Annotated in this window: 51 protein-coding genes (1 of these 51 cut by a window edge); 28 read left to right on the forward strand and 23 right to left on the reverse strand. The window is 68.2% G+C overall.

Annotated features, from left to right (window positions below; genetic code table 11):
- Positions 1-362: 362 nt before the first annotated feature.
- Positions 363-779 carry a molybdopterin-dependent oxidoreductase gene (locus tag A3AG_RS33930; protein WP_145987501.1) on the reverse strand — a complete coding sequence of 139 codons (417 nt, stop codon included), beginning with the start codon at positions 777-779 and terminating at the stop codon, positions 363-365.
- Positions 780-1,077: 298 nt separating this feature from the next.
- Complete coding sequence (locus A3AG_RS0106065; RefSeq protein ID WP_018004563.1) at positions 1,078-2,175, reverse strand: substrate-binding domain-containing protein; 1,098 nt, start codon at positions 2,173-2,175, stop codon at positions 1,078-1,080.
- Positions 2,176-2,314: 139 nt separating this feature from the next.
- Here A3AG_RS0106065 and A3AG_RS0106070 point away from each other — a divergent pair, with 139 nt between their 5' ends.
- On the forward strand, positions 2,315-3,136 hold the full coding sequence (locus A3AG_RS0106070) for an ABC transporter substrate-binding protein (RefSeq protein ID WP_018004564.1): 822 nt from the start codon (positions 2,315-2,317) through the stop codon (positions 3,134-3,136).
- A 276-nt stretch (positions 3,137-3,412) separates the two neighbouring features.
- On the opposite strand, the gene A3AG_RS32200 is transcribed toward A3AG_RS0106070, so the two are convergent.
- Positions 3,413-3,769 carry a hypothetical protein gene (locus A3AG_RS32200; RefSeq protein ID WP_018004565.1) on the reverse strand — a complete coding sequence of 119 codons (357 nt, stop codon included), beginning with the start codon at positions 3,767-3,769 and terminating at the stop codon, positions 3,413-3,415.
- Positions 3,770-4,751: 982 nt separating this feature from the next.
- Here A3AG_RS32200 and A3AG_RS0106085 point away from each other — a divergent pair.
- On the forward strand, positions 4,752-6,455 hold the full coding sequence (locus A3AG_RS0106085; RefSeq protein ID WP_018004567.1) for a site-specific integrase: 1,704 nt from the start codon (positions 4,752-4,754) through the stop codon (positions 6,453-6,455).
- A gap of 95 nt (positions 6,456-6,550) precedes the next feature.
- Positions 6,551-7,516 carry an alpha/beta hydrolase gene (locus A3AG_RS31450; RefSeq protein ID WP_018004568.1) on the forward strand — a complete coding sequence of 322 codons (966 nt, stop codon included), beginning with the start codon at positions 6,551-6,553 and terminating at the stop codon, positions 7,514-7,516.
- Here A3AG_RS31450 and A3AG_RS0106095 read toward each other — a convergent pair.
- Positions 7,500-8,333 carry an IclR family transcriptional regulator gene (locus tag A3AG_RS0106095; protein WP_018004569.1) on the reverse strand — a complete coding sequence of 278 codons (834 nt, stop codon included), beginning with the start codon at positions 8,331-8,333 and terminating at the stop codon, positions 7,500-7,502. The two genes, A3AG_RS31450 and A3AG_RS0106095, sit on opposite strands and share 17 nt — an antisense overlap.
- Before the next feature lie 180 nt (positions 8,334-8,513).
- Here A3AG_RS0106095 and A3AG_RS0106100 point away from each other — a divergent pair, with 180 nt between their 5' ends.
- The 3 genes from A3AG_RS0106100 (at position 8,514) to A3AG_RS0106110 (ending at position 12,593) form a co-directional block, all read left to right on the forward strand.
- A complete protein-coding gene (locus tag A3AG_RS0106100; protein ID WP_018004570.1) occupies positions 8,514-9,509 on the forward strand; it encodes a Bug family tripartite tricarboxylate transporter substrate binding protein in 996 nt (331 codons plus the stop codon).
- 87 nt (positions 9,510-9,596) lie between these two features.
- Entirely contained in the window at positions 9,597-11,936 is a 2,340-nt protein-coding gene (locus A3AG_RS0106105) for a cytochrome P450/oxidoreductase (RefSeq protein WP_018004571.1), read from the forward strand.
- A 93-nt stretch (positions 11,937-12,029) separates the two neighbouring features.
- On the forward strand, positions 12,030-12,593 hold the full coding sequence (locus A3AG_RS0106110; protein ID WP_018004572.1) for a hypothetical protein: 564 nt from the start codon (positions 12,030-12,032) through the stop codon (positions 12,591-12,593).
- Between the two features lie 10 nt (positions 12,594-12,603).
- On the opposite strand, the gene A3AG_RS0106115 is transcribed toward A3AG_RS0106110, so the two are convergent.
- On the reverse strand, positions 12,604-13,509 hold the full coding sequence (locus A3AG_RS0106115; RefSeq protein ID WP_018004573.1) for a LysR family transcriptional regulator: 906 nt from the start codon (positions 13,507-13,509) through the stop codon (positions 12,604-12,606).
- A gap of 196 nt (positions 13,510-13,705) precedes the next feature.
- Here A3AG_RS0106115 and A3AG_RS0106120 point away from each other — a divergent pair, with 196 nt between their 5' ends.
- The 6 genes from A3AG_RS0106120 to A3AG_RS0106145 all read left to right on the forward strand — a co-directional run bounded on the left by A3AG_RS0106120 (position 13,706) and on the right by A3AG_RS0106145 (position 19,288).
- Complete coding sequence (locus tag A3AG_RS0106120; RefSeq protein WP_018004574.1) at positions 13,706-15,697, forward strand: FUSC family protein; 1,992 nt, start codon at positions 13,706-13,708, stop codon at positions 15,695-15,697.
- Between the two features lie 23 nt (positions 15,698-15,720).
- Entirely contained in the window at positions 15,721-15,939 is a 219-nt protein-coding gene (locus A3AG_RS0106125) for a DUF1656 domain-containing protein (protein WP_018004575.1), read from the forward strand.
- On the forward strand, positions 15,936-16,844 hold the full coding sequence (locus A3AG_RS0106130) for an efflux RND transporter periplasmic adaptor subunit (RefSeq protein ID WP_018004576.1): 909 nt from the start codon (positions 15,936-15,938) through the stop codon (positions 16,842-16,844). The genes A3AG_RS0106125 and A3AG_RS0106130 overlap by 4 nt, the downstream gene beginning before the upstream one ends.
- Entirely contained in the window at positions 16,841-18,304 is a 1,464-nt protein-coding gene (locus tag A3AG_RS0106135) for an efflux transporter outer membrane subunit (protein ID WP_018004577.1), read from the forward strand. Before A3AG_RS0106130 ends, A3AG_RS0106135 begins: the two co-directional genes overlap by 4 nt.
- Before the next feature lie 182 nt (positions 18,305-18,486).
- On the forward strand, positions 18,487-18,828 hold the full coding sequence (locus tag A3AG_RS0106140) for a hypothetical protein (protein WP_026163986.1): 342 nt from the start codon (positions 18,487-18,489) through the stop codon (positions 18,826-18,828).
- Between the two features lie 124 nt (positions 18,829-18,952).
- The gene (locus A3AG_RS0106145) at positions 18,953-19,288 is read left to right on the forward strand and encodes a cupin domain-containing protein (protein ID WP_018004579.1); all 336 of its coding nucleotides are present in this window, start codon (positions 18,953-18,955) and stop codon (positions 19,286-19,288) included.
- 7 nt (positions 19,289-19,295) lie between these two features.
- Here A3AG_RS0106145 and A3AG_RS0106150 read toward each other — a convergent pair whose 3' ends face one another.
- Entirely contained in the window at positions 19,296-20,180 is an 885-nt protein-coding gene (locus A3AG_RS0106150) for a LysR family transcriptional regulator (protein ID WP_018004580.1), read from the reverse strand.
- Positions 20,181-20,304: 124 nt separating this feature from the next.
- Here A3AG_RS0106150 and A3AG_RS0106155 point away from each other — a divergent pair, with 124 nt between their 5' ends.
- Positions 20,305-20,736, forward strand: a complete 432-nt coding sequence (locus A3AG_RS0106155) for a VOC family protein (protein WP_018004581.1) — start codon at positions 20,305-20,307, stop codon at positions 20,734-20,736.
- Between the two features lie 18 nt (positions 20,737-20,754).
- Here A3AG_RS0106155 and A3AG_RS0106160 read toward each other — a convergent pair whose 3' ends face one another.
- Both A3AG_RS0106160 and A3AG_RS0106165 read right to left on the reverse strand, forming a co-directional pair.
- Entirely contained in the window at positions 20,755-21,078 is a 324-nt protein-coding gene (locus tag A3AG_RS0106160; RefSeq protein WP_018004582.1) for a thioredoxin family protein, read from the reverse strand.
- A 123-nt stretch (positions 21,079-21,201) separates the two neighbouring features.
- A complete protein-coding gene (locus A3AG_RS0106165) occupies positions 21,202-23,526 on the reverse strand; it encodes an ATP-dependent DNA helicase (RefSeq protein WP_240619801.1) in 2,325 nt (774 codons plus the stop codon).
- A gap of 196 nt (positions 23,527-23,722) precedes the next feature.
- Here A3AG_RS0106165 and A3AG_RS0106170 point away from each other — a divergent pair, with 196 nt between their 5' ends.
- Positions 23,723-25,300, forward strand: a complete 1,578-nt coding sequence (locus tag A3AG_RS0106170) for a fatty acid--CoA ligase (RefSeq protein WP_018004584.1) — start codon at positions 23,723-23,725, stop codon at positions 25,298-25,300.
- A 179-nt stretch (positions 25,301-25,479) separates the two neighbouring features.
- Here the strand turns inward: A3AG_RS0106170 and A3AG_RS0106175 are convergent, their stop codons facing one another.
- Positions 25,480-26,436, reverse strand: a complete 957-nt coding sequence (locus A3AG_RS0106175; RefSeq protein ID WP_018004585.1) for a DNA-binding protein — start codon at positions 26,434-26,436, stop codon at positions 25,480-25,482.
- Positions 26,437-26,548: 112 nt separating this feature from the next.
- Between A3AG_RS0106175 and A3AG_RS0106180 the strand changes: the two genes are divergently transcribed.
- Complete coding sequence (locus A3AG_RS0106180) at positions 26,549-27,670, forward strand: site-specific integrase (protein ID WP_018004586.1); 1,122 nt, start codon at positions 26,549-26,551, stop codon at positions 27,668-27,670.
- Between the two features lie 242 nt (positions 27,671-27,912).
- Entirely contained in the window at positions 27,913-28,338 is a 426-nt protein-coding gene (locus A3AG_RS0106185; RefSeq protein WP_018004587.1) for a hypothetical protein, read from the forward strand.
- Between the two features lie 38 nt (positions 28,339-28,376).
- Here A3AG_RS0106185 and A3AG_RS0106190 read toward each other — a convergent pair whose 3' ends face one another.
- From A3AG_RS0106190 to cls, 4 genes are all read right to left on the reverse strand, one after another.
- The gene (locus A3AG_RS0106190; protein ID WP_018004588.1) at positions 28,377-28,559 is read right to left on the reverse strand and encodes a hypothetical protein; all 183 of its coding nucleotides are present in this window, start codon (positions 28,557-28,559) and stop codon (positions 28,377-28,379) included.
- A 74-nt stretch (positions 28,560-28,633) separates the two neighbouring features.
- Positions 28,634-28,960, reverse strand: a complete 327-nt coding sequence (locus A3AG_RS33710; protein WP_018004589.1) for a hypothetical protein — start codon at positions 28,958-28,960, stop codon at positions 28,634-28,636.
- A gap of 327 nt (positions 28,961-29,287) precedes the next feature.
- A complete protein-coding gene (locus A3AG_RS0106195) occupies positions 29,288-29,932 on the reverse strand; it encodes a TetR/AcrR family transcriptional regulator (protein ID WP_018004590.1) in 645 nt (214 codons plus the stop codon).
- A 123-nt stretch (positions 29,933-30,055) separates the two neighbouring features.
- Entirely contained in the window at positions 30,056-31,492 is a 1,437-nt protein-coding gene (gene cls, locus A3AG_RS0106200) for a cardiolipin synthase (RefSeq protein WP_018004591.1), read from the reverse strand.
- 451 nt (positions 31,493-31,943) lie between these two features.
- On the opposite strand from cls, the gene A3AG_RS0106205 reads away from it, so the two are divergent.
- Positions 31,944-32,681, forward strand: a complete 738-nt coding sequence (locus A3AG_RS0106205; protein ID WP_240619802.1) for a response regulator transcription factor — start codon at positions 31,944-31,946, stop codon at positions 32,679-32,681.
- 6 nt (positions 32,682-32,687) lie between these two features.
- On the opposite strand, the gene A3AG_RS0106210 is transcribed toward A3AG_RS0106205, so the two are convergent.
- The gene (locus tag A3AG_RS0106210) at positions 32,688-34,538 is read right to left on the reverse strand and encodes an EAL domain-containing protein (RefSeq protein WP_018004593.1); all 1,851 of its coding nucleotides are present in this window, start codon (positions 34,536-34,538) and stop codon (positions 32,688-32,690) included.
- Between the two features lie 245 nt (positions 34,539-34,783).
- Between A3AG_RS0106210 and A3AG_RS0106215 the strand changes: the two genes are divergently transcribed.
- From A3AG_RS0106215 to A3AG_RS0106225, 3 genes are all read left to right on the forward strand, one after another.
- Positions 34,784-36,409, forward strand: coding sequence for a methyl-accepting chemotaxis protein (locus A3AG_RS0106215; protein ID WP_026163987.1), 1,626 nt, complete (start codon positions 34,784-34,786; stop codon positions 36,407-36,409).
- Positions 36,410-36,595: 186 nt separating this feature from the next.
- Positions 36,596-37,192, forward strand: coding sequence for an HAD domain-containing protein (locus tag A3AG_RS0106220; protein ID WP_018004594.1), 597 nt, complete (start codon positions 36,596-36,598; stop codon positions 37,190-37,192).
- Positions 37,193-37,372: 180 nt separating this feature from the next.
- Positions 37,373-37,741, forward strand: a complete 369-nt coding sequence (locus A3AG_RS0106225) for a 5-carboxymethyl-2-hydroxymuconate Delta-isomerase (protein ID WP_026163988.1) — start codon at positions 37,373-37,375, stop codon at positions 37,739-37,741.
- A 246-nt stretch (positions 37,742-37,987) separates the two neighbouring features.
- Here the strand turns inward: A3AG_RS0106225 and A3AG_RS0106230 are convergent, their stop codons facing one another.
- Together A3AG_RS0106230 and A3AG_RS0106235 are read right to left on the reverse strand one after the other, a co-directional pair.
- Complete coding sequence (locus A3AG_RS0106230; protein ID WP_026163989.1) at positions 37,988-38,446, reverse strand: HU family DNA-binding protein; 459 nt, start codon at positions 38,444-38,446, stop codon at positions 37,988-37,990.
- A 397-nt stretch (positions 38,447-38,843) separates the two neighbouring features.
- Complete coding sequence (locus tag A3AG_RS0106235; protein ID WP_018004597.1) at positions 38,844-39,341, reverse strand: Mpo1 family 2-hydroxy fatty acid dioxygenase; 498 nt, start codon at positions 39,339-39,341, stop codon at positions 38,844-38,846.
- 200 nt (positions 39,342-39,541) lie between these two features.
- Between A3AG_RS0106235 and A3AG_RS0106240 the strand changes: the two genes are divergently transcribed.
- From A3AG_RS0106240 to A3AG_RS0106260, 5 genes are all read left to right on the forward strand, one after another.
- Complete coding sequence (locus A3AG_RS0106240) at positions 39,542-40,243, forward strand: Crp/Fnr family transcriptional regulator (protein WP_051073485.1); 702 nt, start codon at positions 39,542-39,544, stop codon at positions 40,241-40,243.
- A 26-nt stretch (positions 40,244-40,269) separates the two neighbouring features.
- Positions 40,270-41,136, forward strand: a complete 867-nt coding sequence (locus tag A3AG_RS0106245; protein ID WP_018004599.1) for an arylamine N-acetyltransferase family protein — start codon at positions 40,270-40,272, stop codon at positions 41,134-41,136.
- Between the two features lie 237 nt (positions 41,137-41,373).
- A complete protein-coding gene (locus A3AG_RS0106250; protein ID WP_018004600.1) occupies positions 41,374-42,138 on the forward strand; it encodes an SDR family oxidoreductase in 765 nt (254 codons plus the stop codon).
- A gap of 97 nt (positions 42,139-42,235) precedes the next feature.
- The gene (locus A3AG_RS0106255; protein ID WP_018004601.1) at positions 42,236-43,984 is read left to right on the forward strand and encodes a class I adenylate-forming enzyme family protein; all 1,749 of its coding nucleotides are present in this window, start codon (positions 42,236-42,238) and stop codon (positions 43,982-43,984) included.
- Between the two features lie 49 nt (positions 43,985-44,033).
- Positions 44,034-44,876 carry an acid phosphatase gene (locus tag A3AG_RS0106260; protein ID WP_338084147.1) on the forward strand — a complete coding sequence of 281 codons (843 nt, stop codon included), beginning with the start codon at positions 44,034-44,036 and terminating at the stop codon, positions 44,874-44,876.
- A 25-nt stretch (positions 44,877-44,901) separates the two neighbouring features.
- On the opposite strand, the gene A3AG_RS0106265 is transcribed toward A3AG_RS0106260, so the two are convergent.
- From A3AG_RS0106265 to A3AG_RS0106280, 3 genes are all read right to left on the reverse strand, one after another.
- Positions 44,902-45,384 carry a CreA family protein gene (locus A3AG_RS0106265; RefSeq protein WP_018004603.1) on the reverse strand — a complete coding sequence of 161 codons (483 nt, stop codon included), beginning with the start codon at positions 45,382-45,384 and terminating at the stop codon, positions 44,902-44,904.
- 21 nt (positions 45,385-45,405) lie between these two features.
- The gene (locus A3AG_RS0106270) at positions 45,406-45,891 is read right to left on the reverse strand and encodes an acyl-CoA thioesterase (protein ID WP_012355963.1); all 486 of its coding nucleotides are present in this window, start codon (positions 45,889-45,891) and stop codon (positions 45,406-45,408) included.
- Positions 45,892-46,068: 177 nt separating this feature from the next.
- On the reverse strand, positions 46,069-46,350 hold the full coding sequence (locus A3AG_RS0106280) for an HU family DNA-binding protein (protein WP_010814166.1): 282 nt from the start codon (positions 46,348-46,350) through the stop codon (positions 46,069-46,071).
- A 508-nt stretch (positions 46,351-46,858) separates the two neighbouring features.
- Here A3AG_RS0106280 and A3AG_RS0106285 point away from each other — a divergent pair.
- On the forward strand, positions 46,859-48,061 hold the full coding sequence (locus A3AG_RS0106285; protein WP_018004605.1) for an ammonium transporter: 1,203 nt from the start codon (positions 46,859-46,861) through the stop codon (positions 48,059-48,061).
- 214 nt (positions 48,062-48,275) lie between these two features.
- A complete protein-coding gene (locus tag A3AG_RS0106290) occupies positions 48,276-49,145 on the forward strand; it encodes a mechanosensitive ion channel family protein (RefSeq protein WP_018004606.1) in 870 nt (289 codons plus the stop codon).
- A 17-nt stretch (positions 49,146-49,162) separates the two neighbouring features.
- On the opposite strand, the gene A3AG_RS0106295 is transcribed toward A3AG_RS0106290, so the two are convergent.
- Positions 49,163-50,386 carry a Bcr/CflA family multidrug efflux MFS transporter gene (locus A3AG_RS0106295; RefSeq protein ID WP_018004607.1) on the reverse strand — a complete coding sequence of 408 codons (1,224 nt, stop codon included), beginning with the start codon at positions 50,384-50,386 and terminating at the stop codon, positions 49,163-49,165.
- A gap of 384 nt (positions 50,387-50,770) precedes the next feature.
- Here A3AG_RS0106295 and A3AG_RS0106300 point away from each other — a divergent pair, with 384 nt between their 5' ends.
- Positions 50,771-51,358, forward strand: a complete 588-nt coding sequence (locus A3AG_RS0106300; protein WP_026163991.1) for a hypothetical protein — start codon at positions 50,771-50,773, stop codon at positions 51,356-51,358.
- A gap of 70 nt (positions 51,359-51,428) precedes the next feature.
- Here the strand turns inward: A3AG_RS0106300 and mdoH are convergent, their stop codons facing one another.
- From mdoH to A3AG_RS0106315, 3 genes are all read right to left on the reverse strand, one after another.
- On the reverse strand, positions 51,429-54,053 hold the full coding sequence (mdoH, locus tag A3AG_RS0106305) for a glucans biosynthesis glucosyltransferase MdoH (RefSeq protein ID WP_081610701.1): 2,625 nt from the start codon (positions 54,051-54,053) through the stop codon (positions 51,429-51,431).
- Positions 54,026-55,633 (reverse strand): glucan biosynthesis protein G, encoded by a 1,608-nt coding sequence (locus tag A3AG_RS0106310; protein ID WP_026163992.1) that lies wholly within the window; start codon positions 55,631-55,633, stop codon positions 54,026-54,028. The genes mdoH and A3AG_RS0106310 overlap by 28 nt, the downstream gene beginning before the upstream one ends.
- Positions 55,634-55,999: 366 nt before the next feature.
- A protein-coding gene (locus tag A3AG_RS0106315) for a hypothetical protein (RefSeq protein ID WP_018004611.1) crosses the window boundary here: on the reverse strand, positions 56,000-56,194 show its 3' portion. Its footprint extends 177 nt past the window's final position; only the last 195 of its 372 coding nucleotides appear in the window; the start codon falls outside the window, past its right edge; its stop codon occupies positions 56,000-56,002.

Here is a 56,194-nt window from a genome sequence, read left to right on the forward strand (position 1 = left end):
CCGTCGAGATTTACTGTTACGCCGCCCTCAGGGAATTCATTCGCGTATGAAACCACTGCAAACCACACATTCCGATTGACACGGAAAGTCATATCGGATTGTTCGATGTCTGCCCCCGTCTGCAGGGCTGTGAGAGGCCGTGGCGCGTGTGGGCAGGCGTTGAACAATCCTCGAGGGAGGAAACCGCGGGATGCAGCGATGGGGCGTGGTGGGCTATGGCTATGCCGCATAGGCAATTCCCATTCGTTGCCTTTGAACGACCGCTTCCTGCTACACATTTGTCATCCGAGGAGCCGGAGTGGAAGCGCGCGACGAAATGAAATTACCTGAAATCGAACTACGAAGACGCTCGCATACGTTTTCTATGGCGCTGGTGCCGCCGCCCGCACCTCCAAGCTGACCAGATTCGAGACAAAGCGCCCCCCTTTGATGTCATTGGGCACAACCAGCCGAGCAAAGCCGTTTGATGTCAAAGGAGCCCCGTCGGCGCGGTATGCAATCAAGTCGGGCTGGTTGCCGAATTCAGGCGATATCTCGCCGAGTGAGATAACGACCTGATAGCCATCGCTGCCGGTTGCGACCACATATCCGCGCAGGATGTCATTCTTCACAGCGCGATTCACGCTGATATCAGCGGCGTTAATCAGGTTCCACAGGCTAACGCCGGTATAGGTGGTGTTGCCAACAGTCCGAGTAACCGCCGGCATTGCCTGTAACGTAGCAAGATCGAACGAGGCTGGGCGCATGACTGCACCGCTAATCCGAAACTGCTTGCTCACCCCGCCTCCGACGCTCGAGCCTTCGGATCCCGCCCCGTGGAGTGGCGCGGGAGTTGTAGAGTTATGAGCGACACCTAGCGGCTCTTTTAGAGTGCCGCACGCCGCAGCCAAGAATGGCAAGACCACGAGAAAGGACAATCGCCGCAAGGGACGACATGTGTTGTTATCTAGCGGCACTGGGCCTCCTTCATCAAACCGTTCCCTTCAGGCTCGCCGGCAATGGTTGCGAGGCGGCGATCAACGAATTCCGCGCTAATTGCCTTGTGTGCGATGACGCCTTCACGTGAATGCCGATCGCTCAAGGCCGGTCTTTTCCGTCCGCCCCATACCAGGGCAATGCTTCCTCCGGCGTCATGATTCCGTCCGGCTTTGCTGGCAGGTAGCCTGCCAGCGCTCGAAGCCTGCGGGCAAAATCCAGAGTGCCGAGCGTGCTAATCAGAACCTGCATCCATGGGGCACTTTGGTCTCCCTTGCGCAGCGCCAGATAGTAGGCCTCTTGCGTCAACGGCACAAAACTCAAGCCAAGTGCTTCAGCGCTCACTCGAAGCCCAAAGCCAACCTGCGCTCGGCCGGCATGGACGGCCTCCGCCACCTTTTCGTTGGCGAACTCGGTCTCGTCGTAACCAACAATCTGATCGGAATAGATGCCGTGCTTGGCCAAGAGCTGATCGAACAACATGCGCGCATTAGAGCTGCGCTGCCGATTGACGAATCGGGCGCCTGTACGCACCAGATCACGCAATCCGTTGATCTCGCTAGCCATGTGTGGTGCAACGATCAGGCCTTCTTCACGCCATGCGAGGCGCACCAGCCGTACCGTTGCCGGGCGCAGCCACTTTTTCAAGGTAATGTGTGCAACCGAACCGATCCCCTGAACCGGAGACACATAGAAGCCGGCTAAATCCGCTTGACGCTCGTGCAGGCAGATCAGGGCTTCGACGCTGCCACAGAAGACCGATTCGAACTGGTAAGAAGGCGCGGTTTCTTGCAGGGCCAAACACAGTTGCTCCACCGCTGGATCATGACTGCCGGAAAAGCGCACGGCGGTCCGTGGACGTCCTGCTTCCTCCACGTCGCTCATGAACTGGACCATCGCTGCTTGCACGGCAGGCGTGATGGTCTCGCGCAGACGCATTTCCGCCCGAAGCAGGCGTTCGCCGAAGCGCGTCAACGATGCTCCCCGGCCGCGTTCCGCCTCAAGAACTTGGTGACCAACCATCTCCTCCCAAGCTCGCAAAGTCCCCCAAGCGTGTCGGTATGAGACGTCAAGCGTCTGCGCCGCCTGCAGCAGCGAGCCGGTCTCCCGCACTGCCTTGAGCAACTGGAACACCTTACCATTGGCACGTGGGTTGTCGTTCGCACCGAGGACCGGAAACAGCTCAAAATGAAGTGACATATGCAATCCGGTTCATATTTACTTTTGCAAGTGCAGACGGCCACAATGGTTTGCCGTTGTAGCAAACATACTCCCGCATTTTTTCCGATCTGACGACGCGGGGCAATCATGTTCCGCAAAACATAACTGGAGGGTCCACATGGCGTCTTCCTTTCCTCGCCGTATCGCTGCCGGCCTGGCGGCGCTTGGCTTTGCCGCCACCGGCTTTGCTTATGCCGGTGAACTGAAGCTGGCGACTACCACCAGCACCGAAAACTCTGGTTTGCTCAAGGCCCTGCTGCCCAAATTCGAGCGCCAGAGTGGCGTTAGCGTGAAAGTGATAGCGGTGGGGTCGGGCAAAGCCATGAAGATGGGTGAGATGGGCGATGTCGACGTGTTGTTGGTACACGCCCGCAAAATGGAGGACGAGTTCGTTGCCGCTGGCTACGGCGTCAATCGGCGCGACGTGATGTACAACGACTTCATCGTCGTCGGTCCAGCCAACGACCCCGCAAAAATTAAAGGCGAAAAAGACGTAATCAGTGGCTTCAGGAAGCTTGCCACCAGCGGGAGCAAATTCGTCTCGCGCGGTGACAACTCCGGCACTGACGTGATGGAGAAGGATTACTGGAAGCAAGCCGGCGTTGAACCCAAAGGCCAGCCCTGGTATGTCAGCGCTGGACTGGGCATGGGTGAAGTCCTGACCATGGCAGCTCAACTTCCCGGCTACACCTTATCCGACCGGGCTACCTATGGTGCCTATCGTGCCAAGACGGGCCTGGCGATCGTTCTGCAGGGCGACCCGAAGATGTTCAATCCCTATGGCGTGATCGCTGTTAATCCGGCCAAGCATCCTGGCACCAACTATGCCGATGCGACGAAATTTATTGAGTGGCTGACCTCCCCGGAGGGACAGCGGGAAATCGCAGCTTACAAGGTTGAAGGGGAACAGTTGTTCTTTCCCAATTACCGGGGCAAGTGATAGGCCGGCAAAGAACTGAGGAGGGAGAGCGGATTCCGAAGGGCACGTCCTTCCTTCATGCCGCGGATGTCCGGTGAAAGGCGACGAGCGGACATCCAATCCAATACTGACGACTGTCGCGGCTTCGGTCGGCTGGTCATCGAAAGGCTGTGTTCTAATTGCGTCGCCTGACCTTATGCTTGTTTCGTAACCACCGGCGCAACCGCGCGTATCGCGCGCTCGACAGCTACACCGCTACGCCCCCACCTCTACGGGTATTTCGGCTCGTCACCGCGTCTACCCGCCTGTCGGCCGCTCGCTGGCCACGAGATAGGTGCGCAACTCAGCCACGATGCCTTGCTGCGCCTCGTATTTGGCCTGTGACTGCGCCAGGGCCAGCTCAAGATCGCGCACCTGCGTCGACAGGCCGCCAGCTTGTGCCAACGCCGCCGTCAGTTGCTCCTTTAGCGCCCGGGCGTGGCTATCTTTGTCGGCAATCTGCGCCGCCAGCACGCCGTTACGCTGCTCGATCGGCTGCAGCGCTTCGAGCTTTTGCGCTTGGCGCCGACTAAATTCTTGTGCCTCCTGAAGGGCCTGGCGCGTGGGGGACAGTTCGGCCACCAGGCGCGCGCCCTCCTGGGTCAGATGGGTCACCTCCTCCTGCTTGACGACGATGGTCTGCTGCGCCTGGCGTAATTCAGCCTGCAGTTGCTGGAGTTGCCGCTTGTGCCGGCGCTGGTCCTGGTCGCGCTGGTCCTTGACTGCCTGGCGGTAGTGATCGAGGGCTTCGCGCGCGTGCTGGTGTTTTTCCTCGAGTGAGCGCCGGTGGGCTTCGTTCTCGGCCAGGCGCTCCTTGGGGTCGGCGACTTGCTGCTCGGCCGTGTGGCGCGCGATCGCTTCTTGCTGCAGTGTCTCGCGTGCGCGGCTATGCGCGTCTCGCTCCTGCTGCAGGCATTACGCCCACAGCGGCCCAGCGCGGATTGGCCGCTGCGGAGCAGGCCGGGTGAGAGGGGCCATCCCTCCAAACTCACCTACTCCCCAAATGCGCGCATTCTGCTGACAGGGAGCTACCCGTGGTGAAAAAGCCGGGACAGCCCGCCGCCGTTACTTGGCTGTGAACGTGGAGAGCGCTATCAAGAAGGCGGCGATGCCGCGTAACCCAGTCAGGGTCTCTGATCTCGTTGTTCACCTGCAATTCCGGGCCCCCGTCGGCGGGCTGTTCGGAAAGGTTACACAATAGACCTCAAGGCTTGGTATGAGCCATATGGTTGATTTGGGGCTGAGCCTGTCAGGGTTGTTGAATGGAAAAGCCCCGCCAGCGGGTGGTGCCGGCGGGGCGCGAAGTGCTCAGCGCTCCCCCAAAAATGGTGATCACTGGGTTGGGTGCGCCAAATGGCACAAGTAGTCAGATCAGAAGATAGGCATAGCAACGCTGAAATGCTGAAATCCAGCGCACTTTGCTCGTCCTCGAGGCCGTGGATCATCAGGGGGCATCTTGCGCTATCGTCGAGATCCTTCATGCCATAGTCCGACTCACCGCACGGAGTTCTCATTCTTGAGCGACGCCTTGTTGATATTCCTATTACGATAACTCTTCTTATCGTAATAGTATGATGGGTAGACTAAACTGATACCGATGAAAACCCGTCAGACTGCCATCGTCCCGTCCGCCCCTGTCGAGCCGGCGGATTTCCCGGATACCGCCTCGCTGGCCGCGCTGCGCGCGTGGTACGAAGGGCTATCGGCCCGCGACGCGGTGGTGCGCTACCTGGGCGAGCGCAAGAGCAGCGGCCAGTCGGCGCGCGGCATCCTCGGTCACATCCGGCGCCAGCTGGCCGAACTCGCGCGGCGCCGGCAACGGCCGGACCTGGCCGCCTGGTTCGAGCACGGCGCGGCCGAGCGAGTCGGGCGGGCGAAGTCCGTCAGCCAGGCGATCGACACGCTGCGCCGCCTGCCCCCGCCGCCACCGCAAATCGGCGACGATATCGGCCTGTGGCTGCCGCCTCGGGCCGTCGCGGCGTTGTGCGCGCACGGCATCCAGACGCTGGCGGATCTGACGGTGCGCATTCCGCGCCGGCGTCGCTGGTGGGCCGCGGTACCGGGCTTGGGCCCGGCCAGCGCCCGGCGGATCGAGGCCTTTTTTGCCGAGCATCCGCAGCTCACCGAACGCGCTCGCGCGCTGATCGCCGTGGCGGACGGCGGGGTGATCGTGCCCTGGGAGCACCTGCGCCTGCCCCACGAGGTCGATGGCTCCTCGGGCACCTTTCGTGCCCCGCGCCAGACCTGCACCCTCAATGCGGACAATGACTACACGGCGGTGCAGGCCTGGCTGGCGTTGCACGAGTCACCGGCCACACAGCGGGCCTACCGCAAGGAGGCCGAGCGCCTGATCCTGTGGGCCATCGTCGAGCGCGAGCGGCCCCTGTCGTCGCTCACGACCGAAGACGCGATTGCGTACCGCAGCTTCCTGCGCCGGCCGACGCCGCACCGGCGCTGGGTCGGACCGCCTCGGCCGCGTACCTCCGCCGAATGGCGACCGTTCGTGCAAGGCCTGTCGCCACGTTCAACCGCTTATGCCTTGTCGGTGCTCGGGGCCATGTTCCGCTGGCTGATCCAGCAGCGGTACGTGTTGGCCAACCCCTTTGCGGGCATCAAGGTGCGCGGCAGCGCGCGTGCCGCCGCGTTGGATACTTCCCATGCCTTTACGGAGGGGGAATGGTTGCTGGTGCGTACGCTCGCCAACGGACTCGAGTGGTCCTACGGGTGGGAGGCGCCGGCGGCCCAGCGCCTGCGGTTCGTACTCGATTTCGCGTATGCCACCGGCCTGCGCGCCAGCGAACTCGTCAGCGCGACCCTTGGCGGCATTGAAATCGATGGGCATGGCGACCACTGGCTCAGCCTGGTCGGCAAAGGGGCCAAGGCGGGCAAGGTGGCGCTGCCGCCGCTAGCGCGCACGGCGCTCGATCGGTATCTGGTGGAGCGCGGCCTGCCGGTTACGCCGTCACGCTGGGACCCGAATACCCCCTTGATCGGTGGCCTTGGCCAGGATCCGGCCAGCGGCATCACCGGCACGCGACTGTGGGGCATATTGCGGCGGTTCTTCGTGCAAGCGGTGGACTTGATCCAGGCCGACAGCCCGGTTGTCGCCGAGAAGCTGCGGCAGGCCAGTCCGCACTGGATGCGACACACGCATGCGACCCATGCGCTGGCGCGCGGCGCGGAATTGACGACGGTTCGGGACAACCTACGGCATGCGTCGATCTCGACCACCTCGATCTACCTGCACGGCGACGAGGTGAAACGCGCGCGGCAAATCGGGGCGGCGTTCTCCGCTCCGTAGCGAGTCGGTTGATGCGCCGGCCAGCGATTCCGCCTTTATATCGAATTTAGCTGGATTCTTGGTTTCGATATAACTGCGAGGCTTATGATAGCGCTTTGGCCGTATGTTGGCATGACCCCATCCTGGCCACGGTGCAGCGCGATCCGCTCAACCCCCGCACCTTCCCGGACCATGACGTGGATCCGTTCCAGCTCAAGTCCGTGCTGGAACTGCCGGCCGCGCCGCCACAGCCATGGCTGGCGCCGCGCGCGGGGGTGCCAGCCGGCACGGTCACGCCCTACCGCCTCGACAGCCGCATCCTGGGCGAGGCGCGCGACATCTACGTCTACCGCCCGGCCCGCGCCCGGCCCACGGCCACGCTGGTGCTGTTCGACGCCCACGCCTACCTGTCGCTGGTGCCCACGCCGACCCTGCTCGACAACCTGATCGACGCCGGCCTGCTGCCGCCCGTCGCCGCGCTGATCGTGGCCAATCCGAGCGCCGCGGCGCGGGCCGCGCAGCTGCCGCCAAACCCGGCCTTCGCCGACTTCCTCGCCAACGAACTGATGCCCTGGGCTGCCACGCTCGGACTGGACGCGCCGGCCGACCGCACCGTGGTCGCCGGCTCCAGCTACGGCGGGCTGGCGGCGGCGTATGCGGGGCTGCGGCATCCGGAGCGTTTCGGGCTGGTGCTGAGCCAGTCGGGCTCGTTCTGGTGGGGACCCGGCGGCGCGCCCGACCAGCCGCCACGGCAGCCCCAATGGCTGATCCGGGAATACGCCGCCAGCCCGCGGCTGCCGCTGCGCTTCTACCTGGAAGCCGGGCGTTTCGAGGACGGTCGCGGTGCCGTCAACATCCTGACCACCACGCGGCACATGCGCGACGTGCTGGTCGCCAGGGGCTATCCGGTGGTGCATGCCGAGCATGCCAGCGGGCACGACTACCTGCAGTGGCGCGGCACGCTGGCGTGCGGCCTGATCGCGCTGCTGGGCCGGCCGGAACGCGTCGATGCGGAGGTCGCCAACGCCTGCCCGGCGCTGCGCCCGGATGCGTCGGCCCCCGCCCTCACGCCGCGGGGTTGAACCCCAGCGCCGCGCTGACCGCGCGCGCCTCGCGCCGCACGGCGCTGCCGATGGGCCCGTCGATGGCGGGGTCGAAGCCGCCGGTGGCACCGAGCGCGGTCAGCACCGCGCACACACGCCCGGTGTAGTCGCGCACCGGCGCCGCCACCGCGCTGATGCCGGTCAGGTTGGTGTCGCGCACCCAGGCGCAGTCATCGGCCTGCACCGCGCGGCGCAACGCGCCGATGGGGTCGCCGGCATCGAGCTGCGCCAGCCGCGCCGGGCTGGCGGCCGCCAGTTCTTCCCTGGCTTGCGCCTGAACGCCCTTTTCATCGAGCAGGCCCAGGAACACGCGCCCGGTGGCGGACCACAGCAGCGGCATCACCGAGCCCGCGCGCACGTTTACCGTCACCGGCAGGCCCGGTTCCTCGAAGCGCATGATGGTCGGGCCCTTGTTGCCCATCACCGCGACGAAGCAGGTCACCTCCAGGGTCTCGCGCAGGCGCACCAGCGACGCCTCGGCCAGCCGGATCGGGTCGGCCTGGCGCATCGCCGCCATGCCGATCTGCAGCGCTTCGAAGCCGAGGTGGTATTGCTGCGTGCCGGGTTCCTGCGCCACCAGGCCTTCTTCCAGCAGGCTGACCAGATAGCGGTGCACCTTGGCCGGGCTTTCGTCGATATGCGCGGCCAGCGCGGTCAGGCTGGCACGCCCGCCCAGGCGCGCCAGGCCCTTCAATACGGCCATCCCGGTGACGGCCGACTGCACGCGCTGGCGCCGCTCGCGCGGGCGGATGGTGGCGGTCTCGATGGCGGGTGCGGGGGGTTTCGATCGGGGCATGGCGGGACGGAGCTACGCGAAAAATGCGGGTGTTCACGGCGACAGCGGACGATGCCACACCGTGACGGGGTGCCGGTTCAAGGTTAACCCGCATTCAATCGTTACGCAATGCGTATATGATTTACGCAAAGCAGAACACCGGGCCAGGACCCGGTCCATCCCTCAGGAGACAAGCAAACCATGCCCCGCCCCCGCTTTGCCCATGCCGTGCGCCTGGCCATCGGCGCACTCGCCTTGCCGATGCTTGCCGCGAGCGCCGCACACGCCGCCGATCCCTATCCCGCCAAGCCGATCCGCTGGATCGTCCCTTACGCCGCCGGCGGCGGCTCCGATTTCCTGGCCCGCACCATCGGCCAGGGGCTGTCGGCCAAGGTCGGGCAACCGGTGGTGGTGGACAACAAGCCCGGCGGCAACACCGCCATCGGCGCGGCCGAGACCGCGCGCGCCGCTGCCGACGGCTATACCGTGCTGTCGGCCGACAACGGCACGCTGGTGTTCAATCCCGTGCTGTACAAGTCGCTGTCCTACCATCCCGGCAAGGACCTGGCCCCGGTGACGCTGCTGGGCCGTTTCCCGATGATCCTGGTGGTGGGCGCGGCCAGCCCCGCCAAGACGGCCAAGGATTTCATCGCACAGGCCAGGTCCACGCAGGGCGGCATCAACTACGGCTCGGCCGGCGCGGGCAGCCCGCACCACCTGGCGATGGAGCTGCTGAAGGTGGAAGCCGGCCTGCCGATGACGCATGCACCCTACCGCGGCGCCGCGCCGGCGCTGTCGGACGTGGCCGCCGGCCAGGTCGCCGCGATGATGGTCGACTACGCCGCCGGCGCCGGCTTCATCAAGGGCGGCAAGGTGCGCCCGCTGGCCGTGGCCAATGCCACCCGCCTGCCGCAGCTGCCCGACGTGCCGACCTTCGCCGAGCTGGGCTATGCGCGCGTCGAAGCCGCCGCGCTGGTGGGCATGGTGGTGCCGGCCGGCACCCCGCCGGAGGTGATCAACACGCTGAACAAGGACGTGGTCGCGGCGATCCGCGAGCCTGCGGTCAACAAGCGGCTGGTCGACTTTGGCGTCGAGCCGGTGGGCAACACGCCGGCGCAGTTCAGCGAACTGCTGCGCAGCGAGTCCGCGCGCTGGACCAGGCTGATCCGCGACCTGAAGATCACGCTGGATAACTGAGTCCGGCCGCAACACCGGCTGGCCGTCCGGCGCGCCCGGACGGCAGCGCTTTTCGCCAGGCATCGATGCCTGCCAGGAGTTCGTAGCATGACCCTCCCCTCCGCCGGCGCCGCGCGCGGCTGCCCGATCGACCACAACACCCTCACCGCGCCCAACGGCTGCCCGGTCAGCCACAACGCGGCGCAGTTCGACCCCTTCGGCGACGGCTACCAGCAGGACCCGCCCGAATACGTGCGCTGGTCGCGCGAGCAGGAGCCGGTGTTCTACAGCCCGAAGCTCGGCTACTGGGTGGTCACGCGCTACGACGACATCAAGGCGATCTTCCGCGACAACCTGACCTTCAGCCCGTCGATCGCGCTGGAAAAGATCACCCCCACCGGCGACGAGGCCAACGCCGTGCTGGCCAGCTACGGCTATGCCATGAACCGCACCCTGGTCAACGAGGACGAGCCTGCCCACATGCCGCGCCGGCGCGCGCTGATGGCCCCGTTCACGCCCGCCGAACTGGCCCACCACGAGCCGCTGGTGCGGCGCCTGACGCGCGAGTATGTCGACCGCTTTATCGACGATGGCCGCGCCGACCTGGTCGACCAGATGCTGTGGGAGGTGCCGCTGACGGTGGCGCTGCATTTCCTGGGCGTGCCCGAAGAAGACATGGACCTGCTGCGCCAGTACTCCATTGCCCATACCGTCAACACCTGGGGCCGGCCGAAGCCGGAGGAACAGGTCGCGGTGGCGCACGCCGTCGGCAACTTCTGGCAGCTGGCCGGCCGCATCCTCGACAAGATGCGCGAGGACCCGTCCGGCCCCGGCTGGATGCAGTACGGGCTGCGCAAGCAGAAGGAGCTGCCCGAGGTGGTGACCGATTCCTACCTGCATTCGATGATGATGGCCGGCATCGTCGCCGCGCACGAGACCACCGCCAACGCGTCGGCCAACGCCATCAAATTGTTGCTGCAGCATCCCGACGCGTGGCGCGAGCTCTGCGAAGACCCCGCGCTGATCCCCAATGCGGTCGAGGAATGCCTGCGCCATAACGGCTCGGTGGCGGCGTGGCGCCGGCTGGTCACGCGCGACACCGAGGTGGGCGGCATCCGCCTGCCGGCCGGCAGCAAGCTGCTGATCGTGACCTCGTCGGCCAACCATGACGAGCGCCATTTCGCCGATGCCGACCTGTTCGACATCCGCCGTGACAACGCCAGCGAGCAGCTGACCTTCGGTTACGGCTCGCACCAGTGCATGGGCAAGAACCTGGCGCGCATGGAGATGCAGGTGTTCCTGGAAGAGCTGACGCGCCGGCTGCCGCATATGCGGCTGGCCGAGCAGACCTTCACCTATGTGCCCAACACCTCGTTCCGCGGACCCGAACACCTGCTGGTGGAATGGGACCCGGCACAGAACCCCGAGCGCCGCGACCCGGCCCTGCTGGCGGTGCGCCAGCCGGTGCGCATCGGCGAGCCGTCGGCGCACACCATCGCCCGCACGGTGCTGGTCGAGCGCGCCACGCCGGCCGCCGACGGCGTGCTGCGGCTGCGGCTGGTGGCGCCCGACGGCAAGCCGCTGCCGCGCTGGGCGCCCGGCTCGCATATCGACGTGGAATGCGGCGACACCGGGCTGTCGCGCCAGTATTCGCTGTGCGGCGATCCGGACGATGCGGCGGCGCTCGAGATCGCGGTGCTGCGCGATCCTGACAGCCGCGGCGGCTCCGCGTGGGTCCACGGCAGCGTCAGGGCCGGCGACCGCCTGCGCATCCGCGGCCCGCGCAACCATTTCCGCTTCGATGAGCAGTGCGGGCGGGCCATCTTCATCGCCGGCGGCATCGGCGTGACGCCGGTGAGTGCGATGGCGCGGCGCGCCCGCGCGCTCGGCATCGACTACACCTTCCATTACTGCGGACGCTCGCGCCAGGCCATGGCCATGCTCGACGAACTGCAGGCGCTGCATGGCGCGAGGCTGCATGTCCACGCCAGCGACGAAGGCCGGCGCGCTGACTTCGGCAAGCTGCTGGCACAGCCCGACCCGCGCACCCAGATCTATGCCTGCGGGCCGCAGCGCCTGCTGGATGCGCTGGCCGAATGCTGCGCGGCATGGCCGGCCGACGCGCTGCGCGTGGAGCATTTCGTCTCGCGGCTGGGCACCCTGGATGCATCGAAAGAGCAGCCCTTTTCCGTTGAGTTGAAGGACTCCGGCCTGGTGCTGGAAGTGCCTGCGGGGCAGACCCTGCTGGGCGCGCTGCGCGGCGCCAATATCGACGTGCAGAGCGACTGCGAGGAAGGCCTGTGCGGCTCGTGCGAAGTGCGCGTGCTGGCCGGCCAGGTCGACCACCGTGACGTGGTGCTGACGCGCGCCGAGCGCGACGCCAACCACCGCATGATGGCGTGTTGCTCGCGCGCCTGCGGCGGCGGCCGGCTGGTGCTGGAACTGTGAGCGCACGTTGCAACGTAGGACAAAGCCTGACAACGGCCGCAAGGACACAGGGCTAAAGTAGCAGCGCACCCGCCGCCCCCGTCCTTCTGCGTCATGCCCCCTGCCCCCGCCGCCGTCCACGCCTCTCCCACCCCTGCCCGCTGCCGCTGGCGCGGCGCCGCCGTCCGCCTGGGCGTGTCGTGGCTGGCCATGGCACTTGCCGTTCCCGCCACGCAAGCCGCCACCGCAGCCATGCCGCCGCCGCTGTCGGAGCTGGCCACGTTGCTGCTGGGCACGGTGCGCGGCAAGCCCACCGGCATGCGCGGGGTCACGCGCCTGACCACCGGCGACGCCGACCGGCAACTGCGCCTGGCCTGCCAGGAGCTGATGCGCGCGGGCCCGGTCGATCTCGACGACACCACGCGCTTCGACGGCTGCGTGGCACGGCCCGGCAAGATCGTCGACTTCCACCTGAAAGTCTCCGGCATCGATGCCAGCCGTGACGACACCCGTGATTTCATGGCCACGGCCAAGCCGATCCTGGAGCGGGGCATCTGCCGCAACCCGGATGTGCCGGTGCTGGGCAAGCTGGGGATCCGGCTGCGCTATCACTACGCGGCCGGACCGAAGCCGCTGGTGCTGCTCGACATCCCGCCCGACCAGTGCCGCGGCAAGTGAGCCGACGGGCTCAGCCCGCCCGTCCGTTCTCCAGCACCTCTTCGCACACCGCCAGCCACGCCCGCGCCGCGTGCGACAGGTAGCGCCCCGGCGACCAGATATGGGCCATGGTCCAGTCCACCGCGGGTTCGGTCAGGCGCGCCATGGCCAGCGTGTCCTGCGCCTGCAGGCGCTCGGCCAGCGGCTGGGGCAGGAAGGTGGTGCCCAGCCCCGCCGCCGCCATCGACGCCAGGAAGTCCCAGTGGCCGCTGCGTGCCACCACGCGCGGCTCGATGCGGGCTTCGGCAAAGGCCTGGCGCAGCTTGCGCGTCAGCGAGAAATCCTCGGTCAGCATCACCAGCGGCTCGTCGCGCAGCGACGCCAGCGACACGGTGCGCCCGCGCGCCCAGGACGCCTTGCGCGGCCCCACCGCCCAGATCGGATAGCGGCCGAACTGGCGCGTTTCCAGCGCCAGGCCGCTGTCTCCGGGCAGCACGGTGGCTCCCACCTCCAGCTCGCCGCTGGCCACCAGTTGCTCGACCACCTGCCCGCCGTGCTCGTCCAGCGTCAGTGACAGGTTGGGATAGCGCTGCCGGAACGCGCTGACCGCCGGCGAGAAGAACAGGTTGACCATCGGCGGGATGCCGACCGTCAACTGCCCCCGCCCCAGCGACGACAGGTCGGCGACCTCCAGCGTCAGCCGGTGCACCACGCCCAGCGCCTCCTGGCCGCGCTCGTAGACCACGCGGCCGACGTCGGTCAGGCGCACGCTCTTGCCTTCGCGGATCAGCAGCGGCTGTCCGACCTCATCCTCGAGCTGGCGGACCATCTTGCTGATGGTCGACTGGGTCACGAACAGCGAGGAGGCGGCCTGGGTGAAGCTGCGCAGCCGCGCAGTCTCGACGAAATAGCGCAGCGCGCGGATATCGATGGGCATGTTGGCGTGGAGGGCTTGGACGCCGCTCCATGAATAACGCGAATGGAAAGACCAATATTAAATCATGAATGGAATGTGACAGGTGCGGCTACACTTCGCTCCCAACCTGTCGCCCCTGCCCGAACCGCGCCCCCAATGAAGCGCGGAGTGGCAGGCGCTGGCAAGCGCCCCCAACCTTCCTTCAAGACCCCGCTCCATGGCTAGCTGGCCGAATGCACGACAGTGGCTGTTCTCGCTGAAGGCATTCGCCGCCGCGATGCTCGCGCTCTACATCGCGTTGGCACTGGGGCTGGCGCGGCCGTACTGGGCCATGGCGACGGTGTATTTCGTCTCGCACCCGCTCACCGGCGCGACCCGCTCCAAGGCGGCGTATCGCGTCGCCGGCACGGTGCTGGGCGCCACCGCCGCGGTGGCGACGGTGCCGCAACTGGTCAACATGCCGATCGTGCTGATGGGCGCGATCGCGCTGTGGATCAGCGTGCTGGTGTACCTGTCGCTGCTGCAGCGCACGCCGCGCAGCTATGTCTGCCTGCTGGCGGCCTACACGCTGCCGATCGTGGCCTTGCCGGCGGTCAGCCAGCCCGCGCAGATTTTCGACATCGCCGTGGCCCGGATCGAGGAGATCGTGATCGGCATCGTCTGCGCCGGGCTGGTGGGCTCGGTGGTGTTTCCGGCCAAGGTCGCCCCCGCGCTGCGCGCGCGCGCCGATACGTGGCTGGCCGACGCCGCGGCGTGGGCCTCGGACATCCTCCTGGGCAGCGCGCGCGCCGACCACAGCCGGCACCGGCTGGCCGCCGACATCCTGCAGCTGGACCAGCTGATCAGCCAGCTCGCCTATGACACCGAAGGCAGCCATACGCTGCGCCAGGCGCGCGGACTGCGCCGGCGCATGACCATGCTGATGCCGCTGCTGTCGTCGCTGGACAGCGTGCTGCAGGCGCTGCGCTGCCATGCCGGCGGCGTCCCGCCAGAGCTGCGCCAGGCGCTGGCGGCGACGGCCGCGTGGCTCGCCGGCGATGCCGCCGGGCCGGCTGCGGCTGCGCCCGAAGGCTTGGGGATCGCGTCCGTACCAGGCACGAGTGGCTGGCATGATCACCTTGCCGCCACGGCGGCCGACCAGCTGCAGCGCCTGGGCGATCTGTACGGCGAATGCCGCGCCCTGCAGCAAGGCCTCGGCGATCACCGCGCCGGCACGCCGTTGCCACGCGGCGAAGCCGGCACGGAAGCTGCCGGCCATCACCATGACCACGGCATGCTGCTGTTCGGGGCGGTGTCCAGCGGGCTGGCGGTGTTCTGCGCCGGCCTGCTGTGGATCTTCTCGGGCTGGGAGGACGGCGCCGGAGCAGTGGTGGTGGCTTCGATCGCGTGCTGCTTCTTTGCCGCCGTCGACGAGCCGCGGCGCATGGCAGGCGCCTTCGTGCGCTGGAGCGCGATCTGCCTGCTGATTTCGTGCGGCTACCTGTTCCTGGTGGTGCCGCATGCGCACACCTTCGAAGCGCTGGCGGCGCTGCTGGCGCTGCCCTATCTCGGCATCGGCCTGCTGATTGCACGCCCGGGGTTCCAGCTGATCGCGATGCTGCTGTCGGTCAACACCGCCGCGTTCGCCAACGTGCAGGCCGTGTTCGACGCGGACTTCCTTGCCCTCTTCAATGCCTGCCTGGCCAGCGCCGCGGCCATGGTGTACGCACCGCTGTGGTCGGTGGCGGCACGCCCGTTCGGCGCGCGCGCGGCGGCACGGCGGCTGGTGCGCGCCAGTTGGCACGACCTGGCTCGGGCGGCCACGCTGCGCGCCAGCGATGGCGATGCGCGACTGGGCGCCCGCATGCTCGACCGGCTCGGCCAACTGGTGCCACGGCTGGGCGCGGCCGGCGACCCCTTGTCCGCGGACGGCTTCCATGCGCTGCAGGTCGGCTATTGCGCGCTGGCGCTGCGCAAGGCGCTGCCGGACCTGCCGCCGCCGGCGCGCAAGCCGGTGCGGCGCGTGCTGGCCGCGGTGGCGCGGCATTTTCGCGCGCAACTGCGCGCGGGCCAGCGCGTGGCGGTAGCGGCGGACCTGGCCAGCGCCGTGGGCGAGGCCATGGCCGCGGTGGCGGCCAGCGGCCGCGCCGGCCAGCGCGGCACGCTGGGCGCGCTGGTGGTGCTGCAGGTCACGCTGCTGCCGCTTCCGGCCATGATCTCGCCCCGCTGATCCCACCCTCATCGCTGCGCCCCATGCTTAGTGAAATCGACCTCTACGGCGTGTTCGTGCCCGGCGTGCTGGTGCTGGCCGTGCTGGCCTTTGCCGCGGCCACGGCAATCCGCATGGTGCTGTCCGCCCTGGGTTGCTACCGCCATATCTGGCACCGCTCGCTGTTCAACCTTTCCCTCTACGTGATCGTCCTGGGCGCCGTGGCGGCCGTTTTTGCCGCGGTGCCCGGACTGCCCTCATGACCTTCCGACTCCGCTCCCTGCTTCCCGTGCTGCCGACGCTGCTGGCCGCCATTGCCGCGCTGCTGGTGCTGCGCCACCTGTGGGACTACTACACCGCCGCGCCCTGGACCCGCGACGGCCATGTGCGTGCCGACATCGTCCAGGTCGCGCCCGACGTATCGGGGCTGGTCACGCGCGTGCTGGCGCGCGACAACCAGTATGTCCGGGCCGGCGAAGTCCTGTTCGAGATCGATCGCGACCGCTACGCGCTCGCCCTGGAACAGGCGCTGGCGACGCTTGCAACCCAGCGTGCCGCGCTGGCGCAGGCGCGGCGCGAGGCCGTGCGCAACCGCGACCTGGACGGCGTGGTCTCCGCCGAAGTCGCCGAGCAAGGGCGTGCGCGCGTGGAGCAAGGCCAGGCCGCGCTGGCGCAGGCGGAAGCCGCGGTGCGGCTGGCCCGGCTGAACCTGCAACGCACCAGCGTGCGCAGTCCGGTGGCGGGCTACCTCAACGACCGCCTGCCGCGGCTGGGCGACTACGTGTCGACCGGGCGACCGGTGCTATCGATGGTCGATGCCGGCTCTTTCCACGTGGAAGGCTATTTCGAGGAAACCAAGCTGCACCGCATCCACATCGGCAGTCCGGTCGACGTGCATATCATGGGCGAGCCCCGCCACCTGCGCGGCCACGTGCACAGCATCGCCGCCGGCATCGAGGACCGCGACCGCAGCGCGGGTTCCAACCTGCTGCCCAACGTCAACCCGACCTTCAACTGGGTGCGGCTGGCGCAGCGCGTGCCGGTGCGCATCGTGCTGGAAGACGTGCCGGCCGACGTGCGCCTGGTGTCGGGGCGAACCGCCACGGTGGCGGTGCGCGAAGCGGCGGCAGACCAGGACGCCGAGCGCCGCCTGGGGCCGCGATCGTGAGGCCGCGTCGCGCCTGGGTGGCATGCCTGTGCGCATGCCTGAGTGCGTGCACGACGGTGGGACCGGACTATCGCGTGCCCGATCACGCGGCGGTGCGCGGGGCCGCTGCCAATGGGCCGTTGCAAGAAGGGCAGGCACCGGCCGTGGCGATCGCAGCCGTGCCCGACGACTGGTGGCGCCTCTATGACGACGAACGGCTCGACCGGCTCGTGACCAAGGCCCTGGCGGCCAATACCGACCTCCGCGCCGCCAGCGCCAACCTGCGTCGCGCGCTGGCGCTGCTGCACGAAGTGGAAGCCGAAAACCTGCCGCAGGGCAGCGCCGGCGCCGGCGTGTCGCGCGCGCAGCTGTCGGGTGAAAGCTATTTGCAGCAGGCCCAGCCGCCGGTGTTCAACCTGGGCGACCTGGGCCTGGGCGCGTCCTACCTGGTCGATGTCTTCGGCAAGCTGGCGCGCGCCGACGAGGCCGCGCTTGCCGGTGCCCAGGCCAGCGAGGCGACGCTGGACATGGTGCGCGTCACCGTCGCCGCACAGACCGTGCGCGCCTACGTGCAAGGTTGCGCCGCCACGCATGACCTGCACGCCGCCTCGCAGCAGCTGGCGGTGCAGCAGCGCACGCTGGATGCCATCCGCCGCCTGCTCGCCGCGGGCCGCGTCGGGCCCGCCGAGTTGGCGCGCGAAGATGCCCGCAGCGAAGCGCTGCGCGCGGCGCTGCCGCCGCTGCAAGCCGCACGCAGCGCCGCGCGCTATCGGCTGGCGCTGTTGCTGGGCCTGGCGCCGGCGGCGCTGGCGGAGGCCGAGGTGGCTTGCGATGCCGAGCCCGTGCTGCGCGCGCCGTTGCCGGTCGGCGATGGCGCCGCGCTGCTGCGCCGGCGCCCCGATGTCCGCCAGGCCGAACGCGAGCTCGCCGCCGCCACCGCGCGCATCGGCGTGGCCACGGCCGACCTGTATCCGTCGATCCGCATCGGCGCCAGCGCCGGACTGACCGGCGTGCTGAGCCACCTTGGCAGCGGACCCACGGCGCGCTGGAGCGTGGGGCCGCTGCTGAGCTGGACCTGGCCGACCAATGGCGTGCGGCACCGCATACATGGACTGGAAGCCGCCGCGGATGCCGCGCTGGCGCGCTTCGACGGCGTGGTGCTGCGCGCGCTGCAGGAGACCGAGACCGCGCTGTCGGCCTACACGCATGAGCTGGAACGCCACGCGGCCCTGCATGCCGCCAGCGAGCACGCCGCGCTAGCTGCGCGGCAGCAGCGCCGGCTCTGGGAGGCGGGGCGCCTGCCTTATCTCGCGCAGCTCGATGCCGAGCGCGACCTCGCCGCCGCGCAGGCCGCGCTGGCGGCCTCCGCGGGCCGGGTTGCCGCGCGCCAGGTCGACCTGTTCCTGGCCCTCGGCGGCGGATGGCAGAGCGCGCGCAGGCAGGCCGCGGTCCCGCGCAAGGGCGATGAAAAAAACGACTGAATCCTGGACAGTTAAATCATCACAGGAATAGGCCAGGGTGACTACACTTCGTCCCGTGCCGCGCCAGACACCCGGGCGCGGCACCGCCCAAAAGGCGAATCCGGACGGCGCAGGCGGCAAACCCGCCAGGCTTGCGCGGCCCATTGCGGGCCAATCGTTCCCCACCCCAAAAAACAGCACACATGCATAAAAACGCTCTCAAAGCCCTTCTTGCCACGTCCCTCTCGCTCGCAGCAATCAGCGCCGCCACTGCCGTCATGGCACAAGGCCTGAACGATCGCGGCGTTGCCGCTGACCGCTACGGCTACGCCCTGCACAATGGCAAGCGCGATCCGTTCACCGACGGCGCGCGTGTCAACGACCAGCGCGACCCCTTCACCGATGGCGCGCGCGTCAATGACAAGCGTGATCCGTTCACCGACGGTGCCAACCGCGCCGCCGGCCTGGAAGTTGCGGGCATGGACCGCAGCGGTGTCTCCGCGGCGCCGGCCCATCGCGGCACGCGCGCTGCCGCCGCGGCCTGATCTGGCGGCGACACCACGCTGCGTGCTAGGGATGCGCGCGCTCCGGTGCTAGATTGAGAAGGCGTGCCGCCGCCCGGCGTCGGCGCGCCTGACAAGCCACCCCACCAGACGCGAGGAGCCGCGCATGTCCCTTCCCCATCTTGCTTCCGGACAGATCGCCAGCGTGCTGCCCCTGGGCGTGCGGCTGGACCAGACCGCCACCCAGGCCCTGTTCAAGGAAGGTCCCCTCGAAGTCATGCGGCTGGTGCTGAAGGCCGGCAAGCATGTGCCCCCGCATGCGGTGGACGGGCCCATGACCGTGCAATGCCTGGAGGGTGAGGTGCGCGTACGCGTGGACGGCTCCGAACGCCAGCTGCGCCAGGGCGACCTGCTGTACCTTGGGCCCTGCGTGCGCTATGACGTGACGGCGGTGTCGGATGCCTCGGTGCTGGTGACGATGGTGTTGCCGGGCAGCCTGTGATCCTTCCCTAAGCCCCGCGCGGCTGCCAGCGCGCGCTTGCCGCGACGAAGGCGTCGATCAGCGCCGCGACCGGCGCGCGGCGCAGCGCCGCTTCACGCACCAGCACGCCCACCTCGCGATAGAGCGGCCCGCCCGGCAGCGGCACCTGCACCACGCCGGCCGCCTCGCGCAGCGGCACCAGTTCGGCCGGAATGATGGCGCAGCCCAGGCCCGCCGCCACCATCTGCAGGATCACCGCCGGCTCGTCCAGTTCCATCCCTTCCCTGACCCAGAGCCGCTGCCGCTTCAGGTAGCGGTCCACCAGCTGGCCGCCGGTGCTGTGGCGGTTGTAGCGGATAAACGGCAACGCCTCCAGCAGCGCGCGCAGTTCCTGCGGCGAGCCCGCCGGCCCGATGCCGACGAAGCGCTCGCGCACCAGCGGCACCCACTTCAGGTCCGGCGGCAAACCCAGGCGCGGCCGGATCAGCACGGCCACGTCGAGCTCGCGCGCATCGACCTGCGTCAGCAGCTGGGTCGACATGCCGGGCACCACGTTGACATGCGAGTCGGGGAAGCGCTGGCGGAAGTGCCGCATCGCCTCGGCCAGCAAGGTGGCCTGCACCGTCGACACCGCGCCCAGCTCGACTGGCGCCGCCTCGGCATGCGGGCCGGCGCGGTCCTTCATCGCGGCATAGAGCTCGACAAAGCGCCGCGCCTCGGGCAGCAAGCGGTGTCCGGCTTCGCTGAGCGCGACCGACTTGCCGGTGCGCTCGAACAGGCGGCAGTCCAGGTCTTCCTCGAGGCGCCGGATCTGCGTGCTGACGGCCGACTGGGTCAGCGCCAGGCGCGCCGCCGCGGCGGAAAACGATCCGGTTTCGGCAGCCGTCAGGAAGGTCTGGAAATAGCGGATCATCTATCGAAATCTTTGATGCTCAGGCCAAAAATGATTCGCTTCATATTACGGGTTGCGCTGACTACAATCAACCGGCAGGCCGATCCCCGGCCGGTCAGAACCTTTCCCTCCCAAAGCAAGCCCCATGAGCACGACTTCGACGATCCCCTTGTTCCATCTGGCGTTTCCCGTGCGCGACCTGGCCGAGGCGCGCAGTTTTTATGGCGAACTGCTGGGCTGCCCGGAAGGCCGCAGTTCCGAAGCGTGGGTGGACTTCAATTTCTATGGCCACCAGGTGGTGGCGCACCTGTCGCCCGAGGAATGCGGCCATCGTGCCACCAGCGCCGTCGATGGCGACGACGTGCCGGTGCGCCATTTCGGCGCGATCCTGCCGATGGACCAGTGGGAGGCGCTGGCCGAACGCCTGCGCGCGGCCGGCACCCGGTTCGTGATCGAGCCGCACGTGCGCTTCAAGGGCCAGGTCGGCGAGCAGGCCACCATGTTCTTCCTCGACCCGTCGGGCAACGCGCTCGAGTTCAAGGCCTTTGCCGACCTGAGCCAGGTGTTTGCCAGGTAGGCCGCCAGCGCGCGGGGTTCAGGCAATGCGGCGCATTGCCTCGCGGATCGGCTCGGCCTCGGTCGGGCGCACCAGCCTGGCCACTTCCTGGCCGTCGCGCAGGAATACCAGCGTCGGCCACAGCTTGATGCGGAACGACCGGCCCAGCGGGCGTCCGCTGCCGTCTTCGATCTTCAGGTGGCGCAGGTCCGGATGCACGGCAAAGGCCTCGGCCAGCGCCGGCTGGGCGCGCTGGCAGTAGCCGCACCACGGCGCGCCGAACTCCAGCACGGTGGCGCCGGACAGCGTGTCCACCTCGGTGCGGGTCGGCTCGGTGGCGGCATAGTATTGGGTCATCGGCATGGTGTTTCCTTTCGGTTGGCGCGTGATGGTGTGCCTGCCAGATTCGTTCCAGGCCGGCGCGAGGCCGACCTGAGGCGGGCAACGGCAGCAGCATGCCGCATCCGCGGCGCCACCGTGTAATTTCTACGCCGCCGGCGCGATTTCCCACCACGATGGCAGCAGCGCTCGCACCTCGGCCGCCGCAAAGCGGTCATCGATCAGATACAGCACGCCCTGGTCCTGCTGCGTGCGAATCACCCGGCCTGCCGCCTGCACCACCTTGCGCAGCCCGGGATACAGGTAGGCATAGGCATAGCCCTGGCCGAACGCCTGCTCCATGCGCGCGCGAAACTGCTCGTTGACGGGGTTGAACTGGGGCAGCCCCAGCGTGGCGACGAAGGCGCCGATCAGGCGCTCGCCCGGCAGGTCGACGCCCTCGGCAAAGGCGCCGCCGAGCACCGCGAAGCCGATGCCCTCGCCTCCTGCCGCAAAGGCCTCCAGGAACGCCGCCTGCGCGGCTTCGTCCATGCCCCGCGCCTGGACCCAATGCGGGATGTCCGGGTGCGATCCGGCGAAGCGGGCGACGGCCTGCTGCAGGTATTCGTGGCTGCTGAAGAAGGCCAGGTAGTTGCCCCGGCGCGCACGGAACTGCTCCGCCATCAGCGCCACGATGGCCGGCAGCGACTGCTCGCGCCGTGCATAGCGGGTGGAGATGCGCGCGGCAATCCGCACCGAGAGCTGGTCAGCGCGGAACGGCGATGGCACTTGCACGCGCGCGCAATCCGCCGGCAGGCCCAGCGTGTCCAGGTAAAAGCCCGCGGGATCGAGGGTCGCGGAAAACAGCGTGACCGAATGCGCGGCTGCAAGCCGCGGGCGCAGGAACGGCGCCGGGATGACATTGCGCAGGCAAAGCCGGGCATGGTGGCCGCGGCGGCGCGGCGTGCGCTGGATGTCAAACAGCGAATGGACATCGAGCTGTTCGGCCAGGCGGGCGAAATGCAGCGCGTCGAAATAGAAGCGCTGCAGCGCCGGATCGTGCGCGCCAGGATGCTCGGTCATGTAGGCCAGCGCCGCCGCACAGCATTCGTCCAGCGCGCGGCGAAAGGTCGCGGGCACTTCCGGCAGGACCTCGTAGACATCGTCGCCCTGGCGCGCGAGCGCGCTCCACTGGCGCGCCAGCCGGGCCAGCGGCCGGGATAGCAGCGCCGGCGCGCCGCGGCGCAGCTCGCGCAGCGCTTGTGGATCGAGCTCCGCCGTGTACATCGCGCGGCCGCGCTCGACCAGGTTGTGGGCCTCGTCCACCAGCACGCTGGCGCGCCAGCCATTGGCCACGGTCAGCGCATACAGCATCGCGCTGCGGTCGAAATAGTAGTTGTAGTCGGCCACCACCACGTCGCTCCAGCGCACCAGTTCCTGTGCCAGGTAGTAAGGGCAGATCGCATGTTCGCGTGCGAGGTCGCGCACCGCGGCGCGGTCGCGCACCGGCATGGCGCGCGCCGCTTCGCGCGCGGCCGGCAGGCGGTCATAGAAGCCGCGCGCCAGCGGACATGATTCGCCATGGCAGGCCAGGTCCGGATGCTCGCAAGCCTTGTCGCGCGCAGTCAGCTCGAGCACGCGCAGCGGCTGCGCGCCGTGGCCGCGCAAGGCTGCGGCGGCGTGCAGCGCCACCGCGCGCCCGGTCGAACGCGCCGACAGGAAGAACACCTTGTCGAGCCGCTGGCCCGGCATGGCCTTGAGCACCGGGAACAGCGTCCCGACCGACTTGCCGATGCCGGTGGGCGCCTGCGCCAGCAGGGGGCGGCCGGCGCGGTTGGCGTTGTAGACCGCCTGCGCCAGTTCGCGCTGGCCCGGGCGGAAGCCCTGGTGCGGAAACGTCAGCTGCGCCAGCGCGGCATCGCGCGCCTGCCGGTGCGCCAGTTCGGCCCGGGCCCAGTGCAGGAAGCGCTCGCAGGACTCGACAAAGAACGCCTCGAGCGCCGACGCGTCGAAATGCGCCACCACCGGGTGCTCGCGCTGACTGAGGATGTCGAAATAGACCACCGCGATCTCCAGCCCCGACAGCCCCAGCTTGCGGCACAACAGGCAGCCATAGATCCTGGCCTGCGCCCAGTGCAGGTGGCGGTGGTTGTCCGGCACGGCGGCGTCGCTGCGGACCGTCTTGATTTCCTCCAGCCGGTTGGCAGCGGGATCGTAACCATCGGCACGGCCGCGGACATGAAGCGGACCGAAATCCGCGGACAGCGCCACCTCCGCCTGATAGCCCGCGCCGCGTCGGCCGGTCACCACCCCATGGCCGGCCACCCCCTCCTGCGCCGACGGCGTCGGCACGAAACGCAGGTCGAGGTCGCCCGCCTTGGCGGTGAACTCGCACAGCGCTCGGACGGCGACGACGTACGCGGGCTGCGCGGGCGCGCTAGGCGATGCGGGCGTGGCAGGCGTGGCGGGAGGGGGCGCGATGACGGCGGACACAGGCAATGGGCACAGCGAAAACTGTACAAATATACAGTAGCCACCCGGCCGAAGAACGCCCTTGACGCGGAACGGCATAAAGAAAGAGCAAATCGTTATTTCCATGTGCCCCACGCGCCGCTCTATATTGTCCGGCTCGCAAGACAACGACAAGCCGGCTTCCTGCCCGGCAGCAAAAAATGACCGGAGCCCGACCTTGACCTGCGGCATCACCCTCGGCGACACCCTTACCTGGCCCGCGCGCAACCTGCCGCACAAGACCGCGCTGGTCAGCGGCATCGGCGCCGGGCGGCGCACGTGGAGCTATGCCCAGCTCCACGCCGAGGTCAACCGCCACGCGCATGCCTTGCAGTCGATCGGCATCGGCAAGGGCGACGTGGTGGCGGCCTTCCTCTACAACACGCCGGCCTTCGTCTTTGCGCTGCTGGCCACGGCCCGCCTCGGCGCGGTATTCAACCCGGTCAACTACCGCCTGGCCGCGCAGGAGCTGGCCTATATCCTCAACGACGGCGGCGCCGCGGCGGTGCTGTTCGAACGGGAAGGCGCGGCCGTCGTCGAAAAGGCCGCCGGACTGGCGCCCGGCACCACGTTGCGCGTCTATGCCGACGCCGACCCGGCGCCGGCCTTCGCCACGCACCGCCTCGACACGCTGGCGGCGCACCAGCCTGACACGCCGCCGGCGGTGAGCCTCGACGAGAACGACCCCTGCATCCTGATGTACACCAGCGGCACCACCGGCCGGCCCAAGGGCGTCATGCACAGCCATCGCAGCAAACTGCAGCACAACGCGATGATGCACCAGGCCATGATGCTGTCGCGCGAGGACGTGGGCCTGTCGATCGCGCCGCTGAACCACACCGCCGAGCTGCACACCAGTTTCCTGCCGCGGCTGCAGGTCGGCGCCACCCAGGTGCTGCAGCGACGCTTCGATGCGGGCGAGGCCTGGCAACTGGTCGAGGCCGAGGGCGTGACGCATTTCTTCGCCGCGCCGACCATGGTCGGCATGCTGCTCGACCATCCGGACGCCGGCATTCGCGACCTGTCCTCGCTGCGTCTGGTGGAGTACGGCGGCGCGTCGATGGCGCCGCACCTGATCCGCGAATGGGACCGCAAGGTCGGCGCGGGGCTGGTGCAGGTCTACGGCACCACGGAAATGGGCCCGTGCATGTCGGTGCTCTACCCGCACGAACAACTGAGCCGCGCCGGCTCGGCCGGCCTGCCGGCGCTTGGCCACGAACTGGTGGTGGCGAGGCTGCGCGAGGACGGCGCCCCGACCGACCCGGCGCAGCCTTGCGCACCGGGCGAAGTCGGCGAAGTGCTGGTGCGCGGCCCGTGCATGATGCAGGGCTACCTGAACCGCCCGGATGCCAACGCGCGCGCGCTGGCGCACGGCTGGTACCACACCGGCGACCTCGGCAGCGTGGATGCCGACGGCTACCTGTGGATCCGCGACCGGATCGACTACATGATCAATTCCGGCGCCGAGAACGTCTATCCGCGCGAGGTCGAAGACGCCCTGATCGAACATCCCGGCGTGCTCGAAGTCGCGGTGCTGGGCGAGCCCGATCCCACCTGGGGCCAGGTGGTCGGCGCCTACGTGGTGTCGCGCGGCGAGGCGGCGCCGAGCGCGCAACAGCTCGATGCCTTCCTGCTGCAAGGCGACCGGCTCGCTGCCTACAAGCGCCCGCGCCGCTACCATTTCGTGGAAGCGCTGCCCAAGACCACCAGCGGCAAGATCCAGAAACACCTGCTGCGCGCGGGCGGCACCGCCTGACCCCGCTTCAGGCCAGGCGCGCGTCGCCGCGGCCCACTGGGCATCGGGGGTTCGATGCGGACCAGGTAGCGCTTCAGCGGCAGGCCGGCCGTGCCCCGGGTGGACCAGCGTTTTCAGGCATGCCAGCCTGATTCCAATAGGGCTCGTGCCGCGCCCTGGCCTGGCAAGCGCCGGCTTGCCTACAGTCCACGGCCGCGCCGGCGCGCCTTGCCGACGGACAGCGCCATGCGGGCCGGCCGGCTCCGCCGTGGCGGCGTCGCGGCGGCGGCTTCGGCAGGCGCCGCGCCGGCCTGCTCCCGGTACTCCGCCAGCAGGCTTTCCCGCTGGCGCACCCGTTCTTCCAGTACCGCGATTGCCTGGGCGAGCCGGGTCATCTCGCTGCCCTGGCGCGATGCCGCCTCCGCGGCCCGGCTCAGTCGCTCGACCGCCGCCTTGCGTTCGGCCTCGATCAGCTTTTGCGCTTCCCTGGATGCCACGCGCGCGGCATCCAGTTCCAGCGCCATGCGGCGTTCATTGGCAGCGGTGCGCTGCATCAGCGTTTCGCGCTCCTGGTCCCATGCTGCTCGCCGGGCCTCGAAATCGTTCTGCATCGCCTCGCGCGCGGCCAGCGCCGAGGCGTGCTCGGCGCGCAGCGCCTCAGCCTGCTGCTGCCATGCGGTCGCAGCGGTTTCGGCGCGAGCGGCACGCTCCGCCGCCTCGTCGCGCGCCCGCGTCAGTTCGGCCATGGCAGCCTCCGCGCCTTCGAGCCGCGCCTGCATGACCTGGCGTTCCTGTGCCAGCGCTTCGCGCTCCTGCTGCAGCGCCGTGCCGGCCTCCGCCAGCGCGGCTTCCCGCTGCGCCAAGGCGGCTTCGGCCGAAGTCCTGGCGCTTTGCAGCGCCGCCTCCCACAAGTAGCGCGCGGCTTCGGTGACCGGCTCCGGGCAGCCTGGCGCCGGCGCCAAACCCTGCGGATCCTGGATGCGCCCGCCCAGCGCGGCAAACCAGCCATCCAGGTGCGGGCTGACCGTGTTCGGCGAGCCTCGCCCGAGATGCAGGCGGATGCGTTCGATGGTGGGCCGCTGGCCGGCCTTGAGCAGGCTGTCGGCGGCCTGCCAGACGTCATCGCGGGTAATGCCTCGGCTGCGGAGCGTTTCCATGGGTTGGGATCCGGCGTTTTTTAAAAGTCACAAATAAGGTTCGATAATGAAGACTTATCGACTGTTATTTCTTATTTGCGTATGATATATTACAGCATACATCATATTTAATATGATCAAGATTCGAGACGCCCACGAGGCATACTTTCCACCGATTCCCTCCGATGTCGACTTACCGGCCCCGCTCCGCACGTCCCAACTGGATCCTCTCGCCGAGCAGGCGGCCAACGCGTTGCGCCAGGAAGGCGAATCCCGAAACACGGTGGCAAGCTACCGGTCCGCATTGCGCTACTGGTCTGCCTGGTATGCCCTGCGCTACCGGCAGCCGGTGCGGCTTCCGCTTGCGCCCGCCGTCGTTATCCAGTTCATCGTCGACCACGCCACGCGCCAGACGCCGCAGGGCCCGGTTTGCGAGCTGCCCGCGGCGATCGACCAGGCGCTGATCGCTGACGGATGCAAGGGCCGACCCGGCCCGCCCGCGCTGTCCACGCTGACCCACCGGCTCGCGGTCATCGCCAAGGCCCACCAGCTGCAAGGCCTGCCCAACCCGTGCGCCGATGCCAGCGTGCGCGAACTGATGGCCAGCACCCGGCGTGCCTATGCGCGCCGCGGCCACCGCCAGGCACGCAAGGCCGCCCTGACGCGCGCGCCGCTGCTGCGCCTGCTCGATACCTGCGATGGCTCGCTCGCCGGGCTGCGCGACCGCGCGCTGCTGTTTTTCGCGTGGGCCAGCGGCGGGAGGCGGCGCTCGGAAGTCGCGCGCGCCACCATGGACCAGCTCACGCGGGTGGGGCCTGGAGACTTTGTCTATGTGCTGGGCTGGTCGAAGACCAACCAGTCAGGCCGCGAGCACGCCGATGCCGCCAAGCCCGTCACCGGCGCCGCCGGGCAGGCGCTGGAGGCATGGCTGGCCGCGGCGGGGATCGAACACGGCCCGCTGTTTCGCCGTATCCGGCGCGGTGGACATGTGGGAGAAGGCTTGTCGGATGCGGCGGTCAGCCGCATCGTCAAGGCGCGTTGCGCGCTGGCGGGGCTGGATGGCGACTATTCCGCGCATTCGCTGCGCTCGGGCTTTGTCACGGAAGCGGCGGCGCAGCAAGTACCGCTGGCTGAAACCATGGCCATGACGGGCCATGCCAGCGTATCGACAGTGGTCCGTTATTTCCGCGCGGCGGATGCCCGGCGCTCGCGCGCGGCTGACCTGCTGGCGCCGAATGCCACCGACAGCCCCTGAGCGACTTGCCATGTCCGCCAACCATGCGCCGCGGCCGGCGCAAATACGGGTATTTCGCTAGCCGGCGCCTCTGGCTCGCCCTGCGGGGCCTGCCTATACTGGCAGGCGCGCGGGACAGTGCCGGCACAGGCCGGACGCCGCGCGCGGAACATCCGGCAGACAGTCACCGCCGCCCAAGCGCTGGCGGTACAGGCGCGCGACCACGCACCGCTGCCCGGACCCGATCAAGTGGAAACGCGGAGATGGGCATGCCCAACGAACAATTCCTCGCCACGCAGGAAACGCGCCGCTCAGGCCTGAAGGCCCTGCGCGCCGCCCTGCTGCAGGTTCACAAGGAAGTCATCGGCCATGACCGGGCACAGTATGAACGGCTGAACGGTCCGATTCCGGCCGGCCTGTTTGTCCAGCTGGTGACTGAAGACAACTACTTCCGCTGGCTCGACCCGCTGTCGCGCCTGATCATCGAGATCGACGAAGAGCTCGAGGCCAAGGAGCACCACGACGACACCTGCCGTGCCGTCGGACGCGCCGCCGAAAAACTCTTCAGCGACGGGGCCGATCCCGGGTTCCGCAAGCGCTACCAGGAAGCGCTGCAGGACGAATCGGGCGTCATCGTCGCGCACGGGCGGCTGATGTCCGTCATCGGGCAGCTGCGCCAGCTGCCGTAGCGCGCCCGCGCTTCCCGGACGCTTTACAGCACCGCGCTTTACTTCCCCGGCTTCGGCTTCCCGGGCCGGCGTGGCATGTCGGTGTCGACCGCAACCGGGTCGCTGGCGGGGAAGGTTTCCTTCAGCGCCTCATCCAGTTCGCGCTCGATCCGTTCGTCGCGGGAGGGCTGCTGCGCGGGTTTCGTCGGTTGGGGCTGGTGCTTCTGTGCGGGCTTGCTCATGGCGATAAGGCTCCGTTGGCGACCGTGAGCCGATGGTAACCCTCGCGGCACGGCATTGCCACGCGGGCCACCGCTCAGTGGCCTCTTCCGCCACCGCCTCTGCCACCCCCGTGCCCACCCCCGTGCCCTCCGCCATGCCAGCCGCCCCGCCCGTGGTGGCCATGGCCATGCCAGTGATGACCACCGCCGCCGTAGATGAAGGCGAAGCTGCCATAGGCCGGCCACGGACGGTAGTACGGATAGCCATATGCCGGATAGGCGGGATAGGCCGGGTAGGTCTGGTAGTACGACGTCCCCACCGTGTAGGCGGGATAGGCCGGATACGGGTCGCCGGCATACGGGTATGCCACGCACCCTGCCAGCACGATCGCGACGAGGCTCGCTCCGACTGCGTAATGCATGATGCCCCTCCCCACCGTCAGCGTTAAGCCTGCCGGACCCTGGCAGGCACGCAAGTTAGACCGCGCTGCCGTCGCTGCATTCCGGTGAGTCGCCCCGGCCCGCTGCGCCGGGCCAGGCCATGGTCGTGCGGGTGCCTATATCGGGACAAAACAAGGACATATTTAAGAAGTGTCCGATATTCAGATGAGAAACAACGGAATACATTGTTCTTGCACCCGACCCTGGGTGCCCGATAGAGCCAGGTTGCCCCCCTTCCTGGCTCCTTACGTTGCCACGATGGTCCCCGCCATCGTGGCATTTTTTTATGCGGTGGCTGCAGACCCCGGCTACAGGCCCTTCTCGACCATATCGAGCACGCGCTGGCCGAGGATCTCCGCCTGCTCGCTGGCCCGGCCGCGCAGCGGGCCGTCGATCAGCAGGATCGCCAGGCCGTGCACGGCCGACCACGCCAGGTATTCGGCGCCGGGCCGGCGCTCGGCCGGCAGCACTCCCGCTTCCACCAGCTGGTCCAGCGCCGCGCCCAGCAACTGGAACGGGTTCAGGCCGCTGTTGCCCGCCTTGGCCGGGTCGGCGTCGTCCTCGACTTCGTCCGGCACCGAGAATGCCGTGCGGAACAGGCCGGTTTCCGTCAGCGCAAAGCGGAGGTAGCCGGTGCCGACCGCACGCAGGCAGGCGCGCGCATGCGCGGCGGCGCCGCGGCCCGGGCGCAGCCCGCCGATTTCGGTTTCCATGGCGATCGCCAGCGCAGACAGGGCCGAGGCGCGCACCGCCTGCAGCAGGTCTTGCCGGCTGGCGAAATGGCGGTAGGCGGCATTGGGCACCACGCCGGCGCGCCGCGTCGCCTCGCGCAGCACGATGGCGTCGGGGCCACCCTCGCGCGCCAGGTCGATGCCGGCTTCCAGCAGCGCGCGGCGCAGGTCGCCATGGCGGTAGGTCGCCCGTGCGGGCGGTGCGGAGGCTGCCCGGTTCATGCGGGCCTCCCGGAAAACGAATGACAGTTCATGATGTGCGGAGTCTTATAGTGAACAGTGTACACAATCAAACTGTCACAAGCTTGTTGCATCGAAGATGGCCGGGTTGCAGCGGGCCGCGGCTCAGAGGATAGGCGCGAACAGCGTGGCGACGTGCATCGCCACGCGCAGCGGTGCCGGCGCGTCAAGGAACTCGTCGAGCCCGATCCGACGGGCTTGCGCGAAATCGGCCTCGAGCATCGCCGCCACCTGCGCCGCAAAGCCTGCATCGGCAGTCATCACCATCAGCTCGAAATTGAGCCGGAAGGAGCGGTTGTCGAGGTTCGCGGTGCCGATGGCGGCGGCCTCGTCGTCGATCAGGATCACCTTCTGGTGCAGGAAGCCGGGCTGGTAGCGGTAGATCTTGATACCCGCGGCAATGGCCTTGTGGGCGTACAGCGTCGAGGCGGCAAAGACGACCAGATGGTCTGGCCGCGCCGGGATCAGGATGCGCACATCCACGCCACGCAGCACCGCCAGCCGCAGCACCGCGAACACGGCCTCGTCCGGGACGAAATACGGCGACGTGATCCACAGCCGGTGGCGCGCCGACTGGATCGCCTCGACAAAAAACAGCGAGCAGGTTTCCTGCGCGTCGGCCGGCCCCGACGGCACCACCTGGCAGGTCATGCGCCCGCCCGCTTCCGGCGGCGGCATCAGCAGATGCGGCACCTCGCGCGCGGCCCAGTACCAGTCTTCGGCAAAGGCCATCTGCAAGTCCAGCACGGCGCTGCCGCGCAGCGCGATATGGGTGTCGCGCCAGGGCGCCAGCGGCGGACGCTGGCCCAGGTATTCGACACCGACATTGTGGCCGCCGATAAACGCTTCGCAGCCGTCGACGACCACCAGCTTGCGGTGGTTGCGGAAATTGAGCTGGAACCGGTTGACGAAACCGCGATGCGTGGAGAACGCCCTCGCCTCGACGCCGGCATCGAGCAGCGTGCGCACGTAGCGGCGCGACATGGCGTGGCAGCCGATGCGGTCGAACAGGAAGTAGACCTTGACGCCGGCCTGCGCGCGCTCGCACATGAGCGCCTGCAGGCGCTGGCCCAGCGCATCGTCGTGGACGATGAAGAACTGCACGATCAGCACCTGCCTGGCGCGCGCCATCGCCGCGAAGATCGCCTCGAAGGTCTGCTCGCCATCGATGAGCAGGCGCACATCGTTGTTGGCCAGGCAGGGCATGCCGGTCAGGCGCGGCAGCGCGCGCATGCACGCCTGCACCGGCGCGTGGACCACGCAGGCGCTGCGGGCCTCGCGCTCGCGCGGGGTCATGCCGTGACGGATTTCGCGCAGGCGGTCGTCGTTGAAGCGGCGCGCGTCGACATAGCCGGCGAAGGTGCTGCGCCCGAAGATCAGGTAAGGCACCAGCGTGAAGTACGGCATCATCAGCAGCGAGCCGGCCCAGGCAATCGCCCCCGGCGCGGTGCGCACCGTCATGACGGCATGCAGCGCGGCCACCACGCCTACGACGTGAAAGGCCAGCACGATGATGGCGATGACACTCGGGCTCTGCAGCATCGGTGGGCTTGTGTCCGCTGACCGGGTCGCGATGCGCGCTATTTTGGCACAGCATGGTGCGGATGTAGGCACCGGCTGCGCGGCGCCTGGCGGCGTTGCCTCCTTTTTTGGCAGGCCGATGGCATGACGGTGCCAGGCCGCTGTCAGGGCAGCGTCGCCCTGCTTGTCCACAGGAACTGTGGACAACTTTCCGTAGCGCCCGGCCGCTGCCTCGGGCTTCGAGATCCACCCGCTTCAAGCGCGGCGAACCGCGAAAATCAGCAGATATTTCAGCAATGTCTGATTGTTTTTCAGACCGCACTTTTAATACGCTTTCTGGCTAGGCAAGGCGGTGCTATCGAGGTGCCGTGGCCAGGGCTGTCCGACCGCGGCCCGGGCATTCATTGCCGGCTCTCGCCTTACGGTTCGTATCCTGCCCTGTGGTCCGCCTTCGATGAATATTGCGCTGCTCATGGGCTTTTCGCCCCAACTCCGTACCGTGGCCGAACTGCTGGAGGGCGCCGGCTTCCGATGCCGCGTGTTCCAGACCGGCCGCGAGCTGATCCACCGCATCAGCCAGGAGCTGTACGACATGCTGCTGATCGACGATGCCCTGCCCGACCTGCCTGCGCTGGAAGTGGTGCGCGCGGTGCGCAGCGCGCGCTCGCGCGATGTGCCGATCATCCTGCTGGCCACCGACAACAGCGAAGACAAGCTGGTCGATGCGCTCGACGCGGGCGCCGACGACTACGTTTGCCGCCCGCTCAATGCGCGCGTGCTGATGGCGCGCATCACGGCATTGCGCCGGCGCGTGACCGGCGAACGCGTGCGCCAGGGCCTGGTGGTGCAGGCCGGCCCCTACCAGCTCAACAGCATGGGCCGCTTCGCCACGCTGCACGGCGAGCGCATCGCCATGACGCCGAAGGAATTCGACCTGGCCATGATGCTGTTCTCGAATGTCGGCCGAGTGCTGGCCGCCGAGCGCATCCAGCAGGCGATCTGGCGGCATGAACTGCCACCGCTGTCGCGGGCGCTGGCGGGCCTGATCTCGCGGCTGCGCAAGACCCTGCGCATCGGCGTGGCCAACGGCATCGTCATCACGGTGGTCTACGCGCACGGCTACCGGCTTGACGTGCTGGAAGAGAGCATCGCGCCCAGGCTGCCAAAGCCGCCGACGCGGACCTCCATGCCCGGCCCCGCGAACAACTGAGCCGCGCTACGCCGGCAGCGTCTGCGACAAGGCCAGGAAGTCGAGCACGGCCATGCCGTCGGCGCAGCGCTTGGCCTCGCGCTTGGCCGCGGCCGCCGCGGCGCCGATCTGCTGGCTGCCCAGGCGCTGCAGGCCGGCCACGCCCTCGCCGCAGACGCACACCACGCCCACCGCCATCGATACCGGCGGAAAGAACACCGGCCGCCCGTGCCGGTCTTCGCCGTGCATGCCGCCGGCGGCGCGATCGGCTGGCGCATACATGGCGCGCGCGGCATCGTTGAAGCGCCGGATCGCGGCCCGCATGCGCGTGGCCCAGTCGGCGCTCTGATACAGCACCAGGAAATCGTCGCCGCCCACGTGGCCGAGAAAATCCCGGGCGGGGTCGCACGCCTCGGCCAGGATCGCTGCCGCGCCCTTGAGCATTTCGTCGCCTTTCCAGTAGCCGTACTTGTCGTTGAACGGCTTGAAGTGGTTCAGGTCGACGTAGCAGGCATGGAACTCGCTGGCGGCCTCGATCAGGCGCTCGATATGCTGGTTCAGCGGGATATTGCCCGGCAGGAAGGTCAGCGGATTGGCGTAGCGCGCCGCTTCCATGCGCACCTCGGTGATCGCCCGGATCAGGTCGGCGCCGGTGCCCAGCCCGATATAGCGGCCCTGGTCGGTGATCACGAAACCGTCGGCGAGCGAGCGCGTGTTCTCGCCCGACAGGATCTGCGCCATGTCCTCCAGGCTGGCACGCTGGTCGAAGCAGGCCGGATCGCGGTTGGCCATGGCGATGCAGGCCTTCTTGCCATAGAGCTCGCGATGGAACGGCGCCGCGTAGCGGTCGATAAAGGCCTGGCGGCCGATGATGGCCAGCGGCCGCCCTTCGTCATTGACCACCGCCACCGCCTGCAGCTCGGGCTGGTCCTGGAAGGTACGCAGCACCGCATCGTTGCTGGCCGCGGGCGAGACCGTCGGCGCCGGCCGCAGCAGCCGTCCCGCGGTGATGCCGGACCAGCCCGAGCGCACCATCTGCGGAAACACGGCAATGCGGCGCGACGCCAGCGCCTGCCGTACATGCTGCGCGGCCTGCGCCGCCGGTTGCGTCGCCGGCCGTCCCACGTAATAGCCCTGGGCGCCGGTCACGCCCAGGTCGCGCACCACGGCCAGTTCATCTTCGTCTTCAATCCCTTCGGCGATCACGCGCCCGCCAAAGGCACTCATCATGCGCAGCAGCGCACGCAGGATCTCCAGCCGGCGCGAGCACGACGCGATGCCGCGCACCAGCGACTTGTCGATCTTGACGAAGTGCGGCGACAGGTGGGCAAGCAAGTCCAGGTTGGCGTGCCCGGTGCCGAAATCGTCCAGCGCGTACTGCATGCCAAGCTCGCGCAACACCGCCATGGCCACGCCAAAGCTGGCGGCGTCGCCGATCGGGGTCTGTTCGGTGACCTCGATCACCAGCCGCGACGGTGCAATGCCGGCTTCCAGCAAGGCCGCCATCAGGCGGCCCCGGTCCGCCAGCAGGTGGCGCAAGGTCTGCGGGCTGAAATTGAGGAAGAGCTTGCCGGGCAGCTCCAGGCCACGCCAGGCGACCTGCGCGGTGCGCGCCGCCTCCACCTCCAGCGCGATGGTGGCGGGAACGCCTTGCGCCAGCCGGAACAGTGCGTCCGGTGCTGCCCACGGCGAGCCCACGGGCCCGCGGATCAGCGCTTCGTAGCCAAGGATGGCGCCGCTGTCCGCCTGCACGATCGGCTGGAACACGGCGTGCAGCGGCGGCAGGCGCGCCGGCGCAAGCGCGGTCCCGCCCGGGGCAACGCTGGCAGCGTGGGGCGCATGGTCGTGCTGGGGCGTGGCGACGGTCAGGCCATTCATAGGGAGCAAACGGGGGAATGGTGCGCAAGCAATCAGGGCGCAGTGCGGCCCACATTGCATGACATCCACATGACGGCACGATGACAGTCCGTGTTGTACGGATGTCACGTTGACGTCACGTTGATCGACGACGATCCCGTGCGCCGCAGCGACCGTCCCGGACCGAGGACGGCGCCAGCGGCGAATCGGGTCAAGCCCGGGTTGCGCCGGCTGATAAGGCCGGTGCGCCCGTCTGGAGTATCTCCGTGTTGCAAGTCTTCAAGACATCCCTGCCCGGCCAGCGCCGGGCAGTCGCCCCCGCGCGCTGGCTGGCGCGGCTGGGCCGCCTGCCACTGGTGGCGCGCCTGTGCGCCGCCTTTGCCCTGGTCTACCTGTTCGGCGCCGCGGTCGGCCTGACCGGCATCGCCAACCTGGTCTCGATCAAGGCGCGCACCGATACCCTGTACCAGCACGACATGCACGGCGCCATCTCGGCGGAGCGGGCGCAATCAGCGCTGGCCGCGCTCGGGCGCGCCCAGCTGGCGCTGACCATGGCCACCAGCGGCACCGAGCGCGATGGCGCCGCCGACGAGATCGCGGCGGCGCTGTCGCAACTCGACGCGGCACTGGCCGGGGTGCAGCGGGCCGCGCCGGCCCAGGCGGCGCCACTGCTGCGCGAACGCCAGCGCGCCAGCGACCTGGCCCAGGCCTACGTGGCGTTGCTGCGCAAGCAGCCGCTGGATCCGCTGCAGTTCGACAGCGCGGTCTCGGTCGACGGCCATTTCGTCACCGAGCAATTGCAGCGGCTCAGCGGCCAGGTTGAAGCCGTACGCCGCCAGCAGGAGCACCAGGCCGCCGCCACCGTTGCCAGCGTCGCCGCCAGCCAGTTGCGCGCGCAGGCGTGGATGGCGGCCCTGCTCGGCGCCAGCCTGCTTGCAGCTGCGGCGCTGGCGTGGATTGCGGCGCGCAGCCTGCGCGCAGAACTGGGCGGCGAGCCGCGCGATGCCGCCGATATCGCTCGCCGCATTGCCGCTGGCGACCTGACCGCCCCGATCGCGCTGCGCCCCTCGGACCACAGCAGCATGCTGCACCATGTGGCCAGCATGCGCGACCAGCTGGCCGGCGTGCTGGGGCGCATCCAGGCCAGCGCCCACGAAATCACCGCGGCCAGCCAGCAGATCGCGGCGGGCAACCAGGCCCTGTCGTCACGTACCGAGCAGCAGGCCAGCGCACTCGACGCCACCACCGACAGCATGCAGGCGCTGGCGGCGCACGTCGTCGCCGCACATGCGCAGGCCACCGAAGCGAGCGAGATGGCCAGTGCCGCCCGCGCCGCCACCGAAGACGGCGCCGCCGTGGTGCAGCGCATGCGCGGCGCGATGGAGGCCCTGCACGGCCATTCACGCCATATCGCCGAGATTGTCGGCGTGATCGAAAGCATTGCCTTCCAGACCAATATCCTGGCCCTGAACGCCGCCGTGGAAGCCGCCCGTGCGGGCCCGGCGGGCCGCGGCTTTGCCGTGGTGGCGCAGGAAGTGCGCGCGCTGGCACAGCGCAGCGCCGAGGCGGCGCGGGAGATTGGCGGCATCGTCGGCAATGCCACGCATGAAATCGAGCAAGGGGCCAGCCTGAGCGGCACCGTGGTGACGGCGATGGACCGCATTGCCGCGACGGTGGGCCACAGCCACGCGCTGGCCGAGGGGCTGCGCACGCTCGCCGACGAGCAGGCCGAGCGCGTGCAGGGAGCCAGGCAGGCGGCCGCGCAACTGCGCCAGACGGCCCGGCAGAACGCCGCGCTGGTCGACGAACTGGCCGGCCAGGCGGCGCGGCTCGACCAGCAGGCCGCCGCGCTCGCCGGCGACGTTGCACGCTTTCGCTTCCGGCAGCCGTGAGCGGGGCGTATCGGCAAAGTTGTGTCGGGGCGAAACATTTGTCATGACGACGTAACCGGCATTTACGTCTTCCGCGACGAAGTTACAGATATGTTTCAACTGAACCCGCCCTGGTAACGTGACAGCCCGGTTGCGGCGAGTAACCTTGCTTCACACCAACTGAACTGGCACCCCGCACAGGAAACCATGGCTGAACGACTCATCATGCTGGACGTACCCGGCGTCCTGTACTCCGAGCGCTCCCGCGCCCGCCTCGGCGGCATTCCGGATTCGGGCACGCCGCGCGACGTCAGGTTCTTCGACCCGGTCGCGCTTGGCTTCGTGCGCAGGCTGTTCGGCGTGGCTGGCGCCCGTGTGGTGGTAGCCGATGCCTGGCGCCGGGGCACGCCGGCCGCCATCCTGCAACAGCTGGACCTGCAGGTCGAAGCCATGACACCGCCGGTTGCAGGCGGCCACGGCGCCGAGATCGAAGCTTTCTTCGCCCAGGGCGCGCGCCCGGTCCATTACGTGATCCTGTCCTGTGCCGCGGCCGAGTCGATGCCCGAGGCGCTGCGCGAGCATCTGGTCACGGTCGATCCGGCCATGGGCCTGACCCTGGAGAATTTCCAGCGGGCCCTCGATATCCTGGGCGTCGCCTGTCCGTCCACGGTGATGCCGGCGCCGAAGCTGGATGCCGGGCTCAAGGCCAAGCTGGCGCAATTGCAGCAACTGGCACGGGACAATCCCGCCCGCTTCGGCAGCGCGCTGGCACCGGCACGCGAGGTGACGGCCGTCCACGCCTGAGTCGTCGCCGCCATGCCGTCCCAAACGGGGCGCCCACGGGCGCCCCGTTTTGCGTTGGTCGATCCGGAACGCGCACGACCAGTCGGCCGAGCCGCGCGCATCCGGCGAACCCGGTACTGCGATCCCTTATCATGCTCGCTGTCGCCGGCACCGTGCCGGCGTTTTGCGCCAGGACCCGCCATGCCCCACCTCGTCATCGAACTGACTGAAAACACCCGCCTGAACTGCTCGCAGGAAGAACTGCTGGACGAAGCCAATGCCGCCCTGCTGGCATCGGGCCAGTTCCAGGAGGCGGATATCAAGTCGCGCTGCATCACGCTGTCGACCTACCGCCAGGGCATCGATGCCGTCGAGCGGGCTTTTGTCCATGCGCGCCTGTCGATCCTGGACGGGCGCGATACCGCCGTGCGCCAGGCGCTGGCGCAGGCGGTCTGCGATGTGATTGCCGAAGCCGTGCGCTCCGGCGGCGGCACCGGCCAGAATGTGCAGGTGTCAGTGGAAGTCTGCGAGATGGCGCGCGCCACCTACGCCAAGCAATTGGTGGCCTGATCCGCCGCGCGGCCGGGCGGCCGCCCAATAAAAAACCCGCGGCCGTTGCGGCCGCGGGCGGAAGCTTCAGGAAGTCTCCGGAAGCTTTGTCATGGGGAGCGCCCCCGCACCCATGACGTAGTCGATTCTAGGTGGGCGACATCGCCACCGACTTGACCTGGATTAAACGCTGCCGCATTGATGCCGGCGGCCATAAAAAAAGGAGCCGGCAAGCGGCTCCTTTTCTTTCTGGACAACTGGCGCAGATCAGGCTGCGGCGTCCTTCAGCTTCTTCAGCGGACGGACCTTGACCTTGACACTGGCCGGCTTGGCCGGGAACCAGCGCTCTTCACCGGTGAACGGGTCCTTGCCGAAGCGCTTCTTCTTGGCCGGCACTTGCTGCGCCGTGACCTTCAGCAGGCCGGGCAGCGTGAACTCGCCAGCGCCCTTCTTGTTCAGCGCGCCGACGATGGTGTTTTCCAGGTGGGCCAGCACCGTCTTCACGGTCTTGGCTTCCAGTTCCGTCTGAGCTACCAGGTGAGCGACCAGGCTCGACTTGTTGAAGGTGTCCTTCAGCGGGCGCGCAACGGGCGCAGCGGCGGGAGCAGCCTTCTTGGCCGGCGTGGCCTTCTTGGCGGCAGCCTTCACGGGTGCCTTGGTTGCCGCAGCCTTCTTGGCGGCGGGCTTGGTTGCAGTCTTCGCGGTCGGTTTCGCTTTGGTCGCCATATCGATATTCGTAAGTTGAACAGATGGATGCCGGCAGGTGTTATGCATTGCTACTGAGCGTTGCGCAATCGCCTGATCGACGCCCACTGAATCATAGCGGAAAGTGCCCTAAGTCAAGGGGTTTTCGTGCATGCGAAGGGTAAAACCCGGTAAAAACCCCGGGTTTTGTCGCGGCTTTGCCTCAGTGCAAGCGCGAAAACGGCCTACGTCCCCGCGTTTTGACGTGCGCGGCCTCGGCGCGAAGTCCGGGGCGCAACGCTGCGCGCGCGTCTGGACGCTACCCTTCGCGCTCTGAGTATCGACAACGCAGGCGGCATGACACGGCTGGTTGGATGGGCATGGCAGCCTTCGTCCGCGTCGCAGACCACCGAGCGAGCATCCCGCCGGGCAGCCCTGGTCAGTGCGCGCGGGCGGCCATGGCGTCGCGCGTATCGCGCGCCAGCCCCAGTGCAAAGGCCGTTTCGGCAACCAGGAACAACGGGCCGATCAGCAGGCCGACGAGGTCATCGACAAAGGCGGGCTTGCGCCCTTCGAAATAGTGGCCGATGAACTGGATCACCCATCCCACCACGAACAGGCCGATGCCGAGCGCGAGCCACCAGCTTGTCGGCATCGCCGCGATATGCGCGCCAGCATAGAGGAACACCGCGAGGATCAGCGCCATCGCCACGCCGAAGCCCAGCGACAGGCGCAGGTAGAACAGGCACGACAGGATATACAGCAGCATGGCCGGCGTCAGCACGGCGCTGCCGTCGCCCAGTGCCAGCGCCGGCCGCGCCAGCAGCGTGGTCACGGCCAGCACGATCATCGGGACGCCGAGAAAATGCGTGAAGACGTTGCGCGGATCGCGATGGTAGGCGGCGTAGTTGGCGAGGTGTTCGATCAGGGTTTTCACGGGGGCGTCTCCTGGACTGCGCTATGGCGCGCGCGGCGGGCGCGAGGTGGATTTATAGTAATGGGCGCGCACCGGCCGGTCTGTCAGGTTTTTGACATTCCGGCAGGTGCCCGTACCTGGAGACCGGCAAGCCGTTGGCGCGCCCGCCACTCCCGCTCTCCTCGCCCCACACCACCCCAACGCGCAGCCCTCCCGACACGATGTCCAGCCCGATGTTGCTATGCAGCGACCCACTCGCCCCGGTGCGTGCGGGCGCATGGTTCAGCCAGTTGCCGCCGGCGCTGCGTCAGGCGCTGCTGGACGACGGCAGCCTGCGCCGGCTGGTCGCCGGCGAGACCCTGTTTGCGCGGGGCGACCGCTTCGATGGCCTGTATTGTGTCGCCAGCGGCACCATGCAGATCCATGCCAGCGACGCGTCGGGCAAGGCCGCGATGCTGGGCCTGCTCGAGCCCGGCACCTGGTTCGGCGAAATTTGCCTGTTCGATGGCCTGCCGCGCACCCATGACGCGCGCGCGGTCACCGCCGCCACGCTGTGGCATGTACCGCGCACCGCGCTGGCGCAGCGCCTGGCGCAGCAGCCGGCATGGTGGCAGGCGTTCGGGCAACTGCTGGCGGCCAAGACCCGCGAGGCCTTCCACTATGTCGAGGAAGCGCAGTTGCTGCCGCCGCCGGCACGTGTCGCGCGCCGGCTGGCGGCGATCGCGCATGGCTACGGCAACCGGCCGGACGGCAGTGCCACGCGGCGGGTGCGCATTGCGCAAGAGCAGCTGGCGCAGATGCTGGGCCTGTCGCGCCAGACCGTGAACCACGCGCTGCGCGAGCTGGAGGCGCATGGACTACTGCGTCTTCAATATGGCGGCATCGAACTGCTCGACCTGCCCGCGCTGGAAGCGCTCAACTGACCGCACCGTACCGGAGCCCCGATACCATGACCACCCTTGACGCCGCCCAACTGGACGCCTGGCTGGCGCGCCTCGGCATCGCCGCGCCGCCCTCGCCCACGCTGCCAGCACTGGACGCGGTGCTGGCGGCGCACCTGGCCAGCATCCCATTCGAGAACGTCGACCCGCTGCTGCGCCGCCCGGTGCGCATCGACCTCGCTGCCGTGTTCGACAAGCTGGTCACGCGCCGGCGCGGCGGCTACTGCTTTGAACTCAATACGCTGCTCAGCGCCGGGCTGGGTGCGCTGGGCTACGAGGTGACACCGCTGGCCGCGCGCGTGCGCTGGGGCGTGCCGGACCACGTCACGACCATGACCTCGCACATGCTGCTGCGCGTGGAAGTGGCCCACCGCAGCTATCTGGTCGACGTCGGCTTCGGCGGCCCGACGCCGTTCCGCGCGATGCCGCTGTCCGAGCCGGCCGACGACGGCTTTCCCTACCGGCTGGTGCCATCGCCGGTGCCAGCCAGCGCCAGTGCGTTCCACAGCTACGACCTGCAGGCGCGCGGCGATGCGGGCTGGATCCCGGTCTACCGTTTCGACCTGACGCCACAGCCGCCGATCGATTTCGAGGCGCGCAACTGGTATGTCTCGACGCATCCTGACAGTGTCTTCCTGCAGCGCCTGATGGCCGCGCGCACCGATGACGGCACACGCGTGACGCTGGCCAACGGCGAACTGGCCGAGCGCGCCCCGGACGGCAGCGTGCGCCGCACGCACCTGCCGCATGCTGACGCCGTGGTGCAAGCCCTGTCGGAGCGCTTCGGCATCGTGCTGGACGACGCGCTGCGCCAGGGCCTGAGAGCCGCGCTGCCTGACTTGCTGGCGCCTGCGACGGCATCCGCCGGCAGCTGAAGCGCTGCGGCTCCGCACTGCAGCATCGGCTTCATGCACCGCGCGCATTGCCAGCAGAAAGAATGCTGATAAGGCCTGCAAGCGCCACCCGGCGCTGTGGACGCGGGCATGGCCGCGCCACATAATGTCCCGGCGATGCCGCCTGCGGGCGCGTCTGCAGCACTACAGCGCGGCACCTCGCCGCCAGCACAAGCCGGCCAGCATCGCTGACGCCGGCGCAGCCATACAGGAGACTCCATGTCATTGTTCGATCTGACGGGCAAGGTTGCCATCGTCACGGGCTCTTCGCGCGGCATCGGCCGCGCCATCGCCGAGCAGATGGCCGTACAGGGCGCCAAGGTCGTGATTTCCTCGCGCAAGGCCGAGGCCTGCCAGGAAGTGGTGGATGCGATCAACGCCCGCCATGGCGCCGGCACCGCGATTGCGGTCCCGGCCAATATCTCTTCGAAGGACGACCTGCAGCGCCTGGTCGACGAGACCAACCGCGCCTTCGGCAAGATCGACGTGCTGGTCTGCAATGCCGCGTCCAACCCCTACTACGGGCCGATGAGCGGCGTGTCGGACGACCAGTTCCGCAAGGTGCTGGACAACAACGTCATCTCCAACCACTGGCTGATCCAGATGGTGGCGCCCCAGATGATCGACCGCAAGGATGGCTCGATCATCATCGTGTCGTCGATCGGCGGCCTGCGCGGCTCGCCCACCATCGGCGTCTACAACATTTCCAAGGCCGCCGACTTCCAGCTGGCGCGCAACCTGGCGGTGGAATTCGGGCCGCACAATGTGCGCGTGAACTGCATCGCGCCGGGGCTGATCAAGACCGACTTCGCGCGCGCGCTGTGGGAAGACCCGGAACGCTACAAGCAGTCGACGCAGGGCGCCCCGCTGCGACGCATCGGCGAGCCGATCGAGATCGCCGGCGCGGCCGTGTTCCTGGCCTCCGCGGCCAGCACCTTCATGACCGGCCAGGCCATGGTGGTGGACGGCGGCGTGACCATCTGAGCCTTAGCCGCAAGCGTTGCCAGGCGGCCGGCGCTGATTGCGCCGGCCGCTTTCCTGCGTTTCCCTCAACCTGCAGGGCAGTTCCGGGAGGCAGTCCATGTCGAGCAATCCGCAGTCGGCCGGCACCTGGCCGGTCATGTCGCTGGCCGAGGCTCACGCCCGCCTGACCGCGCCAGGCGCGCCGTTCGAAACCGAGACCCGCGTGATCCGCGGCATCCCCACCACGGTCTGGAAGAACGCGCCGCCCACGCTGCGCGAGCTGCTGCTGGCCACGCGCGCGTTTGCCGATCGCACCTTCGTGGTGTACGAGGACGAGCGCGTCTCCTACGATGCGTTTGTGCGCGCCGCCATCGCCATGGCCCATGCGCTGGTGCGCGACGGCGTGCGCAAGGGCGACCGCGTGGCGCTGGCGATGCGCAACCTGCCCGAATGGCCAGTGGCGTTCTACGGCGCGCTGCTGGCCGGCGCCATCGTGACCCCGCTCAATGCCTGGTGGACCGGCCAGGAGCTGGAATATGGCCTGGCCGATTCCGGCAGCCGCATCGCCATCGTCGATGCGGAGCGGCTCGATCGCATCCTCGAACACCTGCCCGGCTGTCCGGCGCTGGAACGCATCTACGTCTCGCGCGCGGGCGCTGTGCCAGCGGACCCGCGCGTGACGGCGCTGGAAAGCGTGCTCGGCGCTTCGGCAAGCTGGGCGGCGCTGCCGGAACAGGCGCCGCCCGCGGTCGAGATCGCGCCCGACGACGACGCCACCATCTTCTACACCTCCGGCACTACCGGCAAGCCGAAGGGTGCGCTGGGCACGCACCGCAATTCCACCTCGGTGGCGGTGGCCGGTGGCTTCAGTCCGCTGCGCAACCTGCTGCGCCGCGGCGAGCCGATCCCTGCGCCGGACCCGGCCGCGCCGCAAAAGTCGATGCTGCTGGCCGTGCCGTTCTTTCATGTCACCGGCTGCATGGCGGTGCTCAACGGCGCCATCGCAACCGGCGGCAAGATCGTGCTGCTGCACCGCTGGGACGCGCTGCGCGGCATGGAACTGATCGAACGCGAGCGCTGCACCGCGGCCGGCGGCGTGCCGACCATCGCATGGCAGATCCTGGAACATCCCGAGCGCGGCCGCTTCGACCTGTCGTCGCTCGAGAACATCAACTACGGCGGCGCACCAGCCTCGCCGGAGCTGGTCCGGCGCATCCGCGAAGTATTCCCGCTGGCCGCCCCCGGCATTGGCTGGGGCATGACGGAAACCTCGTCGACCTTCACCAGCCACAGCGCCGAAGAATACGTGATGCGCCCCGACAGCAGCGGCCCGGCGCTGCCGATCGGCGAGATGAAGGTGGTCGACGGCCGCGGCCAGGCGCTGCCGCCCGGTGAAACCGGCGAGCTGATGGCGCGCGGCGCCAATGTCGTGCGCGGCTATTGGAACAAGCCCGAGGCCACTGCCCAGACCTTCGTCGACGGCTGGCTGCGCACCGGCGACATTGCCCGGCTCGATGACGAGGGCTACGTCTATATCGTCGACCGCATGAAGGACATGCTGATCCGCGGCGGCGAGAACATCTACTGCATCGAAGTGGAAAGCGCGCTGTACGAGCACCCCGCGGTCATGGATGCGTCGGTGGTCGGGCTGCCGCACCGGACGCTGGGCGAGGAGCCGGCCGCCGTGGTCAGCCTGAAGCCGGGCATGCAGGCGAGCGAAGCCGAGTTGCAGGATTTCGTGCGCGCGCGGCTGGCGGCGTTCAAGGTGCCGGTGCGTATCCTGATTTACCACGACATGCTGCCGCGCAATGCCAATGGCAAGATCATGAAATCGAACCTGCGCAAGCTGTTCGACGCCGCCGCGTAAGCCGAAGCGGCGCGACCGCATCGATCCGATCCTTCACCAGGAAGACAAATTGACGGACCAAGCCAAGCCGGATTCCTCCCTCTCCCAACCCATGCGGGCGCTTGGCGCGGCAGCGCTCGCCGCGCTGCTGGCCGGCTGCGCCGCCGGCGGCACCAACCTGGCCGCGGTGCCCGAGCTGCGCCCCGGCGTGCCGGCCGGCTACCTCGCCGCCGATGCGCGCCCCGACAGCCTGAAGCTGCTGTCGGCACCGCCGGCGCAGGGTACGGCAGCGCTGGCGCTCGATGAAGAATCCGCGCGCCAGGCCGGCCCGCTGAGAGGTTCGCCGCGCTGGCAACTGGCTGCCGACGATGCCGTACTGACCTTCCCGCAGGCGGCCAGCACCTTCTCCTGCGCGCTGGGCGTGCCCGTCAGCGAGAAGGACACGCCTTACCTCAATATGCTGCTGCGCCGCAGCCTGGTCGATGCCGGCCTGTCCACGTACAAGGCCAAGGAGCATTACCAGCGCACCCGCCCGTTCGTGGCCACCAGGACCCCGATGTGCACGCAGGCCGAGGCCGCCAAGCTGGAGAAGGATGGCTCCTACCCGTCCGGCCACAGCGCCATCGGCTGGGCCTGGGCGCTGATCCTGACCGAGATCGAGCCGGCGCGCGCCAATGAGCTGCTGGCGCGCGGCCGCGCCTTCGGGCAAAGCCGCGTGGTCTGCAACGTGCACTGGCAGAGCGATGTCAACGCCGGCCGCACCATGGCGGCGGCCACGGTGGCGCGGCTGCATGCCGATCCCACCTTCCGCGCCGACCTGGAACGGGCGCGCCGTGAAGTCGCCGCCGCGCGCGCCGCGGGCGCGCGGCCATCGCGCGATTGCCAGGCCGAAACCGCGGCACTGGCGCCGTGACTCCGCGGCGGATGGCCGGCCCGGGTTACTTCACCGGAATCACCGTGCCGGCCGGCACCGGTACGGCGGTCACGCTGTTCTGCGGGCTGCCGCTGACGATGCGATCCGAATACGTCAGGTAGACCAGCGTATTGCGCTTGCGGTCGACCGCGCGCACCACGTGCAGCGCCTTGAACAGGATCGACATGCGCTCGGAAAAGACATTGTCCTGCTGCTTGATCGGCGCCTTGAAACCGATCGGGCCCACCTGCCGGCAAGCGATCGAGGCCTCCGGCGGGTCTTCCGCCATGCCGAGCTGGCCCTTGATGCCGCCGGTGCGGGCGCGCGACACGTAGCAGGTAATGCCGTCCACCTGCGGGTCGTCATAGGCTTCGATCACGACCTTGTCGGAACCGGTCATGCGGAAATTGGTGCTGACGCTGCCGATCTCCTCGGCACTGGCACCCGCGGCGGCGCTGGCGCAGGCGGCGGCAAGCAGGATGCTAACGAGTGGGTGGCGGGACTTCATGGCGGTATTACGCATCGGCAATCAGTTCACCGACGACTTGATGTCGCCGTGGCGCTTTTCCATTTCCTGGCGCAGCGCGCGGCGCTGCTGCGCGGCGGCAAAGCGCTGGCGCTCGACCTCGTCGCGCGGCTCCAGCGGCGGCACCTCGGCGGGGGTGCCGTTGTCGTCCACCGCCACCATGGTGAAATAGCAGCTGTTGGTATGGCGCACCAGCTTGCTGCGGATGTTCTCGGTCACCACCTTGATGCCGATCTCCATCGAACTGCGGCCGGTGTAGTTGACCGATGCCAGGAAGGTCACCAGCTCGCCCACGTGGATGGGCTGGCGGAACACCACCTGGTCTACCGACAGCGTGACCACATAGCGGCCGGCATAGCGGCTGGCGCAGGCATACGCCACCATGTCCAGGTACTTGAGGATGGTGCCGCCGTGGACGTTGCCGGAGAAGTTGGCCATGTCCGGCGTCATCAGCACGGTCATGGAAAGCTGGTGGGACAGGTCATTCATGATGCGGGATACGAAGATCGCGGGGGCGGGATTGCCGGCTGCGGGCGCCGGCAGTTTAACCCGGATCGCCTTGCCGTTGCCCGTGGGCATGGCCCGCGTGGCGGCCGCTGCCCCGCCCGGCCGGCAATAAAAAAAGCGGCCTGCCAGGCCGCTTCTTTCACTATGGACGCAAACTGCTTACTTTTTCTTGTTCACGGCGTCCTTGAAACCCTGGCCTGCCGAGAACTTGACCGTCTTGGCGGCCGGAATCTTGATGGTTTCGCCGGTGCGCGGATTGCGGCCGGTACGGGCAGCGCGCTTGCCGGCGCTGAAGCTGCCAAAACCCACCAGCGTTACAGAATCACCCTTTGCCACTGCCTTCTTGATACTGTCCAGCGCTGCGTTGAGCGCACGCTCGGCGGCGGCATTGCTCAATTCTGCTTCCGCGGCGATGGCCGATACCAGTTCACCTTTATTCATGGCTGATTTCCCTTGTTGGTCGTCGTCACCGATGTGCGTGCCTCGCGGCAGGCCATCGATCGGCGCAGTCTAATCTGCCCTTTGCGCGTTGAGCAATCCCCAGTGGCACCAATGCGACAAAAAAACCCGCAAATCCTTGCTTGAGGCCGGTTAGCGGGCAATTTCCACTGCTGTTCGCGCTTGCCAGGCACCGCCTTTTGCCGGGCCGTAGCCATGCCGGGGCCGCACGCCCGAAATCGTGCCCTCAAAACTGATCAGCATAGGCCAGATTCCCCGAAATGGGGCGACGCACCACGACGGATCACCAGGCGCACCTTGCCGGCTCCATCCTGGCGCAAAGGCCTCCCGCTGCCTGTCGCGCCCCGCCAGTACCGGGGCGCCGCGGATCGGCCGGGTGCGGCATGCCGGTGCGGCTTTTTAACCGGCACGGTGCAGGCGGCACCAGGATGCAGCCGTCCGTGGAACGCTTTTTGCGTACTGGTGCGCCCATTTTGAGCATGAGGTCACTATGGACAACTTGAAGACCGGCACCGACGCGCTGTTTATCCTGCTCGGCGCCATCATGGTGCTGGCCATGCACGCCGGCTTTGCGTTCCTTGAACTTGGCACGGTACGCAAGAAAAACCAGGTCAACGCGCTGGTAAAGATCCTGGTGGATTTCGCGGTCTCCACCATCGCCTATTTCTTTATCGGCTACACCATTGCCTACGGCGTGCAGTTTTTTTCCGGGGCCGAAACGCTGGCCCAGAAAAACGGTTATGAACTGGTCAAGTTCTTTTTCCTGGCGACCTTTGCCGCCGCCATTCCCGCGATTATCTCCGGCGGTATTGCCGAACGTTCGCGTTTCAATCCGCAACTGATCGCCACCTTCGTACTGGTGGGCTTTGTCTACCCGTTTTTCGAGGGCATGGTGTGGAACCAGCGCTACGGCGTGCAGGACTGGATCGCGCGCGTGGCCGGCGCGCCCTTCCACGACTTTGCCGGTTCGGTGGTGGTGCATGCGCTGGGCGGGTGGATCGCGCTGCCGGCAGTGCTGCTGCTGGGCGCGCGCCGCGGCCGCTACCAGAAGGACGGCCGCATCAGCGCGCATCCGCCCTCGAACATCCCGTTCCTGGCGCTGGGCGCCTGGATTCTTGCGGTGGGCTGGTTCGGCTTCAACGTGATGAGCGCGCAGACCGTCGACAAGATCAGCGGCCTGGTGGCAATCAATTCGCTGATGGCGATGGCCGGCGGCACGCTGGCGGCCTGGCTGGCCGGGCGCAACGATCCGGGCTTCGCCTACAACGGGCCGCTGGCCGGCCTGGTGGCGGTCTGCGCGGGCTCGGACCTGATGCATCCGCTCGGTGCGCTGGTCACCGGCGGCGTAGCCGGCGCGCTCTTTGTCTATATGTTCACGCTGGCGCAAAACAAATGGCATATCGATGACGTGCTGGGCGTGTGGCCGCTGCACGGGCTGTGCGGCGCCTGGGGCGGCATCGCCGCGGGCATCTTCGGCGCGAAGGCGCTGGGCGGCCTTGGCGGCGTGTCCCTCGGCGCGCAGTTGCTCGGCACCTTGCTTGGCATCGTGGTGGCGCTGGCCGGCGGCACGCTGGTCTATGGCACGCTGAAGCGGCTGGTGGGCATTCGCCTCGACGCCGAGGGCGAGTTCAACGGCGCCGACCTGACGCTGCACCGGATTTCCGCCACCCCCGAGCGCGAAACCAACTGGTAATACCCGGCGGCGCATTTCCGATATAAACAGGCGAGCCGTGCCACGCGGCTTGTCTTAACAATTATTTGCTTGCACTTCCGCACGCGGCCTCTCAATAATTGCCGTGCCCCGGAATTGCGCGCAACGCGCGGGGGTTCGCACGCCGCGGCCGGCTGGTTCGGGGGATGTTGGGTCGGCGGCTGGCCGGTTACACCAACACGAAAGGACTACGCCGATGGACGCCTCTACCTTCGACAATCTCAAGACCCTGGTGGTCTCCTACGCCACCGAATTCGGCGTGAAGATCCTGGCGGCCCTCGCCTTCTGGGTCATTGGCCGCTGGCTGATCCACTTTGTCGTGCGCCTGGTGCAGAACGCGCTCGGCAAGCAGAAGGTCGATCCGACGCTGCTGCGCTATGTCGGTTCCATCGTCACCGTGACGCTGAACGTGGTGCTGGTGATCGGCATCCTCGGCTACTTCGGCATCCAGACCACCACCTTCGCCGCGCTGATCGCCGCCGCCGGCGTGGCCATCGGCATGGCCTGGTCGGGGCTGATGGCAAACTTCGCCGCCGGCGCCTTCCTGGTGGTCCTGCGGCCGTTCAAGGTGGGCGACTTCGTCACCATTGGCGGCGTGACCGGAACCGTGCGCGAGATCGGCCTGTTCGCGACTACGCTGGACACGCCGGACAATGTCCAGACTGTGATCGGCAACAACAAGATCTTCAGCGACACCATCCAGAACTTCACCGCCAATGCGTTCCGGCGCGTGGAACTGAAAGCGCAGCTGGCCGGCAGCACCGACGTGGCCGACGCGGTCGCGCTGCTGAAGGGCCGCATCGCCGAGATCCCCAACGTCCTGGCCGAACCGCCGGTCGACGTCGAAATCCTCGAATTCACGCTGGTCGGCCCGGTGCTGGCAGTGCGGCCGTATTGCCATAACGACCATTACTGGCAAGTCTATTTCGACACCAACCGCGTCATCCGCGAATGCTTCGGCCAGGCCGGCTACGCCGCGCCGATGCCGGCGCACATGGTGGTGGTACAACAGGCCGGGTTGCCGCACGCCGCCGCGGAGCAGGCCGCGGCTCAGCAGGCCGCCTGAACTGCCGCGGCGCGGTTTCAGCGGGTGCCCGCGCGCGCGCGGGCACCCGAGCGCCCGTAATGGCGCATCAGCACCGCACCCGCGCCGCAGGCCGCCATCACCACGCCCAGCGGCAGCGCGCTGCCGTCGCGCCACACACTGACCGCGGTGCCCCCGAGCGTGCCGAGCGAAAACTGCAAGGTGCCCATCAGCGCCGAAGCCGTGCCGGCGCGATGACCCTGGTGCGCGAGCGCCAGCGCCGAGGCGTTCGGCGAGACGCAGCCCAGCGCACCGATAAACACGAAGAACCCGCCCAGCAGCACCGGCAGCACCGCCAGCCCCGCCAGCGCGGCCAGCGCCAGCACCAGCCCCGCGGCCAGTGCCGCCAGCAGCGTGGCTCCCAGCACCTGGTCGAGCGAACGCCCGCGCACCAGCCGGGCATTGAGCTGCGACATCGTGATCAGTCCCAGCGCATTGGCGCCGAACACAAAGCCATAGTGCGACGGCGCGATGCCGTGCAGTTCGATCAGCACGAAGGGCGAGCCCGAGATATACGCAAACATGCCCGCCGAGCCGAAGCCGGCCGACAGCGAATACCCCAGGAACTCGCGATCGCGCAGCAGTTCGGCGTAGCTGCGGGCCACGGTGCCGAGCCGCAGCGGCGCCGCATGTGTGCGCTCCAGCGACTCCTCCATGCGCAGGTGGACCAGCAGCAGGATCAGCAGGCCGGCCCCCGCCAGCACCCAGAAGATCGCGCGCCAGCCCGATACGGTCAGCACCGCGCCGCCGATGATCGGCGCCAGGATCGGCGCCACCCCCATCACCAGCATCAGCGAGGAAAACGCCCGCGCCGATTCATGCGCCTCGAGCCGGTCGCGGATCACCGCGCGGGCCATCACCATGCCGGCGCAACCTCCCAGCGCCTGCAGCAAGCGCCATAGCATCAGCGCTTCCACGTTGCGCGCCAGCGCACAGCCCACCGCGGCAACCACGTAGAGGCACAGCCCGACATAGAGCGGCGGCTTGCGCCCGAAGCGGTCGCTGAAGGGACCATAGAAGGCCTGTCCGAGCGCCAGCCCGACCAGGAAGGTGCCCAGCGTCAGCTGGACCTGGCCGATGTCGACGCCCAGGTCTCCCGCCAGCGTCGGGAAGCTCGGCAGGTACATGTCGATCGACAGCGGCGCGATCGCCATCAGCGCACCGCAGATCAGCAGCCAGGCAGGGAAACGCGAGGACGGCGCGGTGCTTGGGGAACGAGGCATGGAAGTCAGTATCCGAGGGCGATGGCGCTGCCGTGCGCGGCCGTGCGGCACGGGCGGCAGCCCCGGGCAAAGACGCAATTGTTGCACAACATAACCAATGCAGCCGCGGACACCGCGGCGTTGGCGTTGCGGCCGTTGGCGCAGAAAAAACCTGCCGACAGATTTCCTCGCCGAAGCCGGATCCGGCAAAGCTCGCAAACCTGGCAGGATTGGTGAATAGTGGTTGCGCAACGGGACTGGCATGGCGGCAACGCTACGACGCTTGCGGGGCGCGACTTTCATGCGCGCCGGGGTGGAGGGTACAATGCCAGCCTGTCGGCGTAAGACTCGCCGTCGGCCTCGCAGAGAGGGACGACAGTACAGGTCCCCGCAACATTAGCCTGCATGAGAATACGACAAACGCCGCTTTCCGCTTCACCAGGCACCGCCGCTCTCGCGGCCGTGCTGCTGCTGTCGCTGCCCCTGACGGCCAAGGCGGCGCCGGCGCAGTTGCGCAATGCCAGCGTCCCGTTGCTGGTTCCCGTGGCCGATGAAGCCGACCCGGTGGCGCGCATGCTCAAGGGCGCGGCCACCGGCCAGAACACCGGCGCCGCCGGCGTGCCCGAACTGCTGCGCAACGCCACCCGCCCTGACAACGTGCTGGCGCGCGCCTGCCGCCAGCTCAACGATGCCCTGCCGATCGAGATCGACGGCGAAACCCGACTGCGCCGCTGCCAGTCGGTGCCAGGCAAACATGTCTTGTTCCAGCTGGAACTGACCAACTATCGCGGGCCGATGCTGGACCTGGCCAGCTTCGAGGTCAACTACGCCGCGCCGCTGCAGCGCAATATCTGCGCGAACCGCGATGTCGAGATCCTGACCAAGCTGGGCGTCAGCATGTTGTTCCGCTACATGACCCGCAAGGACCGCGGCGAGCGCCGCATCGGCGACGTCTATATCAACGGCCCGATCTGCAGCGCTGCGTTGCGCTGAACCCGCGCGCCACTACCAGTAAAAACGGCCCGCTGTCGCGGGCCGATTTTTTTGTTTCTGGCAGCACGCCTCATGCGGCGCGCGGGCGCAGCGGCACCACGTTGGCGGCGCGCCGTACCAGCATGCGCGTATCCTTCCAGCCGGCGTCGGCCAGCGGCGAGCCCCACACCAGTTCATGCAGGCGCGCCAGCGCGAACGGATTGCCCAGCAACACATGCTTCTGCGCCGGCGTGAGCGCGCGCGGCCCGTGCGTCAGGGCATGCTCGACCAGGCTCTCGTGGCGCTGGCGCGCCGATTCCGGCTGCACCACGCGCGGTGTCGCGGTGGCGCACATCAGCGCGTTGGTGACCGGGTCTACCACCGCGTCGACGAAGTTCGGCGTTTCGGCGGCGTTTTCGACATGCTGCTGCGTTTCGACGATCTCGCGCGGCACCAGCGTTTCTTCCGGGATCATGAACAGCCCCGCGTTGCGCGAAGCGCGGCCCAGCGACACCCGCGACAGCATCACTGACAGCGGGACCGACAGCGCCAGCGAGCCGACGATCGGCAGCAGCCACAGCACGTAGGACGGGTTCAGCCAGTACACCAGGCCGCCCCACGCCAGCCCCAGCGCGGTATGCCAGCCGTGGCGGCGGAAGGCTTCGCCCCAGGTGGTCTCGGCGTCTTCACGCGGCGGCGATTTCCACGAGATGCCCCAGCCGCTGTACGCCGCGAGCACGAACTTGGTATGGAACAGCATGCGCGTGGGCGCCAGCAGCGCCGACAGCAGCACCTCGATCAGCATGCTGGCAAAGAGCTGCACCGCGCCGCCGTAGCGGCGCGCCTGCTTCATCAGCAGCGCCACGCTGGCGAGCTTGGGCAGGAACAGCAGCGTGGCCGTGGCGGAGAACAGCGCCAGCGCCTTTTCCGGATGCCATTCGGGCCAGGTCGGGAACAGCTGGTATTGCTGCGTGAAGTACTCCGGCGGCACCAGCGCGTGCTTGGCCAGCATCGCCGTCGACAGTAACAGGAACAGCAGCCACAGCGGCGCCGACAGGTACGCCATGATCCCGGTCAGGAACACCGCGCGGTGCACCACGTGGAAGCCCTGCTTGAGCCACAGCCGGAAGTTCATCAGGTTGCCCTGGCACCAGCGGCGGTCGCGCTTGACCTCGTCCAGCAGGTTGGGCGGCAGTTCTTCGTACGAGCCTTCGAGGTCGTAGGCGATCCACACGCCCCAGCCGGCACGGCGCATCAGCGCGGCCTCGACAAAGTCGTGCGACAGGATCTCGCCCGACAGCGGGCCGCGGCCCGGCAGCGGCGCCAGCGCGCAGTGTTCGATGAACGGCTTGACGCGGATGATGGCGTTGTGGCCCCAGTAGTGCGATTCGCCCAGCTGCCAGTAGTGCAGCCCGGCGGTGAACAGCGGCCCGTACACGCGCGTGGCGAACTGCTGCACGCGCGCATACAGCGTTTCGCGGCCCACCGCCAGCGGCGCGGTCTGGATGATGCCGGCACCCGGGTTGGCTTCCATCAGCCGCACCAGCGTGGCCAGGCAATCGCCGCTCATCACGCTGTCGGCGTCGAGCACCACCATGTAGCGGTACTTGCTGCCCCAGCGGCGGCAGAAATCGGCCACGTTGCCGGTCTTGCGCTTCACGCGATGGCGGCGCCAGCGATAGAAGATGCGGCCGAAGCCGCCGACGGCGCGGCACAGTTCCATCCACGCGTCATGCTCGGCCGTGCGCAGGTCCGGATTGCCGCTGTCCGACAGCACGATGAAATCGAAGTTGGACAGGTGGGGCGTGCGCGACAGCGATTCATAGATGGCGCGCAAGCCCGCGAACACGCGCGTCACGTCTTCATTGCAGATCGGCATGATGATCGCGGTGCGGGCCTCGGCCGCGATCGGCGCGTCGGGCCGGTCCGGCACCGCCGAGCGCGAGATCAGATGCTTGTCGCCGCCCTTGGCCAGCACCAGGAAGCCCATCATCGCGGTCCAGAAGCCGGCCGACACCCACGAGAACAGGATGGCGAACAGCACCAGGATGGCAATCTCGAGCGGATCGGTGCCGTGGTACGGCAACACGTTGGTCATGAAGTACGTGGCCAGCACGGTCTGCATGGCAACCAGGCCCAGCAGCACCCAGCGCCGGTGCGAGCCGGCGGGATGCCATTTGCCTTCGGCGTCGGGGCCATCGTGCAGGGTGTCCCAGGTCTCGGGCACCGGCGGGCGCCCGAGCATGCGGCGCCACGTGTTGCGCAGCCAGCCGGTCACGATATGCGGGGGCCACTGGCGCGGCACCATCGAGCTGCGCTCGGGCGCGGGGCCGGTGTCCACCTTCACGGTGCCGTCTTCGCGCCGCCGCAGCAGCGGCGCGCCCCCGACCTGCGGATTGCCGTAGGCCATGGCAAAACGCCGCTGCACCGAGGCGTAGGCGCTGCTGCCGTGCGCCGGCGGTGCTTCCTTGCCGGCCAGGCGCGATTGCAGGCGCGTGATCGCCTCCTGCGCATCGCGGCCATCGGGCGTGACCGGGATCACGGGCGCCACCGAAGCCAGCGGCGTGGCGGGCGCCGCCGCGGCGGCCATGCCGGCGCTGTCGGCCAGCAGTTCGCTGCGCACTTCAGGCGATACGGGCAGGCGATCGAGATAGCGCTCGCATGCCGCCGCCTGCGCCGGTCGCTGTTTTAGGCGGGGGGTAAGATGTAGCTCCACGTCTCGGACAGGGTTGTATTGCCGTTGCGAAGATAGCCGCGCAACTCTACCGGCTTGGTTTCGTCCTTGCGGCGCATCAACATGGTCATGCGCCAGCCGCCGGTCGCGTCATTGCGCTGCACCGACGTCTTCAACAGCTCGCCGTTGGCATCGGCCGAAACCACCGGGTCGATGCGCACGTCCGCCGGCAGCCTGCGGAAGGCCGGGCCTTCGAAGTCCACCACCAGCGAAAAGCTCGTGTCCTCCTTGCTGCGGGTCTGGCCCTGGCCCAGGCGGGTCTGGGTCACCCATGACAGCGGCGGCTCTTGTTCGCCGTCCTTCTGCCACAGCAGGCGGTATTCGTAGTCGAAGGCCTGCTTCGGCCTGGGCGGGTTGTCGGGCACCCAGTACGCGACGATGTTGTCATTGGTCTCGTCCGGCGTCGGGATCTGCACCAGTTCGACGCGGCCCGAGCCCCAGTTGCCGCGCGGCTGCACCCAGCCGCTGGGCCGGCGCTCATACCAAGCGCCGATCTCCTGGTAGCTGTTGAAGCTGCGGTCGCGCTGCATCAGCCCGAAGCCCTGCGGATTGGTCGCGGCAAACGACGTCACCAGCAGCCGCCTGGGATTGACCAGCGGACGCCAGACCCACTCGCCGGTGCCGAGGTGGATCGACAGGCCGTCCGAGTCATGCACCTCGGGCCGGAAATCCGGCGCCGGCGCCGGCTGGTTCTCGCCGAACAAATACATGCTGGTCAGCGGCGCCAGGCCAAGCTTGGTCACGTTCTCGCGCAGGTAGAGGCGCGACTTGACCTCCATCGCGGTCTCCGCGCCGGGCTTGATGGTGAAGCGGTACGCTCCGCTCATGCGGCGCGAATCCATCAGCGCATAGATGGTGATTTCCTTGGCATTGACGCCGGGGCGTTCGATCCAGTATTCGACGAAACGCGGGAATTCCTCGCCCGAGTTGAGCGCGGTATCCACCGCCAGGCCGCGCGCCGAGAGCCCGTACCACTGGTCCTTGCCGAGCGCGCGGAAGTAGCTGGCGCCGAGGAACGACGCCAGTTCGTCCTTGCGCTTGCCCTGGTTCAGCGGATACAGGATGCGGAAGCCGGCGTAGCCCAGCCCTTTCAGCTTGGCGGCATCGACCTTGTGCGGGCCGTAGTTGAACGCCGAGGGGTCGAAGCGGAATTCCCGCACGCTGTTGCCCACCACTTCATGGATGCGCACGGGCTGGTCGAACACCATGCCCTCATGGAAGAACGAGAGCTCGAACGGCGAACGCGTGCCACGCCAGGCGAAGCGCTCGGGCTTGTACTCGATCTCGCGGTAGCGCTCGTAGGTCAGCTCGCGCAATTCGCGCGGCAGGTTCTGTGGCGGCGCCTTGTAAGGCGACGCCGCCAGCTGACGCGCGCGCGACGCGACGGTCTCGAAGTCGAACGCATGGGCCGCCATCGCACACAGCGCCAGCGCGCCGCCGCCGAGCCAGGCCGCGATCCGTGCCCCGGCACGCGCCGCGCGCACGGCACGGCGGCGGGCCCCAGGCCCGGCAGCGGGCAAGGAAAACGGTACGGCTATTCGTGGCGTGGCGATCTGTGACATGTATGCCAGGGTGAACGGTTGAATCGGAGCGGCCGGCATCGGCGGCCTGAACGATGAAGGACACGGCAAGAGATGAGCCCGGCGCCGAGTGGCGCGGCCCTGACGCGGGGCAGATTGCCCGCGGGGCACCGTGTCCGGGTTGTTGCGATGCGCAATAAACCATAGCAACTCGAGACGCAAAAGTCACGTTTCGATCACGCAAGGTTTGCAACAAAATGTTGGCCAGGTAGCCCGAAAGCCGCTCCACGCGTGGCTTTGCGGGCGATGAGGTCACATCGCCGCGAGCCTCGGCGCGGTCAGTTCGATCGGCAGCCCCGGTCGCGCACCGAAAACGGGCCGGAAGCGCCCGGCCCGTTTAATACGCTGTTACTGTTTGGCGCCTTCGCTGTATGGATCGAACTTGCCGCTCTTTGCGCCTTCGGAATAGGGATCGAACTTGCCAGTGTTCATCCCCCCCTGGCTGAACGAGTCGAACGACTTCTGCGCGCCGCCCTGGATCGGCTCCATCTGGTCGGGCCTGGCGCCCGGGTTCAGCGCGGTCACGTTGTCGCTTTTTGCGCC

This window comes from Cupriavidus neocaledonicus, from assembly GCF_000372525.1.
In the GTDB taxonomy this organism is placed as follows: domain Bacteria; phylum Pseudomonadota; class Gammaproteobacteria; order Burkholderiales; family Burkholderiaceae; genus Cupriavidus; species Cupriavidus neocaledonicus.

Excerpts from the sequence above, each read along its gene's own strand:
- A3AG_RS0106125 (WP_018004575.1), top strand. The coding sequence starts at position 15,721 with ATGCTTAGTGAAATCGACCTCTACGGCGTGTTCGTGCCCGGCGTGCTG.
- A3AG_RS0106140 (WP_026163986.1), top strand. The coding sequence starts at position 18,487 with ATGCATAAAAACGCTCTCAAAGCCCTTCTTGCCACGTCCCTCTCGCTC.
- A3AG_RS0106205 (WP_240619802.1), top strand. The coding sequence starts at position 31,944 with ATGGGCTTTTCGCCCCAACTCCGTACCGTGGCCGAACTGCTGGAGGGC.
- A3AG_RS0106270 (WP_012355963.1), bottom strand. The coding sequence starts at position 45,891 with ATGAATGACCTGTCCCACCAGCTTTCCATGACCGTGCTGATGACGCCG.
- A3AG_RS0106250 (WP_018004600.1), top strand. The coding sequence starts at position 41,374 with ATGTCATTGTTCGATCTGACGGGCAAGGTTGCCATCGTCACGGGCTCT.
- A3AG_RS0106110 (WP_018004572.1), top strand. The coding sequence starts at position 12,030 with ATGCCCCCTGCCCCCGCCGCCGTCCACGCCTCTCCCACCCCTGCCCGC.
- A3AG_RS0106180 (WP_018004586.1), top strand. The coding sequence starts at position 26,549 with ATGATCAAGATTCGAGACGCCCACGAGGCATACTTTCCACCGATTCCC.
- A3AG_RS0106155 (WP_018004581.1), top strand. The coding sequence starts at position 20,305 with ATGAGCACGACTTCGACGATCCCCTTGTTCCATCTGGCGTTTCCCGTG.
- A3AG_RS0106160 (WP_018004582.1), bottom strand. The coding sequence starts at position 21,078 with ATGCCGATGACCCAATACTATGCCGCCACCGAGCCGACCCGCACCGAG.
- A3AG_RS0106225 (WP_026163988.1), top strand. The coding sequence starts at position 37,373 with ATGCCCCACCTCGTCATCGAACTGACTGAAAACACCCGCCTGAACTGC.
- A3AG_RS0106280 (WP_010814166.1), bottom strand. The coding sequence starts at position 46,350 with ATGAATAAAGGTGAACTGGTATCGGCCATCGCCGCGGAAGCAGAATTG.
- A3AG_RS0106255 (WP_018004601.1), top strand. The coding sequence starts at position 42,236 with ATGTCGAGCAATCCGCAGTCGGCCGGCACCTGGCCGGTCATGTCGCTG.
- A3AG_RS0106130 (WP_018004576.1), top strand. The coding sequence starts at position 15,936 with ATGACCTTCCGACTCCGCTCCCTGCTTCCCGTGCTGCCGACGCTGCTG.
- A3AG_RS0106145 (WP_018004579.1), top strand. The coding sequence starts at position 18,953 with ATGTCCCTTCCCCATCTTGCTTCCGGACAGATCGCCAGCGTGCTGCCC.
- A3AG_RS0106120 (WP_018004574.1), top strand. The coding sequence starts at position 13,706 with ATGGCTAGCTGGCCGAATGCACGACAGTGGCTGTTCTCGCTGAAGGCA.
- A3AG_RS0106195 (WP_018004590.1), bottom strand. The coding sequence starts at position 29,932 with ATGAACCGGGCAGCCTCCGCACCGCCCGCACGGGCGACCTACCGCCAT.
- A3AG_RS0106100 (WP_018004570.1), top strand. The coding sequence starts at position 8,514 with ATGCCCCGCCCCCGCTTTGCCCATGCCGTGCGCCTGGCCATCGGCGCA.
- A3AG_RS0106190 (WP_018004588.1), bottom strand. The coding sequence starts at position 28,559 with ATGAGCAAGCCCGCACAGAAGCACCAGCCCCAACCGACGAAACCCGCG.
- A3AG_RS0106220 (WP_018004594.1), top strand. The coding sequence starts at position 36,596 with ATGGCTGAACGACTCATCATGCTGGACGTACCCGGCGTCCTGTACTCC.
- A3AG_RS0106095 (WP_018004569.1), bottom strand. The coding sequence starts at position 8,333 with ATGCCCCGATCGAAACCCCCCGCACCCGCCATCGAGACCGCCACCATC.
- A3AG_RS0106065 (WP_018004563.1), bottom strand. The coding sequence starts at position 2,175 with ATGTCACTTCATTTTGAGCTGTTTCCGGTCCTCGGTGCGAACGACAAC.
- A3AG_RS0106105 (WP_018004571.1), top strand. The coding sequence starts at position 9,597 with ATGACCCTCCCCTCCGCCGGCGCCGCGCGCGGCTGCCCGATCGACCAC.
- A3AG_RS0106245 (WP_018004599.1), top strand. The coding sequence starts at position 40,270 with ATGACCACCCTTGACGCCGCCCAACTGGACGCCTGGCTGGCGCGCCTC.
- A3AG_RS33710 (WP_018004589.1), bottom strand. The coding sequence starts at position 28,960 with ATGCATTACGCAGTCGGAGCGAGCCTCGTCGCGATCGTGCTGGCAGGG.
- A3AG_RS0106285 (WP_018004605.1), top strand. The coding sequence starts at position 46,859 with ATGGACAACTTGAAGACCGGCACCGACGCGCTGTTTATCCTGCTCGGC.
- A3AG_RS0106175 (WP_018004585.1), bottom strand. The coding sequence starts at position 26,436 with ATGGAAACGCTCCGCAGCCGAGGCATTACCCGCGATGACGTCTGGCAG.
- A3AG_RS0106230 (WP_026163989.1), bottom strand. The coding sequence starts at position 38,446 with ATGGCGACCAAAGCGAAACCGACCGCGAAGACTGCAACCAAGCCCGCC.
- A3AG_RS0106185 (WP_018004587.1), top strand. The coding sequence starts at position 27,913 with ATGGGCATGCCCAACGAACAATTCCTCGCCACGCAGGAAACGCGCCGC.
- A3AG_RS0106300 (WP_026163991.1), top strand. The coding sequence starts at position 50,771 with ATGAGAATACGACAAACGCCGCTTTCCGCTTCACCAGGCACCGCCGCT.
- cls (WP_018004591.1), bottom strand. The coding sequence starts at position 31,492 with ATGCTGCAGAGCCCGAGTGTCATCGCCATCATCGTGCTGGCCTTTCAC.
- A3AG_RS0106310 (WP_026163992.1), bottom strand. The coding sequence starts at position 55,633 with ATGTCACAGATCGCCACGCCACGAATAGCCGTACCGTTTTCCTTGCCC.
- A3AG_RS0106240 (WP_051073485.1), top strand. The coding sequence starts at position 39,542 with ATGTCCAGCCCGATGTTGCTATGCAGCGACCCACTCGCCCCGGTGCGT.
- A3AG_RS0106150 (WP_018004580.1), bottom strand. The coding sequence starts at position 20,180 with ATGATCCGCTATTTCCAGACCTTCCTGACGGCTGCCGAAACCGGATCG.
- A3AG_RS0106210 (WP_018004593.1), bottom strand. The coding sequence starts at position 34,538 with ATGAATGGCCTGACCGTCGCCACGCCCCAGCACGACCATGCGCCCCAC.
- A3AG_RS0106085 (WP_018004567.1), top strand. The coding sequence starts at position 4,752 with ATGAAAACCCGTCAGACTGCCATCGTCCCGTCCGCCCCTGTCGAGCCG.
- A3AG_RS0106070 (WP_018004564.1), top strand. The coding sequence starts at position 2,315 with ATGGCGTCTTCCTTTCCTCGCCGTATCGCTGCCGGCCTGGCGGCGCTT.
- A3AG_RS0106265 (WP_018004603.1), bottom strand. The coding sequence starts at position 45,384 with ATGAAGTCCCGCCACCCACTCGTTAGCATCCTGCTTGCCGCCGCCTGC.
- A3AG_RS0106290 (WP_018004606.1), top strand. The coding sequence starts at position 48,276 with ATGGACGCCTCTACCTTCGACAATCTCAAGACCCTGGTGGTCTCCTAC.
- A3AG_RS0106295 (WP_018004607.1), bottom strand. The coding sequence starts at position 50,386 with ATGCCTCGTTCCCCAAGCACCGCGCCGTCCTCGCGTTTCCCTGCCTGG.
- A3AG_RS0106115 (WP_018004573.1), bottom strand. The coding sequence starts at position 13,509 with ATGCCCATCGATATCCGCGCGCTGCGCTATTTCGTCGAGACTGCGCGG.